The sequence below is a fragment of the Pseudomonas sp. AAC genome (assembly GCF_000725445.1).
In the GTDB taxonomy this organism is placed as follows: Bacteria; Pseudomonadota; Gammaproteobacteria; order Pseudomonadales; family Pseudomonadaceae; genus Pseudomonas; species Pseudomonas citronellolis.
In genome coordinates this window covers 709327-766032 of record NZ_KL647095.1, presented here as the reverse complement: position 1 = coordinate 766032, position 56706 = coordinate 709327, and the positions used below count along the sequence as shown (strand labels likewise).

Sequence of the window (56706 nt, the reverse complement as noted above, 5' to 3'; positions counted from 1 at the left end):
GCGCGGGGGCGGTGTACGTGCCGGTCAGCCCCTTGTCGAAGGCGCTGGAGCTGGGCTACCAGCTCAACGACAGCGGCGCCGAAACCCTGCTGTGCTTCGACCAGTTGCTGCCGATCGTGCGCCAGGTGCGCGGCGAAACGCCGTTGCGCCGGCTGCTGGCCACCAGCCTCAGCGAGCTGTGCCCGGCCACGCCAAGCCTGCCGCCGCCCGACATGCTGCTGGCGCCGAAACTGGCCGGGGACGACTTCGTCGACTTCCTCCCGGCCCTGGAGGCCTGCCGGGGGCCGGTGCCGCAACACCAGGCGCGGCTCGATGAGGTGGCGGCGCTCAACTACACCGGCGGCACCACCGGCCTGCCCAAGGGCTGCGTGCATACCCACGGCGACATGCTCTACACCTGCGCCAGCTACCTGTCGGTGGCGAACCGGCTGGAGCAGGACAGCGTACTGCTGAACTTCCTGCCGGAATTCTGGATCGCCGGGGAGAACGGCGGCCTGCTGTTCCCGGTGTTCGCCGGCTGCCGGCTGGTGCTGCTGGCGCGCTGGGACGCCGAGGCCTTCATGGCCGCCGTGCAGCGCTACCGCGTCAGCCACTGCACCCTGCTGGTCGACAGCGCCGCCGAGGTGCTGGAGCACCCGAGGGTCGGCGAATACGACTTCTCTTCGCTGCGGATGTCGGGCGCCATCTCCTTCATCAAGAAGCTGACGCCCAGCTACCGCCAACGCTGGCGCGAGCTGACCGGCACCACGCTGGTGGAAACCAGCTTCGGCATGACCGAGACCCACACCTGCGACACCTTCATCGTCGGCTTCCAGCAGGACGATTTCGACCTCAACAGCGCGCCGACCTTCGTCGGCCTACCGGTGCCGGGCACCGACTTCAAGGTCTGCGATTTCGAGACCGGCGAGCTGCTGCCCCTGGGCGCGGAAGGCGAGCTGTGCATCCGCAGCCCGTCGCTGCTCAAGGGCTACTGGAACCGCCCCGAGGCCAGCGCCGAGGTGCTGCGCGACGGCTGGCTGCACACCGGCGACCTCGGCCAGATCACCGAGCGAGGCTTCATCCGCTACCTCGGCCGGCGCAAGGAGATGATCAAGGTGAACGGCATGAGCGTGTTCCCCAGCGAGCTGGAGGCGCTGCTCGGCCAGCACCCGGCGGTGCTCGCCAGCGCGGTGCTGGCCCGCCCCGACGCGCGCCGCGGCCAGCAGCCGGTGGCCTTCGTCGTGCTCAAGCCGGGCGCCGGCGAAAGCGCCGAGAGCCTGCTCGCCTGGTGCCGCGAGGCCATGGCCGTCTACAAGGTGCCGGAGGTCCGCGTGGTCGCAAGCCTACCGATGACCGCCACCGGCAAGATCAAGAAGAACGAACTGGAGCCTCTGCTGTGACCCCGCCCTTCGCCAAGCTGCTGATCGCCAACCGTGGCGAAATCGCCATCCGCATCGCCCAGGCCTGCGCCGACCTGGGCATCCGCAGCGTCGCGGTGTTCGCCGAGGACGACGCCGCCAGCCTGCACACGCGCAAGGCCGACCTGGCCGTGCCGCTCAAGGGGCGCGGCGTGCCCGCCTACCTGGACATGGAGCAGTTGATCGCCATCGCCCGCGAACAGGGCTGCGACGCGGTGCACCCGGGCTACGGCTTTCTCGCCGAGAACCCCGGGTTCGCCCGCCGCTGCCAGACCGCCGGGCTGACCTTCGTCGGGCCGGCGGCCGAGGTGCTGGAGCTGTTCGGCGACAAGGCCGCCGCCCGCGCCCTGGCCGAGCGCTGCGGCGCCCCGCTGGTGGCCGGCCTGAACCACGCCATCGAGCTGGCCGAGGCGCAGGCGTTCGCCGCGCAGCACGGCGCGGTGATGCTCAAGGCACTGGCCGGCGGCGGCGGCCGGGGGATGCGCGCCGTGCGCGATCCGGCGGAATTGGCCGAGGCCTATGCCCGCTGCCAGTCCGAGGCGCAGGCCGCCTTCGGCAATGGCGCGCTGTACGTGGAGCAGTTGCTGGAGCAGGCCCGGCACATCGAGATTCAGGTGCTCGGCGACGGCACGGGCGCCGTCAGCCACCTGTGGGAGCGCGACTGCAGCCTGCAGCGCCGCCACCAGAAGCTGGTGGAAATCGCCCCCAGCCCCGGCCTGGACGCGGGCCTGCGCGAGGCCATCATCGCCTGCGCCCTGCGCCTGGCCGGCGCGGTGAACTACCGCGGCCTGGGCACCTTCGAATTCCTGGTGGCCGACGGGCGCTTCTACTTCATGGAGGCCAACCCGCGGATCCAGGTGGAGCACACGGTCACCGAGCAGGTCACCGGCATCGACCTGCTGCACGCCCAGCTGCGCCTGGCCGCCGGCGCCACGCTCGGCGAACTCCAGCTGGACAAGCCGCCCGCCGTGCAGGGCTGCGCCATACAGCTGCGGCTGAACCTGGAAACGCTCCAGGCCGACGGCAGCGCGCGGCCGGCCGCCGGCGTGCTGAGCGCCTACCAGCCGCCGTCCGGCCCCGGCCTGCGGGTAGACGGCTACGGTTACGCCGGCTATGCGGTCAGCCCGGCCTACGACTCGCTGCTGGCCAAGCTGATAGCCAGCGCCGGCGACTATCCCGGTGCCTTGCGCCGCGCCTACCGCGCGCTCTGCGAGTTCCGCCTGGAGGGCGTAGCGAGCAACCTGCACCTGCTGCAGAACCTGCTGCAACGCGAGGAAGTCGCCGCCAACCAGGTCGATACCCGCTTCGTCGAGCGCCACCTGGGCGAACTGCTCAGCGCGCGCGGCGAGAGCCACCCGCACCGCTATTTCAGCGGAGCCGGCAGCGTGGCCGAAACTCGGCGCCAGAACGTCGATGCGCCGCCCGGCAGCATCGCCCTGAACGCGCCGAGCACCGGAGTGGTGGTGGCCCTGGCAGTCGCGGAGGGCGACAGCGTGGCCGCCGGCCAGACCGTCGCCGTGCTGGAGGCGATGAAGATGGAGTTCGAGGTCAAGGCCACAAGCGGCGGCATCGTCCGCCTGCTGGCGGCGGCCCCGGGCGACGCGCTGGCCGAGGACCAGCCGCTGCTATTCCTCGAACCGGCCGAGGTCGAGGGCGGCGCGGCGTTGAGCGAGCAGGCCGTCGACCTCGCCCACATCCGCGCCGACCTGGCCGAGGTCAGGGAGCGCCACGAGCGCCTGACCGATGCACGCCGCCCCGCGGCGGTGGCCAAGCGGCGCAGGACCGGCCAGCGCACCGCCCGGGAAAACCTGGCGGACCTGCTGGACGAAGGCAGCTTCAGCGAATACGGCGCCATGGCCCTGGCCGCGCAGCGCCGGCGCCGCTCCACCGAGGAACTGCTGGAGCTGAGCCCGGCCGACGGCCTGGTGGCCGGCATCGGCACCGTGGGCGCCGCGCGGTTCGGCGAGCAGGCGGCGCGCTGCATGGCCATCGCCTACGACTACACGGTGTTCGCCGGCACCCAGGGGGTGATGAACCACAAGAAGACCGACCGCCTGCTCGCCCTGGCAGCACAGTGGCGCTTGCCGGTGGTGCTGTTCGCCGAAGGCGGCGGCGGCCGCCCGGGGGATACCGATTTCGTCGGCGTGGCCGGGCTGGACTGCCACACCTTCGTCAGCTTCGCGAAGCTCTCGGGGCGGGTGCCGACCGTCGGTGTCGTGTCCGGCCGCTGCTTCGCCGGCAACGCCGCCCTGCTCGGCTGCTGCGAGGTGATCATCGCCACCCGCAACGCCAGCATCGGCATGGCCGGCCCGGCGATGATCGAGGGCGGCGGCCTGGGCAGCTACACGCCGGAAGAGGTCGGCCCGACCAGCGTGCAAGGCCCCAACGGGGTGATCGACGTGCTGGTGGAGGACGAGGCCGAGGCGGTGCGGGTAGCCAAGCAGTACCTGGCCTACTTCCAGGGCGAGACAAGCGACTGGCAATGCGCCGACCCGCGCGAGCTGCGCCATGTGATCCCGGAAAACCGCCTGCGCGTCTACGACATCCGCCGGGTGATCGAACTGCTCGCCGACCAGGGCAGCGTGCTGGAGCTGCGCCGCCAGTTCGCCCCCGGGCTGGTCACCGCGCTGGTGCGCATCGAGGGCAAGCCGTTCGGCCTGCTAGCCAACAACCCCGCGCACCTGGGCGGCGCCATCGACGCGGTGGCCGGCGACAAGGCCGCGCGCTTCATGCAGCTGTGCCAGGCGCGCGGCCTGCCGATCGTCTCGCTGTGCGACACCCCCGGCTTCATGGTCGGCCCCGAGGCGGAAAAGCAGGGCACGGTGCGCCACGTCTCGCGCATGTTCGTCACCGCCGCCAGCCTCAGCGCGCCCTTCTTCACGGTGGTGCTGCGCAAGGGCTATGGCCTGGGCGCCCAGGCGATGGCCGCCGGCAGCTTCCACGCGCCGCTGTTCACCGCCGCCTGGCCCAGCGGCGAGTTCGGCGCCATGGGCCTGGAGGGCGCGGTGCGGCTGGGCTTCGCCAAGGAGCTAAGTGCGCAGCCGGACGAAGCCGCGCGCCAGGCGCTGTTCGACAAGCTGGTGGCCAAGGCCTACGAGAGCGGCAAGGCGCTGAACATGGCGAGCTACCTGGAGATCGACGCGGTGATCGACCCGGCGGATACCCGCGCCTGGCTGCTGCGCGGCCTCAACGCCGCCTCCGGCGCCGCGCCCGTGGAGGCCGGCGGGCGGTCGTTCATCGATACCTGGTAACGGCGGCAGCGGTTCCGGTTATCGAGGACAAGGGCACGGCCTCTCGTAGGATGGCGTTGAGCGAAGCGATACCCATCGCCATGGCAGCATGGGTTTCGCAAGCTCAACCCATCCTACGAAGAGCACCTCGGCGCAGCCTGCAAGACCGCGCTAGGTGGAGGAGAAACACCGTCGCAAAAAAAAGCCGCCCCTGGCGGAGCGGCTGGAAGGACGTTGAATTGAGCAATCACGATTTAATCAACGTCAGGAGCAGGGATTCGGGAATAACCGCTGTGCGGCAGGCCGAATCGGATGGGTAATACATTAACGACCAGCCGGCGTCAGATAAATTCCCTGTCCTGGGAAACACCTTCAGCGAAAACGTAACAATCTGCGGGGAACTCTTGGGGAAGCTGCGTTCATCGCGCGGCAACTTCCCCAAGAAAGAGGCGCCTCAGAGGATCGACAGCGGGTAGTCGACGATCAGCCGTAGTTCGTTGTTGTCGTCCTCGGCCTGATCGGCGTTGCTGCGGTGGAAGGCCTGGCGCAGGCGCAAGGACAGGTCCTTGGCCGGGCCGGACTGGACCACGTACTTGGCTTCCAGGTCGGTTTCGTGGTGGCTGCCGTCGCGGCCGTATTCGTAGCCGCGGTACGAGCTGTCGGCGGCCATGTGCTCGCCGTTGATGTTGGTGCCGTTGATGTAGCGGGCCATGAAGCTCAGGCCGGGCACGCCGTAGGTGTCCATCGCCAAGTCGTAGCGGGCTTGCCAGCTGCGCTCGCCCGGGCCGTTGAAGTCGGAGTACTGCACCGAGTTGGCCAGGAAGATGGAGTCGCCGGCGGCGCCCGCGCCGTTGTCGCCGAAGCCCACGTAGTCGAACGGGGTGTCGCCCTGCACCTTCTGGAAGGCCAGGGTCAGGGTGTGCGCCTGCAGGAAGGAGTAGGCGGTGGCGAACGACCAGGCGGTGTTGTCGATGCGCCCGGCCTTGGCCTGGCCGTAGTCGTTGGTGCGGTAGATGTTGAAGTCGAAGCCCAGCGACTGGTCGCCGCCCAGCGCCAGGCTGTAGTTGGCGTTGCCGTAGTACTGGCGCCAGATGTCTTCCAGCTCGGCGGCGTAGAGCGACACGCTCAGGTCCGGGGTGATGGCGTAGCGGCCGCCGACGAAGTCGGCGCTGTCGGCCTCGACGTTGGCGTAGGTGGCCCAGATGCCGCCGGTGTGGCTGGTGGTCACCGGGCTGGTGCCGGCGGTGTAGTGGCCGGCTTCCAGGTCCAGGCCCTGCAGCTCGCTGCTCATCAGCGCGAAGCCCTTGGCGGTCTGCGGCATCAGGCGGGTGCCGCCGGCGGCGAAGACCGGGGCGGTGGGCTGCATGTCGCCGAATTTCAGCTCGGTCCTGGAGATGCGCACCTTCAGCGCGCCGCCGGCCTTGCCGTAGTCGTCCTCGGGGTTGCCGTGGCGGTCCACCGGAAGGTTGCCGCTGTCGGCGGTGCCGGAGCCGCCGTCGAGCTTGATGCCCAGGTAGCCGAAGGCGTCGACGCCGAAGCCGACGGTGCCCTGGGTGTAGCCGGAGCTGTAGGTGGCGAAGATGCCCTGGGTCCAGTCGCGCTGGTCGTCGGCGCCGTTCTTGCCGTCGTGGTTGTAGTAGAAGTTGCGCAGCAGCAGGTCGAGGTGGCTGTCCTCGAGGAAGCCCTTGGCGTCGGCCTGGTCGCTGACGAAGGGTTCGGCCTGGGCCAGTTGCATGGCGGCGGTGGAAACGGCGAGCACGAGCATGCTGCGTTTGAGGTGCTTCATGGAGTTGCCCCTTGAGTCTTGGAGTGCCGGCCAGTGGTAAGCGTGATGGCCGACTTTTCTTGTAGGCAGGAACAAATGTTCGGCCATGCGTAACAGTCATGGTCGAGCGAACGTAAGTTTCTGTAGTGGAAGTACTTCCGCGCCCCGCTCTATTCCCCTGGCGGAGTGGGGACATGATGCCGGATCGAAGCGCTATTTGAATCTGGATATGGACAAAGGTCTTTTAACAAATACGTAACAATTGTCAGACCTTGTCCGCGCGCCACGCGGCGCGCCTCAGCTCAGGCCGAGGGCCTCCAGCTGGCGCTGCAGGCGCCAGTCCATCACCTGGGCGGCGCCCATCGGGCGGCCGAAGTGGTAGCCCTGGGCGATGTCGCAGCCCAGCCGCGCCAGGGCGGTGGCCGTGGCCGCGTCCTCCACGCCTTCGGCCACCACCTGCATGCCGAAGTTGTGCCCGAGGGCGATGGTCGACTGCACGATCATGGCGTCGGAGAAGTTGTCGGCCATGCCGGAGACGAAGGTGCGGTCGATCTTCAGCACCTGCACCGGCAGGCGCTTGAGGTAGGCCAGGGAGGAGTAGCCGGTGCCGAAGTCGTCGATCGACAGGGTCACCCCCAGGTCGCGGATCGCCTGCAGGCTGCGCAGGGCCATCTCCGGGTCTTCCAGCAGGGTGCCTTCGGTGACTTCCAGCTCGACCAGGGAGCCGGCGATGCCGTGGCGGGCCAGCAGGCCCTGCAGCTCGCTGACGAAGTGCGGGTTGCGCAGGTTGTTGGCGCTGATGTTCACCGCCATGCAGGTTTCCAGGCCGTGCTCGCTCCAGGCGCGCAGCTGGCGCAGGGCCTCGTCCAGCACCCAGCGGGTGAGCGGGTGGATCAGCTCGGTGGACTCGGCCATGGGGATGAATTCGCCGGGCGGGATCATGCCGCGCTCGGGGTGCTCCCAGCGCAGCAGGGCCTCGAAGCCGATCACCTGGCCGTCGGCCAGGCTCACCTTGGGCTGGTAGTGCAGCTGCAGTCCGCCCTCGCGGATGGCCCGCCCCAGCCCGGTGTGCAAGGCCAGGCGCTCGGGGGTGTAGGTGTCGTCGCAGCGCTGGTAGAGCAGGAAGTCGCGGCGCCCGTGCTTGGCCTGGTACATGGCGATGTCGGCGCAGCGCAGCAGGTCGCCGGGGGTGTCGCCGTGGTCCGGGTAGAGGGCCACGCCGATGCTGGCCGACAGCTCCAGTTGGATGCCGCCGGCGGACAGCGGCTGGCGCAGCACCCGGGCGATGCCCTGGCACAGCCCGGGCACGCCGCGCTCGTCGTCCAGCTCGCGGGTGATCACCGCCATCTCGTCGCCGCCCAGGCGGGCGATGCCGGCCTCCTGGGTGCGCAGCCAGGCGCCCAGGCGCGCGCCCACCTGCTGCAGCACGCTGTCGCCGTGCTGGTGGCCGAGGGTGTCGTTGACTTCCTTGAAGCGGTTCATGTCCAGCAGCAGGATGGCGAAGCGCCCGCCGCCGCGGGCGATGCGCTGCTCGATGTGGCGGCCCAGCCAGTAGCGGTTGGGCAGGCCGGTGAGCGAATCGTGGTTGGCCAGGTATTCCTGCTCGGCGAGGTAGCGCTTGCGTTCGGTGATGTCGTGCAGCACCACCAGCAACAGGGCGTTCTGCTGCCAGCTGAAGCGCGTGATGTGGGCCTCGCAGTCGAACGGCAGGCGGGTGTCGCGGCGCAGGAACTGCCACTCGCTGTCCACCTCGCGCAGCTCGCCGCTGAGCAGCCCTTCGAGGTTGGCGCGGCTGGCCACCAGCGACAGGCGCCCGTCCGGCTGGCGCTCCGGCGACAGCTCCGAGGGCAGCAGGCCGATCAGGCGCTCCGGCGAATCGACGCCGAACATGCTCGCGGCGCGCTCGTTGGTGGCGCGCACCCGGCCGTCCACGCCGATCAGCAGCACGCCGTCGTTGATGTTGGTGAACAGTTGGCGGTAGAAGCGGCCGTTCTGGCTGATCTCGCCGATCAGCCGGCGCAGCTGCCAGGCGGAAAGGCCCAGGGCCAGGGCGCAGATGGCCAGCAGCACGGCGCTGAAGCCGGCGCGCTTGAGCCAGGGCAGCAGGTAGCTGGCCGAGGCCTGGCCGACCACGGCGTGGATCGGGAAGCTCGCCGAGGGCGCGTCGGCGAACAGCGACGGCTCGCCGCCGATGCTGCGGCCCTCGACCAGGGCGAAGTCCGGGCGGCCCAGGCGCGGGAACAGCGGCGACCACTCCGGCAGGCGGCGGCCGACGGAATTCAGGGTGTCGGGGGTGCGGTAGAGCACGGTGCCGAGGTTGTCGAACATGCCGGCGTTCATGTGCTCGGCCAGGCCCAGGCGGCGCAGCAGGTCGCCGACGCGGTCGGTGTCGATCAGCGCGCCGACGCGCTGGGTACGGCCGCCGCGCTGGCCGACGTACATCGGCAGCAGGAAGGCGCCGTTGGGGCCGCGCAGCGTGTGGCCGAAGGCCGGGCGCTCGCTGGCCGGCAGGTCGCCCAGGGCGAGCAGCGGGCGCAGGTGCTCCTCGGCCGGCTGGCCGTGGCCGTCCACGGCGTAGAGGTGGCCGTCGCGGAGCACGAACAGGTAGGTCGACACCGGGTCGTAGCGCATCGCCTGCGCCAGCTTCCCGCGCACCTGGCCGGCGTCGGCGACCTCGCCCAGGCCCTGCAGGTCTTCCGACACCGCGTAGATGCTGCCGTAGCTCTGCAGCAGCAGCGCGCTGATGTAGCCCTCCAGCGAGCGGGCCAGCGCCGAGAGGTTCTGCCGCACCTGGTCGGTGCTGCTGCGGTAGTCGCGGTACACGCTCCAGCCGCTCAGCCCGACCAGCAGGGTGAGGACCAGCAGCACGCCGGCATAGAAGAGCACGCCGATGCGCTGCCGGCGCGAGCCTCCCCGGGCGTGGGTGAAGACATCGAAATTGCTGGTCATGTAGATCCGTCTGTGACTGCAGCGAGAGTGTCGAACCCGGTTATGTCACTTAGCCATCATCCGATCAACCACCGGGCGGGTACCTGATGCCTATCGGCAGACCGGCGGCATTCCCCAGTACCGGCCGTCGAACGATGGGCGGGGCGCTCTGCAACGCGCCCCGCCGGCCGTGAAACAGGGCGACCGCAAGGCCCGGGAAATGAAGCGCGGCGGCAGCGGACGCAGCGAGATCGGCAGAAATACCCTGTGCATGCTTCAACTGCTCTCGCGCACCATCAGTTCGAAGCCCAGGTCCTGCACCGGCTCGGCGATCGGCCGCCCGGCGATCAGCGCCAGCAGCGTCTCGGCGGCGCGGCGGCCGATGGCCTCGCGCGGGGTACGGATGCTGGACAGGCGCGGCACCATGTAGGCCGAGCTGGGCAGGTCGTTGAAGCCAACCACGGCGACCTGCCGCGGCACTTCGATGCCCTGGCGCAGCGCCTCCAGCAGGGCGCCCTGGGCCAGGTCGTCGTTGCCGAAGAAGATGCCTTCCACGTCCGGCCGCGCGGCCAGCAGCTGGCGGAACAGCTCGCCGCCCAGGCCCACCGAGGACGGCCGCGGCGTCAGCATCTCCAGCGCCGGGTCGTAGCAGCCGGCCTTCTGCAGGGCGCGGCGGAAACCCTCGCCGCGCAGCAGGGTGCGCTGGTCCAGCTGCGCGCCGACGTAGGCCAGGCGCTTGCGCCCGCCGACCAGCAGGTGCTCGGCGGCGGCCATGCCCGCGGCGATCTGCGAGAAGCCCACGCAGTGCAGGCCGGGGCTGTGGTCCAGGTCCATCATGTAGACGCAGGGCACGCCGCTGGCCTCGACCATCCGTCGCGCGCTCTCGGTGCGCTCGAAGCCGGTGAGCAGCAGGCCGCGGGGCTGGTAGGCCAGGTAGTTGCGGATCAGGTCTTCCTCTTCGTCGCGCGAGTAGTGGAAGTTGCCGATCAGCACCTCCAGGCCCTGGGGCCGCAGCACGCCGTGGATGGCCTCCAGGGTGTCGACGAACAACTGGTTGGACAGCGACGGCACCAGCACCACCACGCTGTGGCTCTGCGCCGAGGCCAGCGCGCGCGCCGCGGGGTTGGCCACGTAGCCCAGCTCGGCGGCGGCCTCGCGGACCTTCAGCACCAGCGCCTCGGCGACGCTGCTGACGCCGCGCAGGGCGCGGGAGGCGGTGATGGGGCTGACGCCGGCGCGCTGCGCCACTTCGTTCAGGGTGGGGCGGCCGCTGGCGCGGGAGTGCTTGTCGTTCTTCTTCTGTAAGGGCATCGGCTGGCTTGCCAAACGAAAATCGAGGCACTAAGGTAGCGCTGTCTCGCGAACCCGGCAATTGCCTGAAAGCCCCGGATCGCGCTGCGGCGGAAAAACCGCAGAGACCATACGCAAGCACTAGAATGACAAGAAAGCGGAGGCAGCCCCATGCTCTTGGCTTCGACTTTTAAAGACAGCGCTGTCTCCCCACCGAGGTGCGATATGCTCCCCCCCATCCACGCCCTGCTGATCATGGGTGTCTCCGGTTGCGGGAAGACCAGCGTCAGCCAGGCGCTGTGCCGCGCCAGCGGCGCCCACGAGATCGAAGGCGACACCTTCCACCCGGCCGAGAACATCCGCAAGATGAGCGCCGGCATCCCCCTGACCGACGACGACCGCGCCGGCTGGCTGGCCACCCTGGCCGAGCTGCTGCGCCAGGCCGTGGCCGCCGGCCAGCGCCCGGTGCTGACCTGCTCGGCGCTCAAGCTGGCCTACCGCGAACGCCTGCGCGAGGCCGTGCCGGGCCTGGGCGTGGTGTTCCTCGAACTGCCCCGCGAGGAAGCCGCGCGCCGCGTCGCCGAGCGCCCCGGGCACTTCATGCCGGCGACCCTGGTGGACAGCCAGTTCGCCGCCCTGGAACCACCCCACGACGAACCGCTGACCCTCGCCGTCGATGCCACCCTGCCGGTGGAACGCATCGTCGAGCAGGCCCTGGCCTGGTGGCGCGCCCACGAGCCGGCCTGAACCGTTTTTTGCCGCGCGCTGAAGACAGCGCTATCCCAAAACGCCCGTAAAAACAACGACAAGGGAGCCCTGCCATGTTCGGTCTGTCCCACGACACCTACCTGCTGCTGGATGCGCTGGTCACCATCATCGGCCTGATCGTGCTGATCACCCGCTTCAGGATCCACCCCTTCCTCGCCCTGATCATCGCCGCCGGCTTCCTCGGCCTGACCTCGGGCATGCCCGTGGCGCAGATCGTCAAGGCCTTCCAGGACGGCTTCGGCGGGGTGCTCGGCTTCGTCGGGGTGATCCTCGCCCTGGGCACCATGCTCGGCAAGATGATGGCCGAGTCCGGCGGCGCCGATCAGATCGCCCGCACCCTGATCGACGCCTTCGGCGAGCGCAAGGTGCACTGGGCGATGATGCTGGCGGCCTTCCTGGTGGGCATCCCGCTGTTCTTCGAGATCGGCTTCATCCTGCTGATCCCGCTGGTGTTCATCGTCGCGCGGCGCAGCGGCGTGTCGCTGATCAAGATCGGCATCCCGCTGCTGGCCGGGCTTTCCGCGGTGCACGGCCTGGTGCCGCCGCACCCGGGCCCGCTGCTGGCCATCGGCGTGTTCGGCGCCGACATCGGCAAGACCATCCTCTACGGCCTGATAGTCGCGCTGCCCACCGCGGCCATCGCCGGCCCGCTGTTCGGCGCCTGGATCGCCCGGGTGATCCCCGGCAGCCCGTCCGAGGAGCTGGTGGCGCAGATCGCCCATGAGCCGGAGACCAGCAACCTGCCCAGCTTCGGCATCACCCTGCTGACCGTGCTGCTGCCGGTGTTCCTGATGCTGCTGAAGACCTTCGCCGACGTGCTGCTGCCCGACGGCCACGCCTTCCGCGCCTGGATGGACATGATCGGCCACCCGATCACCGCCCTGCTGCTGGCGCTGCTGCTGGCCCTGTACACCTTCGGCTACGCCCGCGGCTTCGGCTCGCAGCAGATCCTCAAGCTGCTCGACCAGAGCCTGGCGCCCACCGCGGCCATCGTGATGATCATCGGCGCCGGCGGCGGCTTCAAGCAGATGCTGGTGGCCAGCGGCGTGGGCGACGTGATCGGCCACCTGGCCGTGCACGCGCAGATTTCGCCGATCCTGCTGGCCTGGCTGGTGGCGGCGGTGATCCGCGTGGCCACCGGTTCCGCCACGGTCGCCACCATCACCGGCGCCGGCATCGTGGTGCCGGTGGTGGGCATGATCCCGGGGGTCAACCGCGAGCTGCTGGTGCTGGCCACCGGCGCCGGCTCGCTGATCCTCTCCCACGTCAACGACGCCGGGTTCTGGCTGGTCAAGCAGTACTTCAACATGAGCGTCGCCGAGACCTTCAAGACCTGGACGGCCATGGAGACCATTCTCTCCGTGGTCGGCCTGGTGTTCATCCTGCTGCTTTCGCTGGTGGTCTGAGGACCACCGGCTTCCCCCGTGAAAGGAGTACCGCCGATGTCCACCCAAGCCCGCGAGCCCAAGCCCTCCCCCGCCAACGACTGGCCGCGCGACTTCGACGTGCGCGAGCGCTATGCCGAGCAGCAGGAGCTGCTCGGCGAGGCCCGGGCGCCAGCCGCGCCCCGGCCGTCCGGCCGCGCCCGCTGAAAGCCCCTCGCCGGGCTTTCCGACGAACGCAGGCTGAAACGATTCACCTTCAGGCCGATCCAGGCTAAAAACAACATTCCGGGCGCCCTTCCCTTCTGCCCCAGCGGCGCCCGTTCCTGAGGGAGGAACCATGAGCCACAACCTCGACACCCTGTTCCCCGCCATCGACGACATCCCCGAGGCCTGGCGCCCCGACGCCCCGGTCGAGCAACGCGACTACCTGGTGAACGGCCAGCTGCTCCGCTGGGACGGCCCGCTGGCGCCGGTGCGCAGCCCGATCTTCCTGAAGACCGCCGAGGGCGAGCGCCAGGTGATCCTCGGCAGCACCCCGCTGCTGGACGCCGACGCCGCGCTGGCCGCCCTCGACGCCGCCGTGGCCGCCTACGACAACGGCCAGGGCCTGTGGCCCAACCTGCGGGTCGCCGAGCGCATCCAGCACGTGGAGACCTTCCTGGCGCGCATGCGCGAGCAGCGCGAGGCGGTGGTGCGCCTGCTGATGTGGGAGATCGGCAAGAACCTCAAGGATTCGGAGAAGGAATTCGACCGCACCTGCGACTACATCGTCGACACCATCGAAGCGCTCAAGGAGCTGGACCGCCGCTCCAGCCGCTTCGAGCTGGAACAGGGCACCCTCGGCCAGATCCGCCGCGTGCCGCTGGGCGTGGCGCTGTGCATGGGCCCGTACAACTACCCGCTGAACGAGACCTTCACCACGCTGATCCCGGCGCTGATCATGGGCAACACCGTGGTCTTCAAGCCGGCCAAGTTCGGCGTGCTGCTGATGCGCCCGCTGCTGGAAGCCTTCCGCGACAGCTTCCCGCCGGGGGTGATCAACATCATCTACGGCCGCGGCCGCGAGACCGTCTCGGCGCTGATGGCCAGCGGCAAGGTCGACGTGTTCGCCTTCATCGGCACCCACAAGGGCGCCGCCGACCTCAAGCGCCTGCACCCGCGCCCGCACCGCCTGCGCGCGGCCCTGGGCCTGGACGCGAAAAACCCCGGCATCGTCCTGCCGCAGGTGGACTTGGACAACGCCGTGGAAGAAGCCATCACCGGCGCACTGTCGTTCAACGGCCAGCGCTGCACTGCGCTGAAGATCCTGTTCGTCCACGAAAGCGTGCTGCAGGGCTTCCTCGACAAGTTCAGCGCGCGCCTGGCCCAGCTCAAGCCGGGCATGCCCTGGGAGCCGGGCGTGGCCCTGACGCCGCTGCCCGAGCCGGGCAAGGTGGACTACCTCAACGGCCTGCTGGCAGACGCCCTGGAGAAAGGCGCCAGGGTGATCAACGCCGGCGGCGGCCAGTCGCGCGAGAGCTTCTTCTACCCGGCGCTGCTCAGCCCGGTGACGGCGCAGATGCGCCTGTACCACGAGGAGCAGTTCGGCCCGCTGGTGCCGGTGGTGCCATACCGCGAGCTGGAGGAAGTGATCGACTACGTGCTGCAGTCCGACTACGGCCAGCAGCTGAGCCTGTTCGGCAGCGACCCCGGGCAGGTCGGCCGGCTGGTGGACGCCTTCGCCAACCAGGTCGGCCGCATCAATATCAACGCCCAGTGCCAGCGCGGCCCGGACAGCTACCCGTTCAACGGCCGCAAGAACTCCGCCGAGGGCACCCTGTCGGTGCACGACGCGCTGCGCACCTTCTCCATCCGCACCCTGGTGGCGACGCGCTTCAATGCCGCCAACAAGGCGCTGATCAGCGAGATCATCCAGGGCCGCGAGTCGAACTTCCTGACTACCGACTACATCTTCTGAGGCCTGCGCAGGCGCCGCCTCAGATGCGGATCAGTGTCTCGGTCGGCGGCGCCTGCTCGTTCAGTTCCTCCATCTGCAGCGCGTAGGAGCGGCGCAGGCGCAGCCGCTCGGCATCGCAGAGCAGCGGGCCCTGGGCGTCCTCGGCGCCAAAGGGGTCGTCACGCAGCACGCCGGTGATGCGCCCCTGGCGGAACAGCTCGCGGATCGCCAGCAGGTTGTTCTCGCGCTGCCCGCTCAACTCGGCGAGCGAGCGCGGCTGGCTTTCGGACAGTTGGCACAGCACCGACACCAGCAGCGCCTGCGAAAGTCTGGGCCCCATGGAAGCTCCCCTGTGCAGCCATGAAAACGGTCCTGGCACTATGCGGACGAATTCTTAAAGAATGCTTATCCGGCCGTTTCCATGGCCATCGTTGGTTTCAGTCCAGACCGTTGTCGCGGTCCTGCTCCAGGCGCGCCAGGCGTTCCTCCAGGGCAGCCACGCGGGCCTCCAGTTCGAGGATGCGCGCCTCGTCCTGCACGCTGTGCTCGCCGCGCGGCGCCGAAGCGCCACGGCCGCTGGCGGCGATGGCCGCCTCGCGGTCGGCGGCGCTGCCCAGCAGGTGCATGTAGCGGTCCTCGCGCTGGCCGCTCTGGCGCTCCAGCTGCATGGCGAAGCCGCGGGCGGCCAGGCGTTCCAGCTGGTGGCGGACTTCCTCGGTGTCGTCGAAATCGTGCATGCGCATGCTGCGGGTGAGCAGCTCGTTGAGCGTCTGCGGGCCGCGCAGGAACAGCAGGCCGAGCAGCACCCACTGCGGCTTGACCAGCTCCAGCGCCTTGTCCAGGCGCTGCTCCCAGCGGTCGGCGCGGCTGCCCATCACCAGGCGCACCATCTCCAGGCCCTCCAGCCTGCGCAGGGCCTGGCCGACCTGGCCGGGGTTGAGGTCCATCACCGGCTCGCGGCTGGTCTTCTGGTTGCAGGCGGTGACCAGGGCATTGAGCGTCAGCGGATAGGTTTCCGGCGTGGTCAGCTGCTTCTCGATCAGGCTGCCGAGCACGCGGATGTCCACCGCGCTGAGGGGCTCACGCTCGGGCAGGCTTGTGGATTCTTCGTTCATGTTGTTTCCAGGGGTCGCGTCGAGGCCCTTAGCCTAGCCGCGTCCGTCGGCTTTGGCACCCTCCATGGCGTCGCGCCTCACACCGGCCCGGCCTGCAGGCGGCTGACCGGCAGCGCTTCGCAGGCGACTATTGGCACTGGCGAGGGCTTAAGATATGGTCTCATATGTATTATTCGGCTCGCCCACCCGGCGGCCACCCACACCACAACAACGATCAGGAGCGACCCCACCATGACCCAAGCGACCCGAGCCGACTGGGAAGCCCGCGCCAGCCAACTGCGCATCGAAGGCCGCGCCTTCATCGACGGCCAGTACCGCGACGCCGCCGACGGCGCCACCTTCGACTGCCTCAGCCCCGTGGACGGGCGCCTGCTGGCCAAGGTCGCCAGCTGCGACGCCGCCGACGCCGAGCGTGCCGTGCAGAGCGCCCGCGCCGCCTTTGAGTCCGGCGCGTGGTCGCAGCAGGCGCCGGCCGCGCGCAAGGCCGTGCTGGTGCGCTTCGCCGAGCTGCTGGAGGAGCACGCCGAGGAACTGGCGCTACTGGAAACCCTGGACATGGGCAAGCCCATCGGCGACTCGCTGAACGTCGACCTGCCCGGCGCAGTGGACAGCCTCCGCTGGAGCGGCGAGGCCATCGACAAGGTCTACGACGAAGTGGCCGCCACCCCGCGCGACCAGCTCGGCCTGGTCACCCGCGAAGCGGTGGGCGTGGTCGCCGCCATAGTGCCGTGGAACTTCCCGCTGATGATGGCCAGCTGGAAACTCGGCCCGGCCCTGGCCACCGGCAACTCGGTGATCCTCAAGCCGTCCGAGCGCTCGCCGCTGACCGCCATCCGCATCGCCCAGCTGGCGCTGGACGCCGGCCTGCCCAAGGGCGTGCTCAACGTGCTGCCGGGCTACGGCCACACCGTGGGCAAGGCCCTGGCGCTGCACATGGACGTGGACACCGCGGTGTTCACCGGCTCGACCAGGATCGCCAAGCAACTGCTGGTCTACGCCGGCGAATCGAACATGAAGCGCGTGTGGCTGGAGGCCGGCGGCAAGAGCCCGAACATCGTCTTCGCCGACGCCCCGGACCTGCAGGCAGCCGCCGAAGCCGCGGCAGCTGCCATCGCTTTCAACCAGGGTGAAGTCTGCACCGCGGGCTCGCGCCTGCTGGTGGAGAAGTCCATCAAGGCGCAGTTCGTGCCCATGGTGGTCGAGGCCCTGAAAGGCTGGAAAGCCGGCCACCCGCTGGACCCGGACACCAACGTCGGCGCCCTGGTGGACAGCCGCCAGCTGGAGCAGGTGCTGGGCTACATCGAAGCCGGCAAGGCCGAGGGCGCCCAGCTGATGACCGGCGGCCGCCAGGTGCTGGAGGAAACCGGCGGCACCTACGTGGAGCCGACGCTGTTCGACGGCGTGAGCAACGCCACGAAGATCGCCCGCGAGGAAATCTTCGGCCCGGTGCTCTCGGTAATCGAGTTCGAAGGCGCCGAGGAAGCCATCCGCATCGCCAACGACACCCAGTACGGCCTGGGCGCGGCGGTCTGGACCCGCGATATCACCAAGGCCCACCAGACCGCCCGCGCCCTGCGCGCCGGCAGCGTGTGGGTGAACCAGTACGACGGCGGCGACATGACCGCGCCCTTCGGCGGCTTCAAGCAGTCGGGCAATGGTCGGGACAAGTCGCTGCATGCGTTCGACAAGTACACCGAGTTGAAGGCGACTTGGATCAAGCTCTGAGGCGGCGCTTGCCGGCTGCGGTGAGGCGCTTTTCGTAGGAGCGCGCTTGCTCGCGAACGGCGTTTCCCGGCGGCTACGGTGTGTGGGGTTAGCTCCGTCCCCTCTCCCCAACCCTCGGCTGCGCGCCCCGCCCTGAAGGGAGAGGGGCTATCCGTGCCGCCGGGGAACATGGTTTACGCCGATACCTCCGGGGCAGCCGGCTAACTCCAGCACAGCCAAGCGCACCGAACGGTCCCCTCTCCCTCCGGGAGAGGGTTAGGGTGAGGGAACGAAGTCCAGCCGTGCTCTGGAGCGTCGTCGAAGTCCGTCACCCTCACCCCAGCCCTCTCCCAGAGGGAGAGGGGGCTATCCGTGCGGCCGGGAAACATGGTTTACGCCGATACCTCCGAGGCAGCCGGCTAACGCCAGCACAACCAAGCGCACCGAACGGTCCCCTCTCCCTCTGGGAGAGGGTTAGGGTGAGGGAGCGGAGCCCATCCGTGCTCCGGAGCGTCGTCGAAGTCCGTCACCCTCACCCCAGCCCTCTCCCAGAGGGAGAGGGAGCCGTCCGTGCCAAGGGGGAATGTGGCTCATGCCGGTACCTCCGGCGTAGCCGGCTAACGCCAGAACATCCGAGCACACCGAACGGTCCCCTCTCCCTTCAGGGCGGGGCGCGCAGCCGAGGGTTAGGGAGAGGGCGCGGAGCCAACCCCACACACCACAGCCGCCGGCAGACTCCGTTCGCGAGCAAGCTCGCTCCTACAACAAGCAACCCCCCCTAATCACAACCGCCCCAGAAAATCCCCCAGCAACGCCCGGCAATTCCCCTTGTTCACCCCCTCCCGCTCGGCAATCTCCGCGCGAATCCGCTCCGGCAGGTCCCCCGCCTCGGCCATGAAGCGCCGACCCTCCTCACTGCGCCGCCAATAGGCGATCCAGGTATCGAACATCGCCGTGTCGATCTCCGGGTGGAACTGCACGCCCAGGCTGCGCCCATGGCTATAGGCCTGAGCCGCCAGCTCGGTGGCGCCCAGCAGGGTGGCGCCCGGCGGCGGGGTGAAGGCGTCGAAGTGGAAGTTCAGCCAGGGACCACGGAACGCCCAGTCCGCCTGTGGTGTATCGATGGGCGTCCAGCCGATCTCGGCCTGGCGGTTGCGGTACACCTCGCCGCCCAGGGCGCGGGCCAGCAGCTGGCTGCCGAAGCAGATGCCCCAGGTCGGCACGCCGCGCGCCTGCACGGCCTTCAGCCAGGCCAGTTCGCCGCCCAGCCAGGGCACGCGGTGGTCGTAGGCCGACTCGGGGCTGCCCAGCACCAGCAGCAGTTCCAGGCTCTCCGGCGACGGCAGTCCTTCCTCTACGCAGCGCAGTTCCAGGTCGATGCCCTGCTCGGCGAACAGCTCCGGCAGGCAACCGGCGACGTCGGCGGCATCGTGCAACACGGCGATGGCACGGGATGGTTTCATGGCGCTTTCTCCTTAAAAGATTTTAAAACAGATTTTTTATTTGCCTCATCCGCGGCGCTGAAGCCCGCATGAAACCTGGATTCTCGCTTTCGCGACCAGCCACGGCTCACCTAAAAGGCCACGGAAAGGCGAAAAAAGCCTGTTGAAAACTATGAAACCATATTTTAAATTCAAATCCATCCCCCGCCGCCCACCGACGGCGGATGGCGGCGCCGCCCGGCATCGCCCATCACAACAACAGCGCACCGCCCACTGGCGGCAAGCGCCAGAACGGAGGTGTCCGAATGACCACCAGCGCCCCTACCCGCCTCGATGACGCGCCCTACCTGGATGTCAGCGACCCGAGCTTCTCCATCCGCTCCCAGGCGGTGATGGATGCCCGCGCGCAAAGCTGGTTCGCCCGCACGCCCTATGGCATCGCCGTGCTGCGCTACGACGAGGTGAACAAGCTGCTGCGCGACCAGCGCCTGCGCCAGGGCAGCTATGCCTGGCCCGCGCACAACAACGCCAGCGGCAGCTTCGCCGACTGGTGGATGCGCATGCTGCTGAGCAAGGAAGGCGCCGACCATTCGCGCCTGCGCCGCCTGGCCAACCCGGCCTTCGCGCCCAAGCTGGTGAAGCAGATGATGCCGGACTTCCAGCGCCTGGCCGGCGACCTGATCGCGCAGTTCGAAGGCCGCGGCGAGTGCGAGTTCGTCAGCGAGTTCGCCGAACCCTACGCCACCCAGGTGATCTGCCTGCTGCTCGGCCTGCCGATCAGCGAATGGAAGGGCCTGGCCGACCTGGCGGTGGAGATGGGCCTGGCCCTGGGCGTCACCTTCAAGCGCGACGAAGCGCGCATCAACGCCGCCACCGACAAGCTGTTCGGCTATGCCCGCCAGGCGGTGGAAGCGCTCAAGCGCAACGGCCTGGGCGAGGACTTCCTCAGCAGCCTGGTGCGCGCCAACGAAGAGGACAAGAACGCCCTCAGCGACCAGGAGCTGTACGACATGATCGTCCTGGCGATCTTCGGCGGCATCGACACCACCCGCAACCAGCTCAGCCTGGCCATGGACACCTTCCTCCAGCACCCCGCGCAATGGGAGCTGCTGGGCAACGACGCGGAACTGGCCCGCGCCGCCGTGGAAGAAGTGATGCGCGTGCGCCCGACCGTGACCTGGGTGACCCGCGAGGCGCTGGAAGACTTCGAATACCAGGGCCTGCACATCGCCAAGGGCACCACCGTGCACCTGTTCAGCCAGGCCGCCGGCAGCGACCCGCACGCCTTCGAGGACGCCAGCTTCGACATCACCGCCAAGCGCCTGCCGCACTTCGGCTTCGGCGCCGGCGCGCACCACTGCATCGGCCACTTCATCGCCCGCGGCGACATGACCGCGGCCCTGGCCCTGCTCGCCCAGCACCTGAAGCACCCGGCGCCCAACGGCGAGGCCGAGTGGCTGCCGGACAGCGGCAACACCGGCGCCACCCGCCTGCCGATCCGCTTCGACGCGGTGCCGGCGAAATGAACGCACCCAGCGTAGCCATCGTCGGCAGCGGGCCCTCGGCCTGCTACCTGGCCCAGGCCCTGCGCAAGCACTGGGCGGACGCGCAGATCGTGCTGATCGAGCGCCTGCCCGCGCCCTTCGGCCTGGTGCGCTACGGCGTGGCGCCGGACCACCAGGGCACCAAGGCGGTGTGCCGGCAGTTCGAGCGGCTGTTCGAGCGCGAAGGCGTGGCATTCCTCGGCAACCTGGAGGTGGGCCGCGACCTATCGCTGGAGCAATTGCGCGAAGCCTTCGACCTGGTGGTGCTCGCCACCGGCCTGTACGGCGACCGCCGCCTGGGCATCCCCGGCGACGAGCTGCCCGGCGTCTACGGCTCCGGCCGCGTCACCCGGCTGTTCAACGGCCACCCGGACGAACAGGGCTTCGCCCCGGCGTTCGGCCGCCGCGTGGCCATCGTCGGCAACGGCAACGTGGCCATCGACTTGCTGCGCCTGCTGGCCAAGTCGGCCGAGGACTTCGCCGGCTCCGACATCGCCGAGGCGCCGCTGCAGGCGCTGCTGGCCGAAGGCGTGGAGCGCATCAACATCCTCGGCCGCTCGCCCGCCGCCCAGGCCCGCTTCGACCCGGTGATGCTGCGCGAGCTGGGCAAGCTGGCCGGGGTGCGCATCCGCATCGAGGACCTGCCGCCGCAAGACGCCCCCTGTGCCGACGCCACCGAGCAGGCGCGCCTGGACGTGCTGCGCGCGCTGGCCGCGCAGGAGCAGCCGGCAGCCGGCCGCGAACTGATCTTTCACTTCGGCTGGACACCCCAAGCCATCCACGGCGCCGCAAGCGTTGAAGCCCTGGAACTACGCCACGCCGACGGCCGCGAACTGCGCCTGGAAGTGGACAGCCTGGTCAGCGCCATCGGCTTCGAGGAAGCGGCCGACGGCCTGCTGCAACGCGACGCCCTGCAAGGCGCCAGCGCCGATCTCGAACGTGGCCGTCTGGACGACGGCCTCTACTGCGTCGGCTGGCTGCGCCGCGGCCCGCGCGGGACCATCCCGGAAAACCGCCAGGACGCCCGCCTGGTCGCCGAGGCCATGGTCGCCGACCAGCAGGCCGCGCCGCGCAACGGCCGCCCCGGCCTCGCCGCCCTGCCCGCCGGGCTGCGCGAACGTGGCGTCGGCTACCCGCAGTGGCAGCGCATCGACCACGCCGAAACCCGGGCCGCCGCCCCCGGCCGCGTGCGCCGCAAGATCACCGACCGCGCCGGCATGCTCGCCATCGCCCGCAGCCCCCAGGAGAACCCCGCATGAACATCCTCATCCTCTTCGGCACCGAGACCGGCAACGCCGAGATGGTCGCCGACGACCTCGCCGACGCTATGGGTGCCGACTACGCCACCCAGGTCCGCGACATGGCCGCCTTCGACCCGGCCACGCTGAACCCGCAGGACTTCCACGTCATCGTCTGCTCCACCTACGGCGACGGCGAGCTGCCCAACAGCGCCCAGCCCTTCCACGCCGCGCTGCAAGGCCAGCGCCCGGACCTGGCCGGCCTGCGCTTCGCCACCTTCGGCCTGGGCGACAGCTTCTACGAGACCTTCAACCGCGGCAGCCGGATCATCGCCGACGCCCTGGTGGAACTGGGTGCGCAGCAGGTCGGCGAGCACGGCCAGCACGACGCCTCCAGCGGCGAGCTGCCCGGCGACGCGGCGCTGGCCTGGGCCAAGGGCCTGCTCGGGCAGATCTGAGGAGAACGCCATGCGCCTGTGCATCATCGAGAACGGCCTGATCCCCGAGGAACTGCAGGAGGCTTTCGGCAGCTACCCGGCGATGATCGAAAGCTGGCTGGCCCCGGCGCTGCCCGAGGCGGACTTCACCTACGTCTCGGCGGTGCGCGGCGAGCCACTGCCCGAGGCCACGGCCTTCGACGGCTACCTGCTGACCGGCTCGCGCCACAGCTGCTACGAACACAGCCCCTGGATGCTGCATCTGACGGCCCTGCTGCGGCGTCTGCGCAGCCTGCGCCGGCCGGTGTTCGGCATCTGCTTCGGGCACCAGATCATGGCCGACGCCTTCGACGGCCGCACCACCCGCGCCGAGGTCGGCTGGGGCGTCGGCGCCCAGGCCTACCGGTACGACGCCGAGGGCCTGGAGGACGCGGCCACCCTGGTGTTCCACCAGGACCAGGTCAGCAGCCTGCCGCCGCAGGCGCGGGTGGCCGGCGGCTCCGCCCATTGCCCGCACGGCGTGCTGGAGTACGCCTTCCCGGCGCGCTCGGTGCAGTTCCACCCGGAGTTCAGCGTGGACTACCTGGCCGCCCTGCTCGACCGCTACGGCAACGGCCTGCTGCCGGCGGACGTCACCGCGCGGGCCTGGGAATCGCTGCGGCGGCTGAGCCCGGACAACCGGCAGATCGCCCGCTGGGCCGCCGCCTTCTTCCGCGAACACTCCGGCCCGGCCTGTTCCCCGTTCATCCCCTAGCCCGGCGCTTCGCAGAGAGGTTCCGTTCTTCGCTCTAAAACATATAAACACAGTTTACAAATTTAAATTCATCCGCCATCGCAGCGTGCCTTGCCTGCCGCTGCCCGAGGAGAACCCCGAAATGACAGCGCTCGATCTACACAAGGAATACAACACCAGCTCCGCCGTCGCCCAGGACCTCGCCGCGCGCATCCGCGAATCCGGCGTGGAATACCTGTACTACCAGGTGGTCACCCTCAGCGGCCGCGTGCTGGCCAAGGTGGTGCCGGCCAAGCACCTGCTGCGCAACCTGGAGAAGGGCGTGCAGTTCCACCGCACCGCGCTCTCCGACCTGCAGAGCACCCGCGCCGGCGTGCTGCTCGGCGGCGGCGCCCAGGCCGCCGAGTTCACCGCCATCCCCGACGTGAGCAGCTTCAACGTGCTGCCCTGGGACAAGTCCATCGGCAGCTTCTTCTGCCGTCTGTACGAGCCCGACCACCGCCAGGAAGTGGCCGGCCAGGTGTTGGCCACCGACGCACGCGGCCTGCTGATCGACAGCCACAAGGCCTTCACCGCCGACACCGGGCTGAGCCTGAAGACCGGCTGCGAACCGGAGATGACCTGGTTCGGCGACAAGCTGGAAGTCAAGGTGCGCCCCGGCGCCAGCCCGGCCTACCACCTGGGCAACCTGGAGACCATGCGGCCGATCTTCCAGCGCGTGATGCAGTACGCCGGCGCCATGGGCCTGGACATGATCGAGGGCGACTACGAGGACCCGGGCCAGCTCGAACTGAACTGGATGTTCGACGACTGCCACCTCACCGCCGACCGCCTCGTCACCTACCGCCTGATCTGCCGCCAGGTGGCCAACGAGTTCGGCGTGCGCGCCAGCTTCATGCCCAAGCCCACCACCGGCAGCATGGGCAGCGGCTGCCACCACAATTTCAGCCTCTGGCGCGGCGAGCAGAACGTGCTGGCCGAAGCCGGCCGCCGCGAACTGCACCTGACCGAGACCGGCCGCCACGCCCTCGGTGGCCTGCTGGCCCACGCCCCCGGCTCGATGCTGGTGATGGCCTCCACCGTGAACTCCTACAAGCGTTTCTGGGACGCCGGCCTGTTCGCCCCCAACCGCCTGAACTGGGGCATGGACAACAAGACCTGCACCGTGCGCCTGTCGGCCAACGGCCGCCTGGAGTACAAGCTGCCCGACGCCAGCGTGAACCCCTACCTGTCGCACACCCTGCTGCTGGCCGGCATCCGCGACGGCCTGGCCAACCGCACCGACCCGGGTGCCCCGGACAACAGCGACAGCATCCCCGCCGCCCGCGAGAACGTGCGCATGCCGATGACCCTCGGCGAAGCCGTGCAGGCCTTCGACGAAGACGCCGTGGTGCGCGGCGCGCTGCCGCCGGCGATGGCCGAGCTGTACCGCGACCTCAAGGCCGACGAATGGGCGCGCTATTGCTCCATCGTCACCGAGTGGGAAGCCAAGATGTACATGGACTACCTGCCATGAGCGGCGTACTGCGCGTTCTCTGCGCCGACCTGCCGGCCCCGCCGCTGTTCCACAAGGACGCCGAGGGCTACCGCCACGGCTACGAGTCCGACGTCGCCCGCGCCCTGGCCAGGCGCCTGGGCCGCGAAGCGCAGTTCGTCTACCGCAACTGGGCGGACTTCTACCCGGCGCTGCAGGCCGGCGACGCCGATATCCTGCTGTGCGGCCAGGGCATCTCCAACTACCGCCTGACCCTCGCCGACTTCACCGCGCCCTACGCGGTGTTCGACGAGGCGGTGATGGTGCTGCGCGGCAGCCTGGTGCGCAGCCCGGCGGACCTGGTCGGGAAGAAGGTCGGGGCGATCGCTAACAGCCTCAACATGGCCCTGGCGGAAACCTTCGAAGGCTGCATCACCGTGCCCTTCGGCGGCGACACCGACGACGTGCTCGGCGACATGGTCCGGGCCCTGCGCGAAGGCCAAATCGACGCCCTGGTGGACGACGATGTGGCGCTGGTGCCGCTGGCCGAGGAGCCCGACCTGGCCATCGGCTTCAGCGTGCCCACCCACAACCGCTGGGGCATCGCGGTGAAGCGCGGCCAGGGGCCGTGGCTGGACGAGGTGGACAGCGCCCTGGCGGCGCTGAAGGCCGACGGCGAACTGCAACGCATCTGGCAACAGTGGATGCCGAGCCTGGCCTACCCGTTCTGACACAACTCGCGGCAATCGGCCGCCCCCTTGGGGCGGCCGCTTTCTACATTGAACTCTGAGTATGAGGTTATACTGCGCCAGCCCCTCACCCCCTCCGGCCCTTACAGGAGTTCTGGCTCCGGCGCCCAGCACCCGCCGCGGCCGCAACGCAGTATGAATGGATCCTCACCCACCGCTCCCGGCCCCTTCATCCGCCTGCGCCAGGAAGGCCGCACCGAAGAGGTCGTGCGCCGGCTGATGGACGCCATCGACCTCGGCCTGTTCGCCGAGGGCCAGCAACTGCCCAGCGAGACCGAACTGGCCATGCAGTTCGGCGTGGCCACCGTGACCCTTCGCGAAGCCCTGGCCTACCTGCGCCAGCGCGGCGTCATCGAGACCCGCCGCGGGCGCAACGGCGGCAGCTTCATCCGCGCCATCGAGGAAATCCCCGCCGAGATCGTCTTGAGCCGCCTCGACGAGCTGAGCACCATCGACCTGCGCGACCTCTGCGACGAACACATCGCCATTTCCGGCACCGCCGCGCGCCTGGCCGCCCGCCGCGCCTCCCGCGAGCACCACCAGCACCTGGCGCAGTACATCGAGACACTGGGCAAGGCCGGTACCCGCCACGAACGCCGCCGCGCCGATGCGCGCTTCCACATCGAGATAGCGGTGGCCTCGCAGTCGGTGCGACTGACCCACGCGGAAATCCGCCTGCAGGCGGAGATCGGCGAGCTGCTCTGGCTACCGGTGCCCGGCGCGCCCAGTGTGGAAACCATCCAGCAGGAGCACACGGCGATCCGCGAAGCGATAGTCGCCGGCGACCCGAACCTGGCCGGCGCCCTGGTCGAGGCCCACGTCAACCGCGGCATCAAGCGCCTGATCGACATGAAGCTGGAACTCCTGGCCCAGGAAGCGCCCTAGGCCGAACGGCCCCATGCAGGAGCGCGCCCTGCGCGTGTATCGCGGACAAGGTCCGCTACCCCCACGGCAAATATGACACCCATCGCCTGGCCGCATGGGTTTCGCCAAGGCTCAACCCATCCTACGAAAAGCGCCTCGGTGCAATCGGCAAGACAGTTGCTCCCACATCACCGGCTAGCGGCGTCTTTCGTAGGATGGTGTTGAGCGAAGCGATACCCATCGCCAAGGCAGCATTCACAGCTCAACCCACCCTACGTGGAAGTCGACTGCGTACACCTGTAGGAGCGGGCCCTGCCCGCGATTCGCGCGCAGGGCGCGCTCCTACAGGTGGATTCGGAGCCAATTGGCACAACCCTTGCCCTGTTTTTCCCGTGCAAACCTCTGATTTAGGATTTTTATCCGCCGGAGGTCCGCTTTCCCTTAGAACAAGAGACTCCAGGCCATGGCGAGCGCAGTGTGTGAAACCCCGTTGGACGAGTGCGCCCAGCGCATCGACGTGTCGATCAGTAACATCTTTGCCCAGATCGACACCCTGGCCAACGCCATCGACAGCATCTGGCGCGAGGCCGACGGCAGGCCCGTGGATTCCGCCGACCTGGCCAGCCTGCGGCCGCTGATAGAAGGCTGCCTGACGCAGCCCGGCGCCTGCCTGCAAGGCTGCGGCGTGGTGCTGCAGCCGGGCGTGCTGCGCGACAAGGAGATGTACCTGGAGTGGCGCCAGCTGGGCGCCGGCGGGCGCACCGTGCCGCTGAGCCTGAACTTCAACCGGCGCAGCGAGAACTTCTACGACTACTGCGCCATGCCCTGGTTCGCCATCCCGCGCGACAGCGGGCGCAGCAGCGTGGTCGGTCCCTACGTCGACCTCTACGGCCAGGACATGTACATCCTCACCTTCTCCCGCCCGCTGCTGCTGGAGGGGCGCTTCCTCGGCGTGGCCGCCGCGGACATCGCGCTGAACCGCTTCGAGCGGGTGGTCACCGCCAAGCTCATGCGCCTGGAGCACGAGGCGCTGATCCTCAGTGGCGAAGGCCGGGTGGTGGCGGCCAACACCGCCAACTTCATCGCCGGCGAGATAGCCAGCCTGGGGCTGGCCAGCGATACCCGCTGCCAGCGCGCCAACCTGGCCGAGCAGTCCGCCCACTGGACCCTGGTGCAACTGCCGGAGAAGCGCCACCGCGCAGCCTGAGCCCGCCGGTGCTCCCGAAGGGAGCAATGCGGCGTTACTCCGCCCCATTTTCGTCCCCCGCCGGGGCGCTGAACGGCCCTGGCGGCCCCGTCGCCCGGGCCGTTGCGCGCAAGAGCCCGCCGCTCTAGCTCCAGCCTTCCCACCCTCCAGCGCAGAGAGTCCACTAAAACATTTTAAATCATATGTAATATGGCATAGGCTGTGCTTGCTCCACGCAGGCGGCCGCCGCTGTTACCCCGGCCCGGCCGCCCCGGTTTTCACCGCTGCCGCCACGCGCCGTGGGCAGCGGGCTCCCAGTCCCGATCCATCTGTTCAATGCCGACGTGCATAGCCATACAGGAACAATAACGATGAACAGTCCGATCCAACCCGGCATCGCCCCGGTCGACCGCGACGCGGAACAGCTCCGCGCGCTGGGCTATTCCTCCAACTTCGAACGCAGCATGAGCCTGTGGCAGAACTTCGCCCTGGGCTTCACCTACCTTTCGCCGGTGGTCGGCGTGTACAGCATCTTCGGCCTGTGCCTGGCCGCCGGCGGGCCGCCGATGTTCTGGTCGTACCTGCTGGTGGGCCTGGGGCAGATGCTGGTGTGCCTGATCTTCTGCGAGGTGGTTTCGCAGTTCCCGATCTCCGGCGGCGTGTACCCCTGGGCCCGACGCCTGGTGGGCAAGCGCTGGGCGTGGATGGTCGGCTGGATCTACTCGGTGTCGCTGTGCGTGACCATCGCCGCGGTGGCCCTGGGCGCCGGCCCCTACGTCGCCACCCTGCTCGGCTTCGAGGCCGACCCGGCGACCAACACCCTGATCGGCCTGAGCCTGACGCTGATCGCCACCCTGCTCAACCTCAGCGGCACCAGGCTGCTGGCGCGGGTGGCCATGTTCGGCTTCCTCTGCGAGCTGATCGGCGCCATCGTCATCGGCGGCTACCTGCTGATCTTCGAACGCCACCAGCCGATCTCGGTGCTGTTCGACACCTTCGACATCCGCATCGACGGCGCCTACTGGCCGGCGTTCCTCACCGCCTCCCTGGCCGGCATGTTCCTCTACTACGGCTTCGAGGCCTGCGGCGACGTCGCCGAGGAAACCCCGAACCCCAGCCGGCGCATTCCCAAGGCCATGCGCATGACCATCTGGATCGGCGGCGGCGCCTCGATGTTCGCCGCCCTGGCGCTGATCCTCGCGGTGCCGGACATAGGCGCGGTGATCTCCGGCGCCGACAAGGACCCGATGAGCACCATCTTCGACGGCGCCTTCGGCCCGCTCGGCGCGCGCCTGGTGATGCTGGTGATCCTGGTGTCGTTCGTCTCCTGCGTGCTCAGCCTGCAGGCCGCCGCCAGCCGCCTGCTGTACTCCTACGCCCGCGACGAGATGGTCATGGGCAGCCGCCTGCTGCAGCGCCTGTCGCCCAACACCCACGTGCCCACCGCGGCCCTGGTGGTGTGCGGGGTGATCCCGGCGGCCATCGTATGCATCGGCTTCTACCTGCAGAACGCCATCGGCACCGTGGTCAGCTTCGCCGCCATCGGCATCTACCTGGCCTTCCAGATGATCGTCGGCGCCGCCCTGTTCGCCCGCCTGCGCGACTGGAAGCCCAGCGGCGCCTTCACCCTGGGCAAGTGGGGCTGGCCGGTGAATATCGCCGCCCAGGTCTACGGCCTGCTGGCGATCGTCAACATGTCCTGGCCGCGCACGCCGGACGCGCCCTGGTACATCAACTACGGGATCATCCTGGTGGGCGCCATCGTGATCGCCGTGGGGCTGGTGTACATGACGGTGTTCAAGCCCTACGACAAGGGCACTGCGCCGGCTGGGGACGCCTGGAAGCTGGCCCGGCATTGAGGCCTGGCCTGAAGAAGAACGCCCGGTGAATGCCGGGCGTTTCTTTTTGAGGAGGGGTCAAGGGCTGGGGAGAGGGAGCAACTGTCTGCGCCGAGGCGTTTTTCGTAGGATGGGTTGAGCTTGCGAAACCCATGCGGTTGCGCTGATGGGTATCGCTTCGCTCAACGCCATCCTACGAAAAGCCATGCTCGCTCATGCGGTAGGAGACTTTGTCCGCGATTGGGCCCACCGGCCACGCCGGATGCGCCCCACCGCTCACCCCACGATCGCCTCGAACCCCTGGCGGATCTGCTCCTCCGGCAGGTTGTCGCCGATGAACACGATCACGCTCTCGCGCGCGTCATCGCCCCAGGGCGTGTCCCAGTCGAAGCCGTACAGCCGCAGCACGCCCTGGAACACCAGGCGGCGTTCCTCGCCCTGGATGTTCAGCACGCCCTTGTAGCGCAGCAGCGAGTTGCCGTGCCATTGCAGCAGGTCGTCCATGAACTCGCTCAGGCGCTCGATGTTCAGCGGCTTGTCGCTGCGCAGCACCAGGGTGCGGATGCGGTCGTCGCTGGCCGCCACCGGGCGCAGCGGCTGCAGCGGGCGCAGGCCGAGGTCGGCGTTGAGATTGAAGCCGCGCACGTCGAGCAGGCGTTCCAGCTCGATGCGGCCGTGGTCCACCGGGTACAGCTCGGCGCGCCGGTTGATGCGCTGCAGGCGCTCGGCCAGGGCCTGGTACTGCTCGGCGCTGACCAGGTCGCGCTTGCTCACCAGGATGCGGTCGCCGAAGCCGACCTGGGCCTGGGCGATGGCCTCCTGCAGGTGGCGGTCGGCGTTTGCGGCGTCCACCAGGGTGATGATGCCGTCGAGCAGGTAGCGCTCGCGCAGCGTCTCGTCGACGAAGAAGGTCTGCGCCACCGGCGCCGGGTCGGCCAGGCCCGTACATTCGATCACCAGGCGGTCGAAGGCGATCTCGCCACTGTCGCGTTGTTCCAGCAGCAGGTACAGCGAACGCTCCAGGTCGTTGTTGATGGTGCAGCAGACGCAGCCGTTGGACAGCGTCATGACCTGCGCCGGGGCATCGCCCAGCAACTGGCCGTCGATGGGGGCGTCGCTGAATTCGTTCTCGATCACCGCGATCTTCAGGCCGTGCTCGGCCTGCAGGATGTGGCGCAACAGGGTGGTCTTGCCGGCGCCGAGGAAGCCGGTGAGCACGGTCACCGGAATCTGCGCGGGCACTACGGAATCACTCATGGGGAACCATCCGGGCAGGAAAATGAAAACGGGCCGCTCGCTGGCGGCCCGTCCGTTTATACACCCATCCGCGGCTTCAGCAGCAACGGATTGGTCGCCCCTTGCCGCCGCCGTAGCGTGCCTCCTGGCGTTCGCGGAAGAACTCCTTGTAGCTCATCACCGGCTTGTCCGGGTGCTTGTTGCGCATGTGCTCGACATAGGTGTCGTAGTCGGGCATGCCCACCAGCATCCTGGCGGCCTGCCCGAGGTACTTGCCCATGCGGCTGAGGTCATTGAACACGTGTCACCTCCTGCCTCAGGCCTCGGGAATGGGCTGGAACGGCGCTTCCTTGTCGGTGCGCTCCTTCTTGGTCCAGGCCTTGGCGCCGACCTTGATGGAGTACACCAGCACGCTGAACACCACCAGCAGGAACAGCACGGTGAGACCGGCGTTGATGTAGGCGTTGAGCATCACCGTCTTGACCTGGGCGAGGTCCTTGGCCGGGGCCAGGACCTGGCCGGCGTCCAGCGCGGCGCCGTACTTCTGCGCCAGGGCGACGAAGCCCACCGCCGGGTTGCCGTCGAAGATCTTGATCAGGCCCGCGGCGCTGGTGCAGATCAGCAGCCAGGCCGCCGGCAGCGCGGTGACCCACACGTACTGCTGGCGCTTCATCTTGATCAGCACCACGGTGGCGAGCATCAGGGCGATGCCGGCGAGCATCTGGTTGGAGATGCCGAACAGCGGCCACAGGGTGTTGATGCCGCCCAGCGGGTCGACCACGCCCTGGTACAGCAGCCAGCCCCACAGCGCCACGCAGCCGCCGGTGCCGACGATGTTGGCGCCCCAGGAGTCGGTCTTCTTCAGCGACGGGACGAAGTTGCCCAGCAGGTCCTGCAGCATGAAGCGCCCGGCGCGGGTGCCGGCGTCCACCGCGGTGAGGATGAACAGCGCCTCGAAGAGGATCGCGAAGTGGTACCAGAAGGCCATGGTGTTCTCGCCCGGCAGCACCTGGTGGAGGATGTGGGCGATGCCCACGGCCAGGGTCGGGGCGCCGCCGGCGCGGGCCAGGATGGTGGTCTCGCCGATGTCCTTGGCAGTCTGGGTGAGTATTTCCGGGGTGATGGCGAAGCCCCAGCCGCTGACGGTCGCGGCCACCGCGGCGACGTCGGTGCCGACCACCGCCGGCGGGCTGTTCATGGCGAAGTAGATGCCCGGCTCGATCACCGAGGCGGCGACCATGGCCATGATCGCCACGAAGGACTCCATCAGCATGCCGCCGTAGCCGATGTAGCGGGCGTCGGGCTCGCGGTTGAGCAGCTTGGGCGTGGTGCCCGAGGAGATCAGCGCGTGGAAGCCGGACACGGCGCCACAGGCGATGGTGATGAACAGGAAGGGGAACAGGCTGCCCTTCCACACCGGGCCGGTGCCGTCGGTGAACTGCGTCAGAGCCGGCATCTTCAGCTCCGGCATGACGATCAGGATGCCGATGGCCAGGGCGACGATGGTGCCGATCTTCAGGAAGGTCGACAGGTAGTCGCGCGGGGCCAGCAGCAGCCACACCGGCAGCACCGAGGCGATGGCGCCGTAGCCGATCAGCATCCAGACGATCTGCACGCCGTGGAAGGTGAACACCGGCGCCCATTCGGGGCTGGCCGCGACCTGCCCGCCGAGCCAGATGGAGCCCAGCAGCAGGGCCACGCCGACCACCGAGATCTCGCCGATGCGGCCCGGGCGGATGTAGCGCATGTACACGCCCATGAGGATCGCGATCGGGATGGTGGCCATCACCGTGAACATGCCCCAGGGGCTTTCCGCCAGGGCCTTCACCACGATCAGGGCGAGCACCGCGAGGATGATGATCATGATCAGGAACGCGCCGAACAGGGCGATGGTCCCCGCCACCTGCCCCATTTCCTCGCGCACCAGTTCACCCAGCGAGCGCCCGTTGCGGCGGCTGGAGATGAACAGGATCATGAAGTCCTGCACCGCGCCGGCCAGGACCACCCCGGCGATCAGCCAGAGGGTGCCGGGCAGGTAACCCATCTGCGCGGCGAGCACCGGGCCCACCAGCGGGCCGGCGCCGGCGATGGCGGCGAAGTGGTGACCGAAGAGGATGTGCTTGTTGGTCGGGACGTAGTCCAGGCCGTCGTTGTTGAGCACCGCGGGGGTGGCTCGGTTGGGGTCCAGTTGCATCACCTTCTCGGCGATGAACAGGCTGTAGTAGCGGTAGGCGACCAGGTAGATGGCGACCGCCGCTACCACGATCCACAGGGCATTGATGGCTTCGCCGCGGCGAAGCGCCACGACTCCTAAGGCACATGCTCCGACTATCGCCACGATCGCCCAGGCGAGGTGACGTAGCAGGCTGTTGTTATTGTTCATGGCGATGCTTCCGACTGTTGAAGGGCGAGAATTCGCAGGAAAAATTCTAGTCCTTTCCGGCGAGTCATTCATACGACCTTAGTCTAGAGCCGTTGCAACGATATTGCCGCCTGAAAAGGGGCGGTCTGGTGTCGCGGCCCGCGCCAAGCAAACCGCTCTGCGCCGAGGGTTTGCGCACGGGCCGGCGCGGCCTGGGAAGCTCAGGCGGGTTGCTTGGCGTAGCGCGCCAGAACCCCGAGGATAAGCCCCTTTCCCGGAATCTTGTTGTCCATGCTCCGCTGCGCCCTGGTTTGATGGGGAACCGCCCTAGCAGCTTTGGCGACGCCCGGACGGCTGTCAAACCGCCGGCCGGCGATGCGACGGGCGACAGGGGCTTGGCTATAGTGAGGCGAACGCAAATCGGCCGGAGAGCCCACCCATGAGTGACGATCACGCTGAACGACGGCGCTTCAGCCGCATCGCCTTCGACGCCAGCACCGAGGTCGCCCAGGACGGCCAGCGCTGGAAGGCCGAATTGCAAGACCTGTCGCTGCAGGGCCTGCTGGTGACCCGCCCGCCGGGCTGGAACGGCGACCCGGGCAAGCCCTTCGAGGTGCGCATCTACCTGGGCTTCGACGCCAACATCTACATGGAGGCGGACCTGGCCTGGGAACGCGAGGGCCTGCTGGGCTTCATCTGCCGGCACATCGACCTGGACTCCATCAGCCACCTGCGCCGCCTGGTGGAACTCAACCTGGGCGACGCGAGCCTGCTGGAGCGCGAGCTGACGGCGCTGGGGGAACAGGCGTAGGGCGTACAACCGTTCGCGGTTGTACGCCGTTTGACCCAGGGTACGGCCCGCGCCCAGGTCAGCCTCGGGGCTGCCGGGAATCACGGTTAACCGGCGGATAACGTCGAACGTTATCCGCCCTACGCCGCCCCACCCACGCCATTCCCCTGTAGGAGCGCGCCCTGCGCGCGAAATCGCGGGCAGGGCCCGCTCCTACAGGTTGCCGGGGAGCACGGCATTCCTCCCCCGTAGGAGCGGACCTTGTCCGCGATAGCCGGAGGTTCCGGCGCGATTCGCGGATGAGATCCGCTACGCCGCCCCACCCACGCCATTCCCCTGTAGGAGCGCGCCCTGCGCGCGAATCGCGGGCAGGACCCGCTACAAGTTGCCGGGGAGCACGGTATGCCCCCCCGTAGGAGCGGACCTTGTCCGCGATAGCCGGAACTATCGGCGCGATTCGCGGATGAGATCCGCCTACGCCGCCCCACCCACGCCATTCCCCTGTAGGAGCGCGCCCTGCGCGCGAATCGCGGGCAGGACCCGCTCCTACAGGTTGCCGGGGAGCACGGCATTCCTCCCCCGTAGGAGCGGACCTTGTCCGCGATAGCCGGAACTATCGGCGCGGATTGCGGATGAGATCCCTGCGCCGCCCCACCCACGCCATTCCCCTGTAGGAGCGCGCCCTGCGCGCGAAATCGCGGGCAGGGCCCGCTCCTACCGTATGGGCGGGCACGGTGCGCGCTATTCGAACAACGCATCCAGCGCCTGCTCCAGGCGCGTCACCGGGATCACCTGCAGGCCCGGCGGGGCCTCCTTCGGGGCGTTGCCCTGGGGCACGATGGCGCGCTTGAAGCCGTGCTTGGCGGCTTCCTTCAGGCGTTCCTGGCCGCTGGGCACCGGGCGCACCTCGCCGGACAGGCCGACCTCGCCGAACACCAGCAGTTGATGATCCAGCGGCCGGTTGCGCAGGCTGGACATCACCGCCGCCATCAGCGCCAGGTCCGACGCGGTTTCCAGCACCTTCACCCCGCCCACCACGTTGAGGAACACGTCCTGGTCGTAGGTGGGGATGCCGCCGTGGCGGTGCAGCACCGCCAGCAGCATGGCCAGGCGGTTCTGGTCCAGGCCCAGGGTGACGCGCCGCGGGTTGGCCAGGTGGCTGGTGTCGACCAGCGCCTGCACCTCCACCAGCATCGGCCGCGAGCCCTCCCAGGTGGCCATGACCACGCTGCCGGGCACCGATTCCTGGGCGCGGGTGAGGAAGATCGCCGAAGGGTTGGAGACCTCCTTCAGGCCACGGTCGGTCATGGCGAACACGCCCAGCTCGTTGACCGCGCCGAAGCGGTTCTTCACCGCCCGCAGCAGGCGCAGGCGGCCGTCGGACTCGCCCTCGAAATACAGCACGGTGTCGACCATGTGCTCCAGCACCCGCGGGCCGGCCAGGGCGCCTTCCTTGGTGACGTGGCCGACCAGGAAGATCGCCGTGCCGCTCTGCTTGGCGAAGCGCACCAGCAACGCGGCGCTCTCGCGCACCTGGGCGACGCCGCCGGGGGCCGATTGCAGCTGTTCGGTGAAGATGGTCTGGATGGAGTCGATCACCATCACCTTGGGCTGCTCGTGGCGAGCAGTGGCGATGATGCTCTCGATGCAGGTCTCGGTCATGACCTTGAGCTTGTCTTCCGGCAGGCCCAGGCGCCGCGCGCGCATGGCCACCTGCTGCTGCGACTCTTCGCCGGTGACGTAGAGCGCCGGCATGCGGTTGGCGATGCTGCACAGGGTCTGCAGGAGGATGGTCGACTTGCCGATGCCGGGGTCGCCGCCGATGAGCACGACGGAGCCGTCCACCAGGCCTCCGCCGAGGACGCGGTCGAGTTCGTTGGAGGCGGTGCTGAAGCGCGGCATCTCCTCGACGCTGACTTCCGCCAGGGTCTTGATGTTGGCCTGCTGCCCGGCCCAGCCGCCGCGTCCGGAACTGCCGGAGCCACCGGTGGGCGTGGTGTCGACGACGGTCTCCACCAGGGTGTTCCAGGCGCCGCAGTCGGCGCACTGGCCGGCCCATTTGGGGAAGGTGGCGCCGCACTCGGTGCAGCCGTACATGCGCTTGGCCTTGGCCATGGGCGGACTCCGTCGAAGACAAAGCCCGCATCATAGCGGTTCGCGCCTGGCGCTTCAGCCCGCTGCGACAGTGGCCGACGGATGCGGCCGAAGGATCAGCCCGCCAGCAGGCGGTACTGGCTCTCCATGTCGTAGCGCAGGCCTTCGCGGCGCATGATCAGCGCGGCCAGGGTGCCGTCCGGACGCTCGATGCCCTCCTCCACCCGGCTGATGCGCTGGTCCAGCAATTCGTACTGCAGTTTCAGACGTACCAGACGCTCCTGGGCCCGGTGCGGGTCGAACGAGGTCTTGGCCTGCTTGCGGAGGGTCTTGCCGAGGGGACGCTGCTCTTTACGCATGGCTGATCACCAGCAGTAGAAAAAGTTGTCCGAAGACTACGCCCGACCTCGGCGAGCTCCCTTGATATCGATCAAGCTCAGCTTGAACGCTGCAGCAGCTCGGCGATCTCGTCCTTCAGGGCGACGCGCTGCAGCTTGAGGTTGTTCAGGGCCAGGTCATCCAGCGGCTCGCGGCCGTCCTCGATGTCGTAGATGCGCCGGTCCAGTTCCTCATAGGTGCCGGCCAGGCGGGTGAAATGGCTGTTCTCGCCGATGAGCTTGGCGATCTTGGCGCGCTGATCGGGAAACTCACGGGCCAGGGGATGGTGCTCGAGCGGCATGGCGGTCCTCCTTCTGCGTGGGTGGATGATTCCCTTCAGCCTAGACCACCACCGAATTTCGCCCAGCGCCGCCGGTCATGCCGGAACTTTTGCGCTGGCGGCTGTCCATGGCGGCTCGGGGGAGTGTTCAACACCGGCGCGGCCGCTAAACTCCCCCCTGTCCCCTCTATCCCTACAAGGAGTCTGTGCATGAGTCTGCTTAGCGAGTTCAAGGCCTTTGCCGTCAAAGGCAACGTGGTCGACATGGCCGTCGGTATCATCATCGGCGCCGCCTTCGGCAAGATCGTCTCGTCCTTCGTCGGCGACGTGATCATGCCGCCGATCGGCCTGCTGATCGGCGGGGTCGACTTCTCCGACCTGGCCATCACCCTCAAGGCCGCCCAGGGCGACGCTCCGGCGGTGGTGCTGGCCTACGGCAAGTTCATCCAGACCTGCCTGGACTTCCTGATCGTCGCCTTCGCCATCTTCATGGGCGTGAAGGCCATCAACCGGCTCAAGCGCGAAGAGGCCGCCGCCCCCGAGGCGCCGCCGGCGCCGACGCCCCAGGAAGTGCTGCTGACCGAGATCCGCGACCTGCTGAAGAACCAGCAGAACCGCAGCTGAACCGGCCCCGCGCGCCGTCAGGCGGCGCGCGGCGGCTGCAGCAGCAGGCGCTCGACGCGCCGTTCCTTCACCTCCAGCACCCGCAGGCGCCAGCCGCGGTGCTCCAGTTCGTCACCGGCCGCCGGCAGGCGGTCCAGCAGGTGCAGCGCCAAGCCGCCCAGGGTGCGGCAATCCTCCGGCGCCTGGCCGCGGAAGCCGATGCGTTCGGCCAGCAGCGCCAGGGTGGTGGCGCCGCGCACGCGCCAGCCATCGCTGCCCTTCTCGATGTCCGGGCCGGTCATCTCGCTGGCGTCCGGCAGTTCGCCGGCGATCGCCTGGAGGATGTCGGTCAGCGTCAGCAGGCCCTCGAAACCGCCGAACTCGTTGACCACGAAAGCCACGTGGGTCGAGGCCTGGCGCATCTGCTCCAGGGCGCCGAGCACGCTGCAGCTGTCCGGCAGGTTCAGCGGCGCCCGCAGCAGCGGCTCGATGTCCGGCTGGCGGCCGGCGAGGATGGCCTTCAGCAGTTCCTTCTTGTGCACGTAGCCCAGCGGCTCATCGACCTGGCCGGCGCGGATCACCAGCAGGCGCGAGTAGGGCGAATCCAGCAGCACCTGGCGCGTCTGAGCGGCATCGGCGTCCAGGTCGATGCGGTGCACCTCGGTGCGTTCGGTCATCACCGTGCGGATGGAGCGCTCGGCCAGCTCCAGCACGCCGCTGATGAGCACCCGCTCGCGGCGGTCGAAGGGCGCGTCGGCCGGCTCTTCGCCCAGCATGTCGGCGATTTCCTCGCCCACCTCGTCGGCCTCCACCTTGCCGCCCAGCAGGCGCAGCACCGCGTAGCGCGTGCGCTCGCGCGGGCCGCGGCTGCCCTGCAGGCTGCGCCGGCGGCGCCAGCGCACCGCCTGGTTGGCCAGCTCGATGAGAATCGAGAAGCCGATGGCGGCGTACAGGTAACCCTTCGGGATGTGGAAGCCCAGGCCCTCGGCGGTGAGGCTGAAGCCGATCATCATGAGGAAGCCCAGGCACAGCATGATCACCGTGGGGTGGGCGTTGACGAAGGCGGTCAGCGGCTTGCTGGCGACCATCATCAGGGCCATGGAGAAGACCACCGCGATCATCATCACTTCCAGTTGCTCGACCATGCCCACGGCGGTGATCACCGCGTCCAGGGAGAACACCGCGTCGAGCACCACGATCTGCGCCACCACCGGCCAGAACGCGGCATACACCCGCGCGCCGCCGCTGCGGTGCACGCGGCCTTCCAGGCGCTCGTGCAGTTCCAGGGTGGCCTTGAACAGCAGGAACAGGCCGCCGAACAGCATGATCAGGTCACGCCCGGAGAAGGCCTTGTCGAACACCTCGAACAGCGGTTCGGTGAGGGTCACCAGCCAGGAGATGCTGGCCAGCAGGCCCAGGCGCATCAGCAGCGCCAGCGACAGGCCGATCAGCCGGGCGCGGTCGCGCAGCTGCGGCGGCAGCTTGTCGGCGAGGATGGCGATGAACACCAGGTTGTCGATGCCCAGCACCAGCTCCAGCAGGATCAGGGTGAGCAGGCCGAGCCAGGCCGTAGGGTCCAGGAGCCACTCCATGGTCAGCTCCGGGGCGCGCGCAGGGGCGCGGCGAGGGTGTGGGGGAAGAAGGTATTACCGAAGGGGTCGTCGGCCGCCGGGGGCGGCTCGCTCGTGTGGCAGTCCATGGGGTTCCAGGGGCTATGGATGGACGGCCATCCTAAGGGCAAAGACGCCCGCGGCTTAAGCGGGCAATCTTTTCCAAATCTTGCCTACCAGTAGTTCTCCACCGCGATCTGCCCGGGCTTGCGCGTCAGCGCCAGGTTCATGCCGCGGGTCTTCAGCACCGCGCGGGTGTCCTCGATCATCTGCGGGTTGCCGCAGAGCATCACCCGCGAATGCTCGGGGGACAGCTCAAGGCCGGCGGCGCGCTCCAGCTCGCCGTTCTCGATCAGCGTGGTGATGCGCGCGCCCAGGCAGCCGGGCACCTGCTCGCGGGTCACCACCGGGATGAACTGCAGCTTGTGCGCGTGCTCGGCCAGGTAGTCGCGCCCGGCCAGGCCGGCGATGAGCTCGCGGTAGGCCAGCTCCTTTTCCTCGCGGGCGCTGTAGACCAGCTTGATGGTCTCGAAGCGCTCCCACACCTCGAAGTCCTGGAGGATCGACAGGAAGGGCGCAAGCCCGGTGCCGGTGGCCAGCAGCCAGAGGTCGCGGCCGTCGGGGAAGCGGTCGAGGGTGAGGAAGCCGAAGGCCTGGCGGTCGACCAGCAGCTGGTCGCCCTCGCGCAGGCGGCTCAGCTCGCTGGTGAACTCCCCGCCCGGCACCACGATGGAGAAGAACTCCAGGTGCTCGTCGTGGGGCGCCGAGACCATCGAATAGGCGCGCCAGACGATGCTGCCGCTGGGCTTGTACACGCCCAGGCGGGCGAACTGCCCGGCGCGGAAGCGAAAGCCCGCGTCGCGCGTGGTGCGCAGGGTGAACAGGCTGGGGGTCAGCGTCTGCACGTCGAGCAGCGTCTGACGGGTGAACTTCTCTTCGCTGGCGGTCATACTCCGCTCCCGATCCAATCTCTGCCTACAGTTTCTCCCATCGCAAGAGCGAGAAACACCGTCAGATATCAGGGCCTTTGCCGCAAACCGCGGCCGGCCTGACCTGGCGCAACGAAAAAGCGATGCCCATGCCGACCTTCCACACGCCCTTCGCCGAACTCGACCTGATCCGCCAGCCGGAGCAACGCAACGACCCGCTGCAGGCCTTCGACGCCGCCGACGAATACCTGCTGCGCCAGGTGGCCGCCGACGGCCTGGCCGGCGATTGCCGGGTGCTGGTGCTCAACGATGCCTTCGGCGCCCTGGCCGCGGGCCTGGCCGGGCACGCGCAGGTGACCAGCAGCGGCGACTCCTTCCTCGCCGCCCTGGCCCTGGGCAAGAACCTGGTGCGCAACGGCCTGGCGGAGGACGCCGTGACATTCGTCCCGGCCAGCGAAACCCCGGCGGGCCCCTTCGACCTGGTGCTGCTGCGGGTACCCAAGACCCTGGCACTGCTGGAGGAACAGCTGATCCGCCTGCACGGCCGCCTGGCGCCGGGCGCGCGAGTGATCGCCGGGGCCATGGTCAAGCACCTGCCGCGCGCCGCCGGCGACCTGCTGGAGAAATACATCGGCCCGGTGCAGGCCTCGCTGGCGGAAAAGAAGGCCCGCCTGCTGTTCGCCACGCCTGTGGATAAAGCTCCGGTCGCCTCGCCCTACCCCAGCCGCTACACGCTGGACGAGCCGAAACTGGAACTGCTCAACCACGCCAACGTGTTCTGCCGCGAAGGCCTGGACATCGGCACCCGCGCCTTCCTCCCGCACCTGCCGCGCGGCCTGGGCCGGGCCAGGGTGGCGGACCTGGGCTGCGGCAACGGCGTGCTCGCCATCGCCAGCGCCCTGGCCAACCCGGAGGCCCACTACAGCCTGGTGGACGAATCCTTCATGGCTGTGCAGTCGGCCCGCGAGAACTGGCGCGCCGCCCTGGGCGAACGCGAGGCGGAATTCCACGCCGCCGACGGCCTGGCCGGACAGCCGGCGGACTCGCTGGACGTGGTGCTGTGCAACCCGCCCTTCCACCAGCAGCAGGTGGTCGGCGACTTCCTCGCCTGGCGCATGTTCCAGCAGGCCCGCCACGCGCTGGTCACTGGCGGCCAGCTGTGGATAGTCGGCAACCGCCACCTGGGCTACCACGCCAAGCTCAAGCGCCTGTTCCGCGGCGTCGAGCAGGTGGCGGCGAACCCGAAGTTCGTGGTGCTCAAGGCGAGCAAGTAGGACCGACGGTCATTGCCTTCTGCGGGGCGGCGGCGCAGGATACACACACAACTGTACACACATATCTGTGGAGGTCCTTGCCATGTCCTCGCCCACACTCCCCAGCCGCGTCTTCATGAACGGCAACAGCCAGGCGGTGCGCATTCCCCAGGAGTTCCGCCTGGACGCCAGCCGCGTGGAAATCCGCCGCCAGGCCAATGGCGACCTGGTCATCCACCCGCTGCCCGAAGACCGCGGCGAGGCGTTGCTGCAGGCGCTGTCCGGCTTCGACGACGAGTTCATCGAAGCACTGGAGGAAGGGCAGCGCGAACAGCCGCCGATGCAGGAGCGGGAAGAGCTGTGAAATACCTGCTCGACACCAACATCCTCATCTACCTGCTGAAGAACCGCCCGGAATCCGTGGCCCGACGGGTCAACGCCCTGCCCGCCGACGCCGGCCTATGCATGTCCTTCTTCACCTACGCCAAGTTGCTCAAGGGCGCCGAACGCAGCACCCGGCGCAGCGAGGTCCTGCGCCAGCTGGAGCGCCTGACGCGCCAGGTGCCGGTGGTCTACGACGGCACCCCGCGCCTGTGCGAGCACTACGCGACGCAGTTCACCCGCCTCAAGCTGGCCGGCACGCCGATCGGCGCCAACGACCTGTGGATCGCCTGCCACGCCCTGGCGCTGGAGGCGACCCTGGTGACGCACAACACCCGCGAGTTCGAACGCATCGACGGGCTACGCCTGGAAGATTGGGCGGCCGAGTAGGGCATCGCGGACGGAGTCCGCTGCTACGCGGCCCCAACCGCGCCGCATCCCTGTAGGAGCGCGCCCTGCGCGCGAATCGCGGGCAGGGCCCGCTCCTACAAGTTACCGGGAGGCACGGTATTCCTCCCCCGTAGGACCTTGTCCGCGATAGCCGGAGGTATCGGCGCGGTTCGCGGATGAGAATCCTACGCTGCCCCAGCCGCGCCACGCCCCTGTAGGAGCGCGCCCTGCGCGCGAATCGCGGGCAGGGCCCGCTCCTACAAGTTGCCGGGAGGCACGGTATTCCTCCCCCGTAGGAGCGGACCTTGTCCGCGATAGCCGGAACTATCGGCGCGATTCGCGTATGAGATCCGCTCCTACGCCGCCCACCTGCGCCATTCCCCTGTAGGAGCGCGCCCTGCGCGCGAATCGCGGGCAGGGCCCGCTACAAGTTGCCGGGGAGCACGGTATGCCTCCCCCGTAGGAGCGGACCTTGTTCGCGATAGCCGGAGGTATCGGCGCGGTTCGCGGATGAGAATCCTACGCTGCCCCAGCCGCGCCACGCCCCTGTAGGAGCGCGCCCTGCGCGCGAATCGCGGGCAGGGCCCTACAGGGATGCGGGGGTGTCCACGTCGCGCAGCACGCCGGGGTCGTCGACCTCGATGGGGTACCAGGCTTCGCGGTGGGCTTGCAGCACCGTGCGGGCGCCTTCGTCGCCTTGCAGGGCGCGGAGTTCTGGCCAGAAGGCGCGGCCGAAGAGGACCGGGTGGCCGCGTTGGCCTTGGTGCAGGGGGAAGACGATGCGCTGTTCGCTGGCCTGCGACGCCAGCAGGCGCAGGGTTTGCGGGGCTATCCAGGGCATGTCGGCGAGCAGGATCGCCACGCTGGCGGCCGGGTTGTCGGCCAGCGCGGCGACGCCGGCGGCGAGGCTGTGGCCCAGGCCGGATTCCGCCTGCGCGCAGCGCACGATGGAGATATCCACAGGCACGCCAAGCGCTAGCGGATCATCCTCCGGGCGCAGTACCACGCAGACCTCGTCGAACGCCTCGCGGGCATTGGCCAGGCTAGCCGCCAGCAAACCACGGCCATCGGCCAGGCGCGCCTGGCGCTTGTCGGCGCCGAAGCGCCGGGCGAAGCCGGCCGCCAGCAGCAGCGCGACGGTCGTCACAGGCTTTCGCGCTCGATGCCGCTGCGGGTGCGGAGGATGTCGGCGAGCACCGCCAGGGCGATTTCCGCCGGGGTCTTGCTGCCCAGGTTGAGGCCGATGGGCGCGTGGATGCGCGCCAGCTCCGTCTCGCCCAGGCCGCCGACGCGCTCCAGGCGCTCCATGCGTCTGGCCGAAGTGGTGCGCGAGCCCATCACGCCGATGTAGAAGGCCTCGGTGCGCACCGCTTCGAGCATCGCCAGGTCGTCGATCTTCGGATCGTGGGTCAGCGCCACCACCGCCGTGTCCGCATGGCAGCCGCCGTTGGCGATGAAGATCGACGGCAGCTCGCGGCGGATCTCGATGCCGTCCAGCTCGACGCCATCCAGCGCTTCCTCGCGCGGATCGCACAGGATCACTTCGAAGCCCAGACCCTTGCCGAACTCGGCGCAGGCATGGGCCACGCTGGAATAGCCGGCCAGCAGCAGGCGCTGGGCTGCGCCGACGCGCAGCTGCACGGAGCCTGCATCGCGTTCCACCCGCGGGCCGTGGCTATGGTCGTCGCTCAGGCTGTACGCGCCGCTGGCCAGGTCCACCCGGCGCAGCAGGCGGCGCTGGCCGAGCAGCGCCGCTTCCAGCTCGCGCAGGTGCGCCTGGACTTCGCAGTCCGGCGCCAGGTTTTCCACCAGCACGTCGAGGATGCCGCCGCAGGGCAGGCGGATGTTGCTGCGCTCGTCGCCTTCGCCGTAGCGCACCACCTTCACCGGCTCGGCGAACTCCCCGGCGGCCACGCGTTCGAGGAAGTCATCCTCGACGCAGCCGCCGGACAGCGAGCCCACCCACTGCCCGCCCTGGTTCACCGCCAGCAGCGAGCCCGGCGCGCGCGGCGCCGAGCCGTAGGTGAAGAGCACGGTGCAGAGCCAGACACGCTGGCCCTCCTGGGACCAGCGCAGCGCCTGGCGGATCACTTGCAGATCGAGATGTTGCACTTCACATCGCCTTGCCGGCATGGACCGGCACACCATCGGACTTCAGTTGCGCAACCGCCTGGGCGTCGAGGTCGCCGGGCAGGCCGCCCCAGCTTTGACGCAGGTAGTTGAGCAGATCGGTGAGTTGCGCGTCATCCAGTTTATCCGCGAAGCCGGGCATCGGCTGCATGCGTTCGAAGCCGCCGAACTGCTGTTCGCCGATGCCGTCGACGATCACCCGCAGCAGGTTGCGCGAGTCGGCCAGGCGCAGGGTGGTATTGCCCTGCATGGCCACGGCGATGTGCGGCTTGCCCTCGCCTTCGGTGCCATGGCAGCCGGCGCAGACGTTGAGGTACTGCTGGCGGCCGCGCTTGGCGCTGGCGGACAGCTGTGGATAAGCCACCGCCTGCACCACCCTGGCCGCCGGCGGCTGGTCGCCCAGCAGGTAGGTGGCCATGGCCTGCAGGTCGGCGCTGTCCAGGTGCTGGGTGCTGTGGTGCAACACCGGGAACATCTCGTTGAACATGCTGCCCTGGGCGCTCATGCCGTGCTCGAGGAAGGCCGACAGGTCGGCGTGGTTCCAGCCGCGCGCGGCCAGGTCCTCGGGCAGCAGGCTGGGCGCCAGGTAGCCGTTGAGCAGGGCGCCGGACAGGCGCTTGTCCTGCTGCAGCGCGCCGATGGCGTTGCGCGGGGTGTGGCATTCGCCGCAGTGGCCGAGCACTTCCACCAGGTACTGGCCGCGCTGCCAGGGCTCGCTCCTGCCCTCGGCGCTCTGCAGCTGGACGCTCTTGCCGTACAGCAGGTTCCAGCCGGCCAGCCCCGCGCGCACGTTGAACGGGAAGCTCAGCGCGGTCTCGGGCGCGGCGCGGTGCACCGGCTCGACGGTCATCAGGTAGGCGTGGATGGCGTCGGAATCCTCGCGCCTGATCAGGTGGTACGAGGTGTAGGGCATCGCCGGGTAGAGGTTGGCGCCGTCCTTGCGCTTGCCCTCGGTGAGGGCGGCGAAGAAGTCGTCGGCGCTGTAGTTGCCGATGCCGTAGTCCTTGTCCGGGGTGATGTTGCTGCCGTAGATGGTGCCGAACGGCGAGGCGATCGGCAGGCCGCCGGCGAAGGGCGCGCCGCCCGCCGCGGTGTGGCAGGCCGTGCAGTCGGCGGCGCGGGCCAGGTATTCGCCGCGCTTGACCAGGTCGGCGTCGGCGGCCTGGGCGCCGGCGACCAGGCCCGCGCTCAGCAGCAGGCCGGTTAGCAGTCGCGCCATGCTCAGCCCTCCTTGACCAGGCCGAGGTCGCTGAGGACCTCGGCGGTGGCGTTGTAGTAGCGCACGTAGCCGGTGCAGCGGCAGATGTGGTGGCCCAGGCTGGCCTCGATCGCCGACTCCAGCTCGCTTTTCTTCAGCGGCTGGCGCTGGGCCTTTTCCACCAGCACGGTGGCGGCGTTGACGAAGCCCGGCGCGCAGTAGCTGCACTGGAAGGCGAAGCGCTCGACGAACTTCTGCTGGATCGGGTTGAGCTCGCTCACCTGGCCCTGCGCATCGCGCTTGGCGTGGCCTTCGATGGTGCGCACCTTCTTGCCGTCGAACCAGTTGGCGCCGGTGATGCAGGTGCGCACTTCCTCGCTGGTGCCGTCGGGGTTGTCGACGATCACCACGCAGGCGTGGCAGATGCCTTGACCGCAGCCCAGGCGCGAGCCGGTTAGGTTCTGGTATTCGTGCAGGTAGTCGATCATCGGCAGGTCTTCGGGGACCTCGACCGGGCCGACGCCTTGACCGTTGAGGGTCAGCTGGAGCTTAGCCATTGAGGGCCTCCTTGATGCGGGCGGGGGTGGCGGGCAGGTCGCGGACGCGCTTGCCGATGGCGTGGGCGATGGCGTTGCCCACGGCGCCGGCGATGGGGATCATCACCACTTCGGCGATGCCCTTGGACGGGTCGCTGGGCGACAGCGGCGGGAGGATCTCCGAGGTCTGCTGCCACACCGCCACGTCCTTGGCGCGCGGCAGGCGGTAGCGGTTGAAGTTCCAGTCGCCCTCGGCCGGGCCGCCCTCGTGCAGCGGCATCTCTTCCAGCAGCGCGTGGCCCAGGCCCATGGCGGTGCCGCCCTCGATCTGGCCCTTGACCAACTCCGGCACCAGCACCCGGCCGCACTCGACCCAGGAGTGGTGGTTGAGCACCTGCACCTCGTGGCTGCCCTTGTTGACCTTCAGCTCCACCAGGGTGGCCACCGGGCTGTAGTAGGTGACCGCGGCGTTGTTCAGCTGCACCGGCGGGTAGTTCACGTTCCTGCGGTCCAGCAGGTGGAAGCCGGCGCTGGTCATCTGCGCCTTCTTCGCGGCCGGCGCGCCGTCGCCGTACTTCACCGCCAGACCGTCCAGCGGCAGGCGCTCGCTGACGCCGTCGATGCTGAACTCGCACTCGGCCCAGCTCCAGCGGTTGAAGGCATGCACCGTGGCGCCGGTGACCAGGCCGCGCTCGTGGGCGCGCCTGGCCAGCACGGCGAAGGGCAGCGGCTGCATGCCGTTGGCGGTGAGTTCGCCGTTCACCCAGTGGGCGTCCTCGCGGCGCACCACGTAGGGGTTGGCCTGGCCGCCGTAGGGGCCCTGGCGCCAGATTTCCAGGGCCGCCGGCCACAGGCCGTGGTTGAACAGCACGCGCGCCGCCTCGCGGGTGGCGTGGCTGAAGTAGTAGGCCGAGTTGGTGGCCGAGGACGCCGAGGCGTACTTGCCCACCCAGCGCGGGTTGCGCAGCTTCTCGTCCTGGGTGGCCTGGCTCATGGTGTAGGGGTCTTCGCCGCTGAGCAGCTGCAGCTCCGGCCACTGCGTCTCGGCGGTCTTCACCTCGTCCGCCGGGCGGCCGAGGAAGTCGGCGGCGACCAGGGCCTGGGAGGTGGACATGCCGGTACCGATCTCGATGCCGATGTGGCGCAGCTGGATGCGCCCCTCGGCGTCGAACTCCAGGCTGGCCATGGGCGCCTCGGAGCCGGTGCCGAAGTCCTTCTGGCAGATGGCGAAGCCGACGCCGTACCAGTTGTCCGGGTCCTGCGCGTCGAACTGCTTCTTGCGCTCGGCGCGGTTCTTCCACACCTCGTGGGCGGCGGCCTTGTCGAGGATCTCGTGCAGACGCAGGGCGCCGGCGGGCACCGCGCCCTGGGTGTTCTTCATGCCCGAGACCAGCGCGTTGCGCCGGCGCAGTTCGATGGGGTCGACGCCCAGGCGCTCGGCGATCTCGTCCACCATCATCTCGGTGGAGGCCATGCTCTGCAGGGTGCCGTAGCCGCGCATGGAGCCGGCCTCGACGCCGCGCGAATGGTAGGCGGTGGCCTGCAGGTCGCTTTGCGGCATGTAGTAGATGGACTGCGCGGCGGTGGCGCCCACGGCGGCCACCGAGGCGCTGTAGTTGGCGCGGCCGCCGCCGTCCAGGCTCATCTCGGCGCGGAAGATGCGGAAGCCCAGGTCCTTCTTGTCCACCGCCAGTTGGTAATGGATGTCGAAGGCGTGGCGCTTGATGCCGCTCTGGAACTGCTCGTAGCGGTCGTTGGCCAGGCGCACCGGCACGCCTTCGCCGTACAGCGCGGCGAGGGCCGCGTAGTAGACGAAGATGTTGTGGTCCTTGGAGCCGTAGCCGACGGTGTAGCCGGGGTGGATGTTCAGCGTGGCCAGGCCGAAGCGCGACGGCGCGATCATGTGCACCGTCTCGTAGGCGGCCTCGAACGGGCACTGGGTGGCGACCACGAAGTGCAGGGTCTTGCTGGCCGGGTCGTACCAGCCGTTGCCGTTGTCCGGTTCCAGCGCGGCGGGCTCGATGGACGGCGTCCTGTAGCGCTCGTCGAAGACCAGCCAGTCGGCCGGCGGGTTGTCCACCTGGTCCTTGATCTTCTGCGCGTAGAACAGGCCCTGCTCGGTGAGGTTGCCGTGCTGGCTGGGCTGCTGGTCCCACACCGGCTTGCGGTTGCGGATCATCGGGAAGAGGATCGAGGCCTTGAGGCTGGAGAACTCGTCCTCGTCGGCCGAGGTCTTCCCGCCCACCCGCACGTAGCGGAAGCTGCCGTAGGGGTCGCCCTGGTACAGCGGCGCCTGGGCGCCGTAGCGGATGGCCTTGTCGTTGAACTTCAGCTTGAGCTTGGCCCGGCGGAAGCGCTCGAAGTCGTGCCAGATGAGGATGGCCACCGGGTGGCCGATGAACATCGGCACCTTGCCGGTGGGCAGCAGCGGGTCCGGCCCGTGGGCCTCGGGGAAGGCGATGCCGTCTTTGGCCAGGTCCTCGGCGGTGACGATGCGGTCCGGCTGCAGGTCGTCGCCCAGCCAGGCGAGGTCGTAGCCGTCGTAGATACGGTCGGCCTTGAGCGTCTTCAGCAGCATGGCGTGGCCCTGCTGCTGCGGCCAGCCGGGCATGTCCTTGGCGCGGATGTCGCGGGCGAACACCTTGTTGCCGCAGACCTTGGAAATGGCGTCGTTGCGCAAGCGCACCTTGCCGTCGTGGCCGAGCCACTGCTCGGCCGGCACCGTCACGCTCTTCTCCATCAAGGCAGCGAAAGCCCGGCTGCCCAGCGGCGCCAGGGTGACGCTCACGCCGGCGATCAGACCGCCCTGGAGGAAGGCGCGCCGGGAGATATCACGGTTGGACATGGATCATCCTCTGGGCGGTGCACTACCCGCCCATGTCGTTATGGAGTTCTGGAACCGGCGGAACCGAGGCGTGGAACGGCGCGACGACGGCGTTGCGGGCCGCGTCGTCCTACGGAAAAATCCTGACCGATACGTCAACTTTACCCAAATCGCACGCCTCAGGCAAAAGTTAAGCAGGGCGGTCAGCGAACCGAATGCGCCGTGGCCGTCCACTCGTCTGAAGGAAAATGCCTACCGAATTTGTTACGGCGTGCTACGCTCACCGGCCTTTGCTTAGCTCCCTAACCAGTCGTCCGCGCACCATGTCCGCCGAAGCCACCTCGCTGCTCCGCCACCGTCCCTTCCTCGCCTTCTGGCTTGCCCGCGTGTGCACCGCCAGCGGTTTCCAGATGCTCACCGTGGCCATCGGCTGGCACATGTACGAGCTGACCCACAACGTGCTCGACCTCGGCCTGGTGGGCCTGGTGGAGTTCCTGCCGCGGGTGCTGTTCATGCTGCACACCGGGCACGTCGCCGACCGCTACGACCGGCGCAAGGTCGCCGCCCTGTGCCAGGTGGCCCAGGGCCTGGTGGCGCTGGCCCTGGTGCTGGGCGCCAGCACCGGCAACGTGACCCGCGAGATGATCTTCGTGCTGGCCTTCCTGCTCGGCAGCGCGCGTTCCTTCGAGATGCCGACCACCCAGGCGCTGCTGCCGAACATCGTGCCCAGCGCCCTCTTCCCCCGCGCGGTGGCGGCCTCGGCCTCGGCCATGCAGGCGGCGACCATCGCCGCGCCGGCCCTGGGCGGCCTGCTCTACGCCTTCGGCGCCTTCTGGGTGTACGCGCCGACCACGCTGCTGTACTTCATGGCCTGCGCGCTGTCGCTGAGCCTGCAGGCGCGCCGGCAGAACAGCATCCAGGGCAAGGCCAGCCTGGCCTCGCTGATGGCCGGCATCCATTTCATCCGCAGCCGCCCGGACATCTTCGGCGCCATCTCCCTGGACCTGTTCGCCGTGCTGCTGGGCGGCGCCACCGCGCTGCTGCCGGTGTTCGCCAAGGACATCCTGCTCACCGGCCCCTGGGGCCTGGGCCTGCTGCGCTCGGCGCCGGCGCTGGGCGCGCTGCTGATGTCGTTCTGGCTGGCGCGCTTCCCCATCGAGCGCAACGTCGGGCGCATCATGTTCCTGGCGGTGGGCATCTTCGGCGTGGCGACCATCGCCTTCGGCCTGTCCACGTCCTTCTGGCTGTCCCTGGGCGTGCTGGTGGTGCTGGGCGCGGCGGACATGATCAGCATGGTGATCCGCGGCGCCTTCGTGCAGCTGGAAACCCCGGACGAGATGCGCGGCCGCGTCAGCGCGGTGAACGGGCTGTTCATCGGCGCCAGCAACCAGCTCGGCGAGTTCGAGTCGGGGCTGACGGCGCACTGGTTCGGCACGGTGCCGGCGGTGGTTATTGGCGGCGTGGGGACGCTGGTTGTGACCGGGGCGTGGATGAGGCTGTTTCCGACGTTGGCGCAGCGCGACAAGCTGCACTGAGGCGCTCTTCGTAGGAGCGAGCTTGCTCGCGAACAGAGTTCCCCGGCGATTCTGGAGTTCGGGTTTCAGAGCGCCCTCTCCCCAGCCCTCTCCCTGAAGGGAGAGGGGGCTAGTCCGTGCCGAGAGGGGGAATGGTTTCAGCCGGTAATCCCTGTGCTAGCCGGCTAACGCCGAAATATCAGCATCTGCCCAACAGTCCCCTCTCCCTTCAGGGAGAGGGTTAGGGAGAGGGGGCGGGGTCAGCCCCAGCGCTGTAGCGACAGGGAGACGCCATTCGCGAGCAAGCTCGCTCCTACGAAAAGCCCAAAAGCCCCCCAATAAAAAAGCCCCCGCCAAAGCGAGGGCTACAGGCACCCGGAGGCGCCCAAGTGGGAGTCTCAGTGCGGCGTCCCCAACCCCGCCGCATTCATCAGCAGGCGCATCAGCCAAGCCGCCACGCCCAGGGCAGCGACACTACCCGCCCAGATCAGCACCAGCCAACCCAGGCGCTTGTACAGTGGCGCTTTCACGGTTTGCGGTTTCATCGCCGAGCCCTCAGTGGTAGCCATCGCCGTGCTTCACCTTGCCGCGGAACACGTAGTAGCTCCAGGCGGTGTAGCCGAGGATGAAGGGGATGATGAACAGCGCGCCCACCAGCATGAAGCCCTGGCTCTGCGGCGGCGCCGAGGCGGCCTGGATGCTCACCCCCGGCGGGATGATGTTCGGCCAAAGGCTGATGCCCAGGCCGCTGTAGCCGAGGAAGATCAGCACCAGGGTGAGCACGAAGGGCTGCGCGTTGTCGTTGCGCGCCACCGAGCGCAGCAGGGCGTAGAAGGTCAGCAGCACCAGCAGCGGCACCGGGGCGAACCAGAACAGGTTGGGCAGGCTGAACCAGCGCTGGGCGATCTCGGCGTGGGCCAGCGGCGTCCACAGGCTGACGATGCCGATCACCGCCAGCAGCACCAGCGCCAGCGGCCGCGCCAGGTCGTGCATGCGCTCCTGCAGCTTGCCTTCGGTCTTCATGATCAGCCAGGTGCAGCCCAGCAGGCTGTAGGCGACGATCAGGCCCAGGCCGCAGAACAGCGGGAAGGGCGCGAGCCAGGCCAGCGAGTCGCCGGCGTACTGCCCGTCGACCACCGGCAGGCCCTCGATGAAGGCTCCCAGCGCCACGCCCTGGAAGAAGGTCGCCGCCAGCGAGCCGCCGATGAAGGCCTTGTCCCAGATGTGCCGCTTGTGTGCCTTGGCCTTGAAGCGGAACTCGAAGGCCACGCCGCGGAAGATCAGCCCCACCAGCATCAGCACCAGCGGCAGGTACAGCGCCGAGAGCACCACCGAGTAGGCCATCGGGAAGGCGCCGAACAGCCCCGCGCCGCCCAGCACCAGCCAGGTCTCGTTGCCGTCCCACACCGGCGCCACCGTGTTCATCATCACGTCGCGGTCGCGCTCGTCCTTGAAGAACGGGTAGAGCATGCCGATGCCGAGGTCGAAGCCGTCCATCACCACGTACATCATCACACCGAAGATGATGATCACCGCCCAGATCAGCGGAAGGTCGATACCCATGCTCAGTTCCTCCCCGCCGGGTGGTCGTCATCCTCGTCGAAGCCCTCGGCGGTGGCCGACAGCGGCCGCGCCGCGGTGCGCTGGCGACCGGCGCCGCCCTCGTTGTGCTCGCGGCCCTCGTCGGTGACCGGGCCCTTGCGCACCAGGCGCATCATGTAGCCGATGCCCACGCCGAACAGCGAGAAGTACACCAGCACGAACATCACCAGGGTCAGGCTCATCTGCAGGGTGCTGTGGTTGGACACGCCGTCGGCGGTGCGCATCAGCCCGTAGACCACCCAGGGCTGGCGGCCGACCTCGGTGGTGAACCAGCCGGCGAGCAGCGCCAGCAGCCCCGAGGGGCCCATCCACAGCACCAGGCGCAGGAAGGCGCGGTTGCGGTACAGCCCCTCGCGCCAGCGCAGCCACAGGCTCCAGACGCCGACCAGGATCATCAGCATGCCCAGGCCGGCCATGATGCGGAACGACCAGAAGACGATGGTGGAGTTGGGCCGGTCCTCGCGGGGGAAGTCCTTCAGCGCCGGGATCGGCTCGGTCAGGCTGTGGCGCAGGATCAGGCTGCCGAGCACCGGGATCTCGACCTTGAAGCGGGTTTCCTCGCGCTGCATGTCCGGCCAGCCGAACAGGATCAGCGGCGTCGGGCCGCCTTCGGCGTTGTCCCAGTGGCCTTCGATGGCGGCGATCTTCGCCGGCTGGTGCTCCAGGGTGTTCAGCCCGTGGGCGTCGCCGATCATGGCCTGGATGGGCGCTACCAGCAGCGCCATCCACATGGCCATGGAGAGCATCTTGCGGATCGCCGGGTTGTCGCGCCCGCGCAGCAGGTGCCAGGCCGCCGAGGCGCCGACGAAGAAGGCGGTGGCGAGGAAGGCGGCGATGGACATGTGCAGCAGGCGGTAGGGGAAGGACGGGTTGAAGATCACCGCGAACCAGTCCACCGGGATCACCCGCCCGTCGACGATCTCGAAGCCCTGCGGCGTCTGCATCCAGCTGTTGGAGGCGAGGATCCAGAAGGTCGACATCAGCGTGCCCAGGGCCACCATCACCGTGGCGAAGAAGTGCAGGCCCGGGCCGACGCGGTTCCAGCCGAACAGCATCACGCCGAGGAAGCCCGCCTCGAGGAAGAACGCGGTCAGCACCTCGTAAGTCAGCAAGGGCCCGGTGATGCTCCCGGCGTAGGCGGAGAAGTGGCTCCAGTTGGTGCCGAACTGGTAGGCCATCACCAGCCCGGAGACCACGCCCATGCCGAAGTTCACCGCGAATATCTTCGACCAGAAGTGATAGAGGTCGCGGTAGACCTCCTGGCCGCTCTTCAGCCACAGCCCTTCGAGCACGGCCAGGTAACTGGCCAGGCCGATGGTGATGGCGGGGAAGATGATGTGGAAGGAGACGGTAAAGGCGAACTGCATACGCGCCAGTTCCAACGCCTCTAGACCCAACATGACGTTTCCTCTTCAGGGTGACGCCCGTCGTCGCACGCAGCGGGCAACTCGCCGGCCCACGGGAGCCGACAGTTTCAGTGGTGATCCTGGAATCGGATTCTTGTTCGGGCCGGCGGACCTGTGGTCGCGGCGGTACGCCAAGCAAAGACTAGCAGGGCATGCATTGACGCAGCTCAAGAAAGCCCGTCGATGGTACCCCCGGCCCCGGAAAATGCCGCCGTGGCGGGTTGCCGCGCGGCAGCTTGCCTCAGTCTTAATATGAATTTCAGTCATATAAAAATGAATAAATAATATTTTAATGGAATAAAAAATCCCGGTAGCTTTCGCTCCAACGGCGCCCGCAGAGGCGCCGGAGCCAACCCCCGCCGCCCGCGTCGCCGCCACGAGCGCGACCTGCCCGGCACGCTGCCCTACAAGGACACCGTCATGAAGAAACTGCTGCTCATCACTGCCCTCGCCGCCGCCTTCAGCGCCTCGGTCAACGCCAACGAGAAACTGGTGGTGGCCGCCACCCCGGTGCCCCACGCGGAAATCCTCGAACTGATCAAGCCGACCCTGGCCAAGGAAGGGGTGGACCTGGAGGTCAAGGTCTTCACCGACTACGTGCAGCCCAACGTGCAGGTGGCCGAGAAGCGCCTGGACGCCAACTACTTCCAGACCAAGCCGTACCTGGACAACTTCAACAAGGGCAAGGGCACCGACCTGGTCACCGTGACCGGCGTGCACGTCGAGCCCTTCGGCGGCTACTCGAAGAAGTACAAGTCCCTGGCCGAGCTGCCCGACGGCGCCACCGTGGCCCTGCCCAACGAAGGCAGCAACAGCGGCCGCGCCCTGCTCCTGCTGCAGAAGGCCGGCATCATCAAGCTGAAGGACCCGCACAACGCCCTGGCCACGCCGAAAGACATCGCCGAGAACCCCAGGCACCTGAAGTTCAAGGAGCTGGAATCGGCCCTGCTGCCGCGCGTGCTGGACCAGGTCGACCTGGACCTGATCAACACCAACTACGCCCTGGAAGCCAAGCTCAACCCGGTGAAGGACGCCCTGATCCTCGAAGACCGCAACTCGCCCTACGTGAACTACCTGGTGGCGCGCCCGGACAACAAGGACAGCGACGCCCTGAAGAAACTCTCCGCGGCCCTGACCAGCCCGGAAGTGAAGGCCTTCATCGAGAAGAAATACGACGGCGCGGTGATCCCCGCCTTCTGATCGATGCCCAGCCGGCGGCGCCGCGCAGCGCCGCCCATCCCCCACGCCGGTGAGCATCCGCACCGGCGTTTTCATTTCGAGATCGCGCAGATGAAAGTCCCCCAACCGCTGCTGACCTTCCCCGACGCCGACAAGAGCCCGCTGAGCATCCGCGCCAAGGCGCTGGTGTTCTTCGACCCGCGTTCGCACCAGGTGCGCGACGAGGTCGAACGCCTGGCCCCGGGCCTGCAGCCGGTGCTGATCCGCGGCGAGACCGGCACCGGCAAGGAACTGCTGGCCCGGCACATCCACCGCGCCAGCGAGCGCCCCGGGCTGTTCGTCGCGGTCAGCTGCAGCGCGCTGAGCCGCAACTTCGCCGAGGCCGAGCTGTTCGGCTACGCCCCCGGCGCCCACAACGGCCCGGTGGGCAGCCGCGCCGGCTGGCTGGGCTCGGCCAACGGCGGCACCCTGTACCTGGACGAGATCGCCGACCTGCCGCTGGCCTTGCAGGAAAAACTCCTGCGCGTGCTGCAGGAACGCGAGGTGCTGCGCGTCGGCGCCCGCGAACCGATCCCGGTGGACGTGCGCCTGGTGGTGGCCACCAGCATCGACCTGGGCCAGGCGGTGGCCGCCGGCAAGTTCCTCGAACCGCTGCGGCAATACCTGGTGGACGGCGACCTGGAACTGCCGCCGCTGCGCCAGCGCATCGGCGACATCCTGCCATTGGCCGAATACTTCCTCGGCATCCACGCCCAGCGCCTGGACCTGCCGGTGCCGCACATCGGCGAAGCGACCCAGGCGGCGCTGGAAGCCTACCCCTGGCCGGGCAACATCCGCGAGCTGGAGAACGTCATCCACTTCGCCCTGCTGGTCAGCCCGGGCGCGGAAATCCAGCCGCAGCACCTGAACCTGCCCGACGCCGCGCCGGCGGAGCTGCGCCAGCTGCTGCGCCGGCCCGGCGTGCGCGAGCAGTTGCGCGTGTTATTGGAAGAAGACCCGCCCCCGTAACGCCGAGCTGCTCTTCTGCTCGCCTGCAATGTAGGAGCAACTGTCTTGCAAGCCGCACCAGAGTGCTTTTCGTAGGATGGGTTGAGCTTGCGAAACCCATGCGGTTGCGCTGATGGGTATCGCTTCGCTCAACACCATCCTACGAAAAGCCATGCGCGCTCCTGCAAGGAGCTCGGCCCCCGCGAAAAAGCGCCTCCTAAGTCATGAACGTCCGCGAAAAGCGACGAATGGTCGCAGTGAAACGATTCGCCTACCCCGCCGCCGACGGCAGGGAATCCTGATGGAAAGGTCAAAAACAGGAATTTCTCTGACATTTACCGCAAAAATCAGCCTCATCGACCACATCGATACCGATCATCAGGCGCATCAACTTCTTTTTGTCATGAAGATCAGGGAAAATGGCTGTCAGGCAGTCGGGACCCAATTTCCCCGGCGCCTTTGGAGACTATCGTGACCAGCTTTGCCGCTCTTGCCAGCTTTTTCGCCGCCACCGCTTTCCTCAACGTACCTCAGCAGGTCGATCCGGAACGCCGTGAAGTCCGCCGCGTGAAGCGCCGCCGCAAGTAAAGCAGTACCCGCTCCGCTCGGCCCCCGCACGGGGCCGGCGGCGGGACCATCGGTCCCGAGGATTGGCCCTGGCACGGCCTTTCGTGTTTATATTGATTGATTGATCAATTAAAAACACGAGGAACCCCGCCCGTTTTGTCCGCCGTTCCCTCCCCCTCCGTCACCGCGCCACCCACCCCCGCCATGCGCATGAACCCACCGGTCTTCTACGGTGCGGCAGCGCTGATCCTGTTGTTCGTCGCCCTGGTCATCGGCTTTCCCGCCGAGGCCGGCCAATGGCTGCTCGACGCCCAGGCCTGGGCCGCCGCCAACGTCGGCTGGTACTACCTGCTGGCGATGACGCTGTACCTGATCTTCGTGGTGGTCACCGCGCTTTCCGGCTACGGGAAGATCAAGCTCGGTGCCGACCACGACGAGCCGGAATTCAGCTACCTGTCCTGGGCCGGCATGCTGTTCGCCGCGGGCATCAGCATCACCCTGTTCTTCTTCTGCGTGTCCGAGCCGCTGACGCACTTCCTGCAGCCGCCCCAGGGCGCGGCCGGCGGCGCCGAGGCCGCGCGCCAGGCCATGCAGCTGCTGTTCCTGCACTGGGGCCTGCACGGCTGGGGCGTGTTCGCCCTGGTGGCCATGGCCCTGGCCTACTTCGCCTACCGCCACAACCTGCCGCTGGCGCTGCGCTCGGCGCTGTACCCGCTGATCGGCAAGCGCATCAACGGGCCCATCGGCTACACCGTGGACTGCTTCGGCATCGTCGCCACCGTGTTCGGCCTGGGCGCGGACATGGGCTTCGGCGTGCTGCAACTCAACGCCGGGCTCGACTACCTGTTCGGCGTGGCCCACAGCCACCCGGTGCAGATGACGCTGATCGCCCTGATGATGGGCGCGGCCATCGCCGTGGCGGTGTCCGGCGTGGACAAGGGCATCCGCCTGCTGTCCGACATCAACATGCTGCTGGCCTGCGGCCTGCTGCTGTTCGTGCTGTTCGCCGGGCCCACCCAGCACCTGCTCAACACCCTGGTGCAGAACATCGGCGACTACCTGGGCGCGCTGCCGACCAAGAGCTTCGACCTCTACGCCTATGGCGAGGGCGGCGACTGGCTGGGCGGCTGGACGGTGTTCTACTGGGCCTGGTGGATCGCCTGGGCGCCCTTCGTCGGCCTGTTCATCGCGCGCATCTCCCGCGGGCGGACCATCCGCGAATTCGTCTTCGGCGTGCTGTTCATCCCCCTGGGCTTCACCCTGGCGTGGATGTCGATCTTCGGCAACAGCGCCCTGGACCAGGTGCTCAACCACGGCGCCGTCGAGCTCGGCCGGGTGGCCCTGGCGGAGCCGCAGATGGCGCTCTACCAGCTGCTGCAGGACTACCCCGGCAGCCGCGCGCTGATCGCCGTGACCGTGCTGGTCAGCTTCGTG

General features: G+C 68.5%; 48 protein-coding genes (2 of these 48 cut by a window edge). 26 read left to right on the top strand and 22 right to left on the bottom strand.

Annotation, left to right across the window (positions count from 1 at the left end; translation table 11 throughout):
* Together FG99_RS08875 and FG99_RS08870 are read left to right on the top strand one after the other, a co-directional pair.
* On the top strand, positions 1-1379 hold the 3' portion of the coding sequence (locus FG99_RS08875; protein WP_043268910.1) for an AMP-binding protein. 313 nt of this gene lie to the left of the window's left edge; the window shows 1379 of its 1692 coding nt (coding positions 314-1692); its start codon lies beyond the left edge, outside the window; its stop codon occupies positions 1377-1379.
* Positions 1376-4648: a carboxyl transferase domain-containing protein gene (locus FG99_RS08870; RefSeq protein WP_043268908.1), complete on the top strand. Its 3273-nt coding sequence runs from the start codon at positions 1376-1378 to the stop codon at positions 4646-4648. Before FG99_RS08875 ends, FG99_RS08870 begins: the two co-directional genes overlap by 4 nt.
* A gap of 433 nt (positions 4649-5081) precedes the next feature.
* Here the strand turns inward: FG99_RS08870 and FG99_RS08865 are convergent, their stop codons facing one another.
* The 3 genes from FG99_RS08865 to FG99_RS08855 form a co-directional block, all read right to left on the bottom strand.
* Positions 5082-6413, bottom strand: coding sequence for an OprD family porin (locus FG99_RS08865; protein ID WP_043268906.1), 1332 nt, complete (start codon positions 6411-6413; stop codon positions 5082-5084).
* A gap of 276 nt (positions 6414-6689) precedes the next feature.
* Positions 6690-9341, bottom strand: a complete 2652-nt coding sequence (locus FG99_RS30735; protein WP_051878615.1) for a bifunctional diguanylate cyclase/phosphodiesterase — start codon at positions 9339-9341, stop codon at positions 6690-6692.
* A gap of 255 nt (positions 9342-9596) precedes the next feature.
* On the bottom strand, positions 9597-10631 hold the full coding sequence (locus tag FG99_RS08855) for an HTH-type transcriptional regulator GntR (RefSeq protein WP_043268904.1): 1035 nt from the start codon (positions 10629-10631) through the stop codon (positions 9597-9599).
* A gap of 204 nt (positions 10632-10835) precedes the next feature.
* Here FG99_RS08855 and FG99_RS08850 point away from each other — a divergent pair, with 204 nt between their 5' ends.
* The 4 genes from FG99_RS08850 to FG99_RS08840 all read left to right on the top strand — a co-directional run bounded on the left by FG99_RS08850 (position 10836) and on the right by FG99_RS08840 (position 14720).
* On the top strand, positions 10836-11357 hold the full coding sequence (locus tag FG99_RS08850; RefSeq protein WP_043268902.1) for a gluconokinase: 522 nt from the start codon (positions 10836-10838) through the stop codon (positions 11355-11357).
* A 74-nt stretch (positions 11358-11431) separates the two neighbouring features.
* A complete protein-coding gene (locus tag FG99_RS08845) occupies positions 11432-12784 on the top strand; it encodes a GntP family permease (RefSeq protein ID WP_009613115.1) in 1353 nt (450 codons plus the stop codon).
* 36 nt (positions 12785-12820) lie between these two features.
* Positions 12821-12970 carry a hypothetical protein gene (locus FG99_RS32455; RefSeq protein ID WP_009613116.1) on the top strand — a complete coding sequence of 50 codons (150 nt, stop codon included), beginning with the start codon at positions 12821-12823 and terminating at the stop codon, positions 12968-12970.
* A gap of 130 nt (positions 12971-13100) precedes the next feature.
* Positions 13101-14720 carry an NADP-dependent glyceraldehyde-3-phosphate dehydrogenase gene (locus FG99_RS08840; RefSeq protein ID WP_043268900.1) on the top strand — a complete coding sequence of 540 codons (1620 nt, stop codon included), beginning with the start codon at positions 13101-13103 and terminating at the stop codon, positions 14718-14720.
* Positions 14721-14739: 19 nt separating this feature from the next.
* On the opposite strand, the gene FG99_RS08835 is transcribed toward FG99_RS08840, so the two are convergent.
* Both FG99_RS08835 and FG99_RS08830 read right to left on the bottom strand, forming a co-directional pair.
* Positions 14740-15039 (bottom strand): hypothetical protein, encoded by a 300-nt coding sequence (locus FG99_RS08835; protein ID WP_043268898.1) that lies wholly within the window; start codon positions 15037-15039, stop codon positions 14740-14742.
* A 97-nt stretch (positions 15040-15136) separates the two neighbouring features.
* Positions 15137-15814: a YceH family protein gene (locus FG99_RS08830; protein ID WP_043268896.1), complete on the bottom strand. Its 678-nt coding sequence runs from the start codon at positions 15812-15814 to the stop codon at positions 15137-15139.
* Positions 15815-16045: 231 nt separating this feature from the next.
* Here FG99_RS08830 and FG99_RS08825 point away from each other — a divergent pair, with 231 nt between their 5' ends.
* The gene (locus tag FG99_RS08825) at positions 16046-17539 is read left to right on the top strand and encodes an aldehyde dehydrogenase (protein ID WP_043268894.1); all 1494 of its coding nucleotides are present in this window, start codon (positions 16046-16048) and stop codon (positions 17537-17539) included.
* Between the two features lie 761 nt (positions 17540-18300).
* Here FG99_RS08825 and FG99_RS08820 read toward each other — a convergent pair.
* Complete coding sequence (locus FG99_RS08820; protein WP_043268892.1) at positions 18301-18981, bottom strand: type 1 glutamine amidotransferase; 681 nt, start codon at positions 18979-18981, stop codon at positions 18301-18303.
* Positions 18982-19265: 284 nt separating this feature from the next.
* Here FG99_RS08820 and FG99_RS08815 point away from each other — a divergent pair, with 284 nt between their 5' ends.
* The 9 genes from FG99_RS08815 (at position 19266) to FG99_RS08775 (ending at position 29044) form a co-directional block, all read left to right on the top strand.
* Positions 19266-20486: a cytochrome P450 gene (locus FG99_RS08815; protein WP_043268890.1), complete on the top strand. Its 1221-nt coding sequence runs from the start codon at positions 19266-19268 to the stop codon at positions 20484-20486.
* Complete coding sequence (locus FG99_RS08810; RefSeq protein WP_043268888.1) at positions 20483-21763, top strand: FAD-dependent oxidoreductase; 1281 nt, start codon at positions 20483-20485, stop codon at positions 21761-21763. Before FG99_RS08815 ends, FG99_RS08810 begins: the two co-directional genes overlap by 4 nt.
* On the top strand, positions 21760-22200 hold the full coding sequence (locus FG99_RS08805; protein WP_043268886.1) for a flavodoxin domain-containing protein: 441 nt from the start codon (positions 21760-21762) through the stop codon (positions 22198-22200). The genes FG99_RS08810 and FG99_RS08805 overlap by 4 nt, the downstream gene beginning before the upstream one ends.
* Before the next feature lie 10 nt (positions 22201-22210).
* Entirely contained in the window at positions 22211-22933 is a 723-nt protein-coding gene (locus FG99_RS08800; RefSeq protein WP_043268884.1) for a type 1 glutamine amidotransferase, read from the top strand.
* A gap of 121 nt (positions 22934-23054) precedes the next feature.
* On the top strand, positions 23055-24428 hold the full coding sequence (locus FG99_RS08795) for a glutamine synthetase family protein (RefSeq protein WP_043268882.1): 1374 nt from the start codon (positions 23055-23057) through the stop codon (positions 24426-24428).
* A complete protein-coding gene (locus tag FG99_RS08790; protein ID WP_043268880.1) occupies positions 24425-25117 on the top strand; it encodes a substrate-binding periplasmic protein in 693 nt (230 codons plus the stop codon). Before FG99_RS08795 ends, FG99_RS08790 begins: the two co-directional genes overlap by 4 nt.
* Before the next feature lie 153 nt (positions 25118-25270).
* Positions 25271-26020: a FadR/GntR family transcriptional regulator gene (locus FG99_RS08785; protein WP_009613134.1), complete on the top strand. Its 750-nt coding sequence runs from the start codon at positions 25271-25273 to the stop codon at positions 26018-26020.
* Between the two features lie 442 nt (positions 26021-26462).
* Positions 26463-27206 (top strand): cache domain-containing protein, encoded by a 744-nt coding sequence (locus FG99_RS08780; RefSeq protein WP_009613135.1) that lies wholly within the window; start codon positions 26463-26465, stop codon positions 27204-27206.
* Between the two features lie 350 nt (positions 27207-27556).
* Complete coding sequence (locus tag FG99_RS08775) at positions 27557-29044, top strand: APC family permease (protein WP_043268878.1); 1488 nt, start codon at positions 27557-27559, stop codon at positions 29042-29044.
* A 255-nt stretch (positions 29045-29299) separates the two neighbouring features.
* Here the strand turns inward: FG99_RS08775 and yjiA are convergent, their stop codons facing one another.
* From yjiA to FG99_RS08760, 3 genes are all read right to left on the bottom strand, one after another.
* On the bottom strand, positions 29300-30280 hold the full coding sequence (yjiA, locus tag FG99_RS08770; RefSeq protein ID WP_043268876.1) for a GTPase: 981 nt from the start codon (positions 30278-30280) through the stop codon (positions 29300-29302).
* A 76-nt stretch (positions 30281-30356) separates the two neighbouring features.
* Positions 30357-30560 carry a YbdD/YjiX family protein gene (locus FG99_RS08765; RefSeq protein WP_009613138.1) on the bottom strand — a complete coding sequence of 68 codons (204 nt, stop codon included), beginning with the start codon at positions 30558-30560 and terminating at the stop codon, positions 30357-30359.
* Between the two features lie 15 nt (positions 30561-30575).
* A complete protein-coding gene (locus tag FG99_RS08760) occupies positions 30576-32642 on the bottom strand; it encodes a carbon starvation CstA family protein (RefSeq protein WP_009613139.1) in 2067 nt (688 codons plus the stop codon).
* 418 nt (positions 32643-33060) lie between these two features.
* Between FG99_RS08760 and FG99_RS08755 the strand changes: the two genes are divergently transcribed.
* Positions 33061-33432, top strand: a complete 372-nt coding sequence (locus FG99_RS08755) for a PilZ domain-containing protein (RefSeq protein ID WP_009613140.1) — start codon at positions 33061-33063, stop codon at positions 33430-33432.
* 720 nt (positions 33433-34152) lie between these two features.
* Here the strand turns inward: FG99_RS08755 and radA are convergent.
* The 3 genes from radA to FG99_RS08740 all read right to left on the bottom strand — a co-directional run bounded on the left by radA (position 34153) and on the right by FG99_RS08740 (position 36184).
* The gene (gene radA, locus FG99_RS08750; RefSeq protein ID WP_009613141.1) at positions 34153-35526 is read right to left on the bottom strand and encodes a DNA repair protein RadA; all 1374 of its coding nucleotides are present in this window, start codon (positions 35524-35526) and stop codon (positions 34153-34155) included.
* Between the two features lie 95 nt (positions 35527-35621).
* Positions 35622-35864 (bottom strand): hypothetical protein, encoded by a 243-nt coding sequence (locus FG99_RS08745; protein ID WP_043268874.1) that lies wholly within the window; start codon positions 35862-35864, stop codon positions 35622-35624.
* 77 nt (positions 35865-35941) lie between these two features.
* Complete coding sequence (locus FG99_RS08740) at positions 35942-36184, bottom strand: HP1242/YdcH family protein (protein ID WP_009613144.1); 243 nt, start codon at positions 36182-36184, stop codon at positions 35942-35944.
* A gap of 189 nt (positions 36185-36373) precedes the next feature.
* Between FG99_RS08740 and mscL the strand changes: the two genes are divergently transcribed.
* The gene (gene mscL, locus FG99_RS08735) at positions 36374-36787 is read left to right on the top strand and encodes a large-conductance mechanosensitive channel protein MscL (protein WP_043268871.1); all 414 of its coding nucleotides are present in this window, start codon (positions 36374-36376) and stop codon (positions 36785-36787) included.
* A gap of 17 nt (positions 36788-36804) precedes the next feature.
* Here mscL and FG99_RS08730 read toward each other — a convergent pair whose 3' ends face one another.
* Positions 36805-38358 (bottom strand): TerC family protein, encoded by a 1554-nt coding sequence (locus tag FG99_RS08730; RefSeq protein WP_043268869.1) that lies wholly within the window; start codon positions 38356-38358, stop codon positions 36805-36807.
* A 191-nt stretch (positions 38359-38549) separates the two neighbouring features.
* The gene (locus tag FG99_RS08725; RefSeq protein WP_043268867.1) at positions 38550-39326 is read right to left on the bottom strand and encodes a ferredoxin--NADP reductase; all 777 of its coding nucleotides are present in this window, start codon (positions 39324-39326) and stop codon (positions 38550-38552) included.
* A gap of 128 nt (positions 39327-39454) precedes the next feature.
* Between FG99_RS08725 and FG99_RS08720 the strand changes: the two genes are divergently transcribed.
* The 3 genes from FG99_RS08720 (at position 39455) to FG99_RS08710 (ending at position 41329) form a co-directional block, all read left to right on the top strand.
* Complete coding sequence (locus FG99_RS08720; RefSeq protein ID WP_043269153.1) at positions 39455-40579, top strand: methyltransferase; 1125 nt, start codon at positions 39455-39457, stop codon at positions 40577-40579.
* Positions 40580-40661: 82 nt separating this feature from the next.
* Positions 40662-40922 (top strand): antitoxin, encoded by a 261-nt coding sequence (locus FG99_RS08715; RefSeq protein ID WP_009613156.1) that lies wholly within the window; start codon positions 40662-40664, stop codon positions 40920-40922.
* On the top strand, positions 40919-41329 hold the full coding sequence (locus tag FG99_RS08710) for a type II toxin-antitoxin system VapC family toxin (protein WP_043268865.1): 411 nt from the start codon (positions 40919-40921) through the stop codon (positions 41327-41329). The genes FG99_RS08715 and FG99_RS08710 overlap by 4 nt, the downstream gene beginning before the upstream one ends.
* 586 nt (positions 41330-41915) lie before the next feature.
* Here FG99_RS08710 and FG99_RS08705 read toward each other — a convergent pair.
* Genes FG99_RS08705 through FG99_RS08685 form a run of 5 tightly spaced genes read right to left on the bottom strand, consistent with a single transcriptional unit; the run spans position 41916 to position 48038 of the window.
* Positions 41916-42476, bottom strand: a complete 561-nt coding sequence (locus FG99_RS08705) for a nucleotidyltransferase family protein (RefSeq protein WP_043268863.1) — start codon at positions 42474-42476, stop codon at positions 41916-41918.
* A complete protein-coding gene (locus FG99_RS08700; protein WP_043268860.1) occupies positions 42473-43441 on the bottom strand; it encodes an XdhC family protein in 969 nt (322 codons plus the stop codon). Before FG99_RS08700 ends, FG99_RS08705 begins: the two co-directional genes overlap by 4 nt.
* A gap of 1 nt (position 43442) precedes the next feature.
* Positions 43443-44678 carry a c-type cytochrome gene (locus tag FG99_RS08695; protein WP_043268858.1) on the bottom strand — a complete coding sequence of 412 codons (1236 nt, stop codon included), beginning with the start codon at positions 44676-44678 and terminating at the stop codon, positions 43443-43445.
* 2 nt (positions 44679-44680) lie between these two features.
* Positions 44681-45214 (bottom strand): (2Fe-2S)-binding protein, encoded by a 534-nt coding sequence (locus FG99_RS08690; protein WP_009613171.1) that lies wholly within the window; start codon positions 45212-45214, stop codon positions 44681-44683.
* Positions 45207-48038: a xanthine dehydrogenase family protein molybdopterin-binding subunit gene (locus FG99_RS08685; protein WP_043268856.1), complete on the bottom strand. Its 2832-nt coding sequence runs from the start codon at positions 48036-48038 to the stop codon at positions 45207-45209. Before FG99_RS08685 ends, FG99_RS08690 begins: the two co-directional genes overlap by 8 nt.
* 302 nt (positions 48039-48340) lie before the next feature.
* Here FG99_RS08685 and FG99_RS08680 point away from each other — a divergent pair, with 302 nt between their 5' ends.
* Positions 48341-49552 (top strand): MFS transporter, encoded by a 1212-nt coding sequence (locus FG99_RS08680; RefSeq protein ID WP_043268854.1) that lies wholly within the window; start codon positions 48341-48343, stop codon positions 49550-49552.
* Positions 49553-49929: 377 nt separating this feature from the next.
* Here FG99_RS08680 and FG99_RS08675 read toward each other — a convergent pair whose 3' ends face one another.
* From FG99_RS08675 to FG99_RS08665, 3 genes are read right to left on the bottom strand one after another with little or no spacing between them, the layout of a single operon-like run.
* On the bottom strand, positions 49930-50076 hold the full coding sequence (locus FG99_RS08675; RefSeq protein ID WP_009613174.1) for a DUF2474 domain-containing protein: 147 nt from the start codon (positions 50074-50076) through the stop codon (positions 49930-49932).
* Positions 50077-50086: 10 nt separating this feature from the next.
* Entirely contained in the window at positions 50087-51094 is a 1008-nt protein-coding gene (gene cydB, locus FG99_RS08670; protein ID WP_009613175.1) for a cytochrome d ubiquinol oxidase subunit II, read from the bottom strand.
* 2 nt (positions 51095-51096) lie between these two features.
* Positions 51097-52533: a cytochrome ubiquinol oxidase subunit I gene (locus tag FG99_RS08665; RefSeq protein WP_043268852.1), complete on the bottom strand. Its 1437-nt coding sequence runs from the start codon at positions 52531-52533 to the stop codon at positions 51097-51099.
* Between the two features lie 426 nt (positions 52534-52959).
* Between FG99_RS08665 and FG99_RS08660 the strand changes: the two genes are divergently transcribed.
* From FG99_RS08660 to betT, 4 genes are all read left to right on the top strand, one after another.
* Positions 52960-53739, top strand: a complete 780-nt coding sequence (locus FG99_RS08660; RefSeq protein WP_043268850.1) for a MetQ/NlpA family ABC transporter substrate-binding protein — start codon at positions 52960-52962, stop codon at positions 53737-53739.
* A 90-nt stretch (positions 53740-53829) separates the two neighbouring features.
* Positions 53830-54726 carry a sigma 54-interacting transcriptional regulator gene (locus FG99_RS08655; RefSeq protein ID WP_043268848.1) on the top strand — a complete coding sequence of 299 codons (897 nt, stop codon included), beginning with the start codon at positions 53830-53832 and terminating at the stop codon, positions 54724-54726.
* Between the two features lie 112 nt (positions 54727-54838).
* On the top strand, positions 54839-55180 hold the full coding sequence (locus FG99_RS32000; protein WP_156060056.1) for a hypothetical protein: 342 nt from the start codon (positions 54839-54841) through the stop codon (positions 55178-55180).
* 302 nt (positions 55181-55482) lie between these two features.
* Positions 55483-56706: the 5' portion of a choline BCCT transporter BetT gene (gene betT / locus FG99_RS08650; protein ID WP_051878752.1), read on the top strand. The gene runs 732 nt beyond the window's last position; only the first 1224 of its 1956 coding nucleotides appear in the window; the start codon lies at positions 55483-55485; its stop codon lies beyond the right edge, outside the window.

What these genes read in the sequence shown, in the direction of transcription:
- FG99_RS08865 (WP_043268906.1), bottom strand. Translation starts at nt 6,413, where the DNA reads ATGAAGCACCTCAAACGCAGCATGCTCGTGCTCGCCGTTTCCACCGCC.
- FG99_RS30735 (WP_051878615.1), bottom strand. Translation starts at nt 9,341, where the DNA reads ATGACCAGCAATTTCGATGTCTTCACCCACGCCCGGGGAGGCTCGCGC.
- FG99_RS08855 (WP_043268904.1), bottom strand. Translation starts at nt 10,631, where the DNA reads ATGCCCTTACAGAAGAAGAACGACAAGCACTCCCGCGCCAGCGGCCGC.
- FG99_RS08850 (WP_043268902.1), top strand. Translation starts at nt 10,836, where the DNA reads ATGCTCCCCCCCATCCACGCCCTGCTGATCATGGGTGTCTCCGGTTGC.
- FG99_RS08845 (WP_009613115.1), top strand. Translation starts at nt 11,432, where the DNA reads ATGTTCGGTCTGTCCCACGACACCTACCTGCTGCTGGATGCGCTGGTC.
- FG99_RS32455 (WP_009613116.1), top strand. Translation starts at nt 12,821, where the DNA reads ATGTCCACCCAAGCCCGCGAGCCCAAGCCCTCCCCCGCCAACGACTGG.
- FG99_RS08840 (WP_043268900.1), top strand. Translation starts at nt 13,101, where the DNA reads ATGAGCCACAACCTCGACACCCTGTTCCCCGCCATCGACGACATCCCC.
- FG99_RS08835 (WP_043268898.1), bottom strand. Translation starts at nt 15,039, where the DNA reads ATGGGGCCCAGACTTTCGCAGGCGCTGCTGGTGTCGGTGCTGTGCCAA.
- FG99_RS08830 (WP_043268896.1), bottom strand. Translation starts at nt 15,814, where the DNA reads ATGAACGAAGAATCCACAAGCCTGCCCGAGCGTGAGCCCCTCAGCGCG.
- FG99_RS08825 (WP_043268894.1), top strand. Translation starts at nt 16,046, where the DNA reads ATGACCCAAGCGACCCGAGCCGACTGGGAAGCCCGCGCCAGCCAACTG.
- FG99_RS08820 (WP_043268892.1), bottom strand. Translation starts at nt 18,981, where the DNA reads ATGAAACCATCCCGTGCCATCGCCGTGTTGCACGATGCCGCCGACGTC.
- FG99_RS08815 (WP_043268890.1), top strand. Translation starts at nt 19,266, where the DNA reads ATGACCACCAGCGCCCCTACCCGCCTCGATGACGCGCCCTACCTGGAT.
- FG99_RS08810 (WP_043268888.1), top strand. Translation starts at nt 20,483, where the DNA reads ATGAACGCACCCAGCGTAGCCATCGTCGGCAGCGGGCCCTCGGCCTGC.
- FG99_RS08805 (WP_043268886.1), top strand. Translation starts at nt 21,760, where the DNA reads ATGAACATCCTCATCCTCTTCGGCACCGAGACCGGCAACGCCGAGATG.
- FG99_RS08800 (WP_043268884.1), top strand. Translation starts at nt 22,211, where the DNA reads ATGCGCCTGTGCATCATCGAGAACGGCCTGATCCCCGAGGAACTGCAG.
- FG99_RS08795 (WP_043268882.1), top strand. Translation starts at nt 23,055, where the DNA reads ATGACAGCGCTCGATCTACACAAGGAATACAACACCAGCTCCGCCGTC.
- FG99_RS08790 (WP_043268880.1), top strand. Translation starts at nt 24,425, where the DNA reads ATGAGCGGCGTACTGCGCGTTCTCTGCGCCGACCTGCCGGCCCCGCCG.
- FG99_RS08785 (WP_009613134.1), top strand. Translation starts at nt 25,271, where the DNA reads ATGAATGGATCCTCACCCACCGCTCCCGGCCCCTTCATCCGCCTGCGC.
- FG99_RS08780 (WP_009613135.1), top strand. Translation starts at nt 26,463, where the DNA reads ATGGCGAGCGCAGTGTGTGAAACCCCGTTGGACGAGTGCGCCCAGCGC.
- FG99_RS08775 (WP_043268878.1), top strand. Translation starts at nt 27,557, where the DNA reads ATGAACAGTCCGATCCAACCCGGCATCGCCCCGGTCGACCGCGACGCG.
- yjiA (WP_043268876.1), bottom strand. Translation starts at nt 30,280, where the DNA reads ATGAGTGATTCCGTAGTGCCCGCGCAGATTCCGGTGACCGTGCTCACC.
- FG99_RS08760 (WP_009613139.1), bottom strand. Translation starts at nt 32,642, where the DNA reads ATGAACAATAACAACAGCCTGCTACGTCACCTCGCCTGGGCGATCGTG.
- FG99_RS08755 (WP_009613140.1), top strand. Translation starts at nt 33,061, where the DNA reads ATGAGTGACGATCACGCTGAACGACGGCGCTTCAGCCGCATCGCCTTC.
- radA (WP_009613141.1), bottom strand. Translation starts at nt 35,526, where the DNA reads ATGGCCAAGGCCAAGCGCATGTACGGCTGCACCGAGTGCGGCGCCACC.
- FG99_RS08745 (WP_043268874.1), bottom strand. Translation starts at nt 35,864, where the DNA reads ATGCGTAAAGAGCAGCGTCCCCTCGGCAAGACCCTCCGCAAGCAGGCC.
- FG99_RS08740 (WP_009613144.1), bottom strand. Translation starts at nt 36,184, where the DNA reads ATGCCGCTCGAGCACCATCCCCTGGCCCGTGAGTTTCCCGATCAGCGC.
- mscL (WP_043268871.1), top strand. Translation starts at nt 36,374, where the DNA reads ATGAGTCTGCTTAGCGAGTTCAAGGCCTTTGCCGTCAAAGGCAACGTG.
- FG99_RS08730 (WP_043268869.1), bottom strand. Translation starts at nt 38,358, where the DNA reads ATGGAGTGGCTCCTGGACCCTACGGCCTGGCTCGGCCTGCTCACCCTG.
- FG99_RS08725 (WP_043268867.1), bottom strand. Translation starts at nt 39,326, where the DNA reads ATGACCGCCAGCGAAGAGAAGTTCACCCGTCAGACGCTGCTCGACGTG.
- FG99_RS08720 (WP_043269153.1), top strand. Translation starts at nt 39,455, where the DNA reads ATGCCGACCTTCCACACGCCCTTCGCCGAACTCGACCTGATCCGCCAG.
- FG99_RS08715 (WP_009613156.1), top strand. Translation starts at nt 40,662, where the DNA reads ATGTCCTCGCCCACACTCCCCAGCCGCGTCTTCATGAACGGCAACAGC.
- FG99_RS08695 (WP_043268858.1), bottom strand. Translation starts at nt 44,678, where the DNA reads ATGGCGCGACTGCTAACCGGCCTGCTGCTGAGCGCGGGCCTGGTCGCC.
- FG99_RS08690 (WP_009613171.1), bottom strand. Translation starts at nt 45,214, where the DNA reads ATGGCTAAGCTCCAGCTGACCCTCAACGGTCAAGGCGTCGGCCCGGTC.
- FG99_RS08685 (WP_043268856.1), bottom strand. Translation starts at nt 48,038, where the DNA reads ATGTCCAACCGTGATATCTCCCGGCGCGCCTTCCTCCAGGGCGGTCTG.
- FG99_RS08680 (WP_043268854.1), top strand. Translation starts at nt 48,341, where the DNA reads ATGTCCGCCGAAGCCACCTCGCTGCTCCGCCACCGTCCCTTCCTCGCC.
- FG99_RS08675 (WP_009613174.1), bottom strand. Translation starts at nt 50,076, where the DNA reads ATGAAACCGCAAACCGTGAAAGCGCCACTGTACAAGCGCCTGGGTTGG.
- cydB (WP_009613175.1), bottom strand. Translation starts at nt 51,094, where the DNA reads ATGGGTATCGACCTTCCGCTGATCTGGGCGGTGATCATCATCTTCGGT.
- FG99_RS08665 (WP_043268852.1), bottom strand. Translation starts at nt 52,533, where the DNA reads ATGTTGGGTCTAGAGGCGTTGGAACTGGCGCGTATGCAGTTCGCCTTT.
- FG99_RS08660 (WP_043268850.1), top strand. Translation starts at nt 52,960, where the DNA reads ATGAAGAAACTGCTGCTCATCACTGCCCTCGCCGCCGCCTTCAGCGCC.
- FG99_RS08655 (WP_043268848.1), top strand. Translation starts at nt 53,830, where the DNA reads ATGAAAGTCCCCCAACCGCTGCTGACCTTCCCCGACGCCGACAAGAGC.
- FG99_RS32000 (WP_156060056.1), top strand. Translation starts at nt 54,839, where the DNA reads ATGGGTATCGCTTCGCTCAACACCATCCTACGAAAAGCCATGCGCGCT.